This window comes from Streptomyces sp. NPDC005566 (genome assembly GCF_040605575.1).
Lineage (GTDB): Bacteria > Actinomycetota > Actinomycetes > Streptomycetales > Streptomycetaceae > Streptomyces.
In genome coordinates this window covers 1-51,186 of record NZ_JBEXDB010000032.1, presented here as the reverse complement: position 1 = coordinate 51,186, position 51,186 = coordinate 1, and the positions used below count along the sequence as shown (strand labels likewise).

The following is a 51,186-nucleotide window of genomic DNA, read 5'->3' as shown; positions in this document are numbered from 1 at the left end:
TGCAGGGGGGACCCTGTGGGAGAGTAGGACGCCGCCGAACAATTATTCCGGGAAAGCCCCGTGCCCTTGTGGCACGGGGCTTTTCTGCGTTCTGAGCGTCTAGGGTCGGACCATGCGCTACGAACTGGTCATCTTCGACAACGATGGTGTGCTCGTCGACAGTGAGCCGATCTCCAACACCGTCCTAGCCGGCTACCTCACCGAGCTCGGTCACCCCACCTCGTACGAGGAGTCTGTCCGCGACTACATGGGGGCCGCGGTCCACCGGGTGCACGATCTGGTGGAGGAGCGGACGGGGCAGAAACTGCCCGCGGACTTCGACGAGGAGCTGCACCGCCGGACGCTCGCCGCGTTCCAGGAAGAGCAGCTCCTCGCCGTGGACGGGGTCGAGGAGCTGCTGGGCGAACTCGTCGCCGACGGGGTGGCGTACTGCGTCGCCTCGTCCGGAAGCCACCAGAAGATCGCCGCCGGGCACCTGAGGCCCGGGCTCGACCAGTGGTTCGAGGAGGAGTGGATCTTCAGCTCCGAGGACGTCGGGCAGGGCAAGCCGGCGCCGGACCTGTTCCTCCACGCCGCCGAACGGATGGGCGTCGCCCCCGAGCGGTGTGTCGTGATCGAGGACAGCCCGCTCGGCGTCGAGGCAGCGCGTGCCGCGGGCATGGACGTGTACGGATTCACCTCGATGATGCCGGCGGACCGGCTCGTCGGGGTCACCGGGCACTTCTCCGACATGTCGCAGCTGCCCAAACTGCTCGCCTGATCGATCTACCCAGGGGTAGATCGATGGCTCTACGCTCGCGGCCATGACGGATGCGCGATTGCGGCACGGCAGGGCTTCTCTGGCACTGAGCTTCCTGGTGCAGGGGGTGACCTTTGCTCTGCTCGTGACGCGCATCCCCGCGATTCAGGACCGGTACGGGATATCCGACGGGCTGCTGCCCGCCTTCCTCGCCGCCGTGCCGATCCTGGCGGGGGTCGCCAGCGTGGCCACCGAGAAGGTGGTCGCGCGGGTGCGGCCGGGGATCGTGCTCAGGTGGGCGCAGCCCGTCGTGCTGCTGGCGCTGCTGGGTGTGGGTGCGGGCACCGAGTTGTGGCAGGTGGCCCTCGCGCTCGGTGCGTTCGGGCTCGCCGTGGGTGCGCTGGACGCGTCCATGAACATGATGGGCGTCAGTCTTCAGCGTGCGTACGGGCGCAGCATCATGCTCGGGTTCCATGCCGCCTACAGCCTGGGCGGCATCGCCGGGGCGTCCATGGCCTGGGCGGGGGCCCACTGGGACCTGTCGTTGCTCGTGTCCTACCTGCCGGCCGTGGTCGTCCTGCTGCCCGCGGCGCTGCTGGGGAGCCGGTGGTACGCGGAGGGGAGGACGGCGGAGGAGGTTGCTGCGGCTCCGGGGAAGGGCGGTTCCGTCCCGTTCAAGCTGCTGATGCCGCTCTGTCTGGTGATGGCGTTCGCGTACATCGGGGACTCGACGGTCTCCAACTGGAGTGCGAAGTATCTGCAGGACGTGCTGGGCAGCTCGGAGCAGCTGGCGACCGTTCCGTACAACGTCTACATGGTGACCACGCTGCTGGGGCGGGCCGTGGGGGACCTCGGGGTGCGGCGGTTCGGGGCCGTGAACGTCGTCCGGTTCGGGAGTGTGCTGGCGGCGGGGGGCTTCGGGGTGGTGGCCGTGGCGCCCGGGGCCTGGTGGGGGATGCTCGGGTTCACGATGCTGGGGCTGGGGCTCTGTGTGATCGTTCCGCAGACCTTCGCCGCCGCGGGGCGGATGTTCCCGGGGGCGAGCGATGTGGCTGTCGCCCGGCTGAACGTCTTCAACTACGTGGGGTTCCTGGTCGGATCACCGTTGGTGGGGGGCCTCGGCGACGCGTGGAGTTACCGGGGCGCGATGCTCGTACCGATGGTGCTGGTTCTCGCGACGCTCGTGTATGCCCGGTCGTTCGGCTCCGAGCCCGCCCGATACGGTGGCGGGCATGAGCGGGCGCGCGCGGCTGATGTGGGATGACGCAGTATCGGGATACGACTTCGGTGACAGTCATCCCATGGATCCGGTCAGGCTCGACCTGACGATGGGGCTGGTGCGGGCGTTCGGGCTCGATTCCGCGGTGGATGTGAGATCGGCCAAGGCCGCCGGTGCGTCCACCCTGCGGCTGGTGCACCGCGAGGACTATGTGGCGGCCGTGCGGGCCGCTTCCGCGGATCCTGCGGCGGCCGACCAGTCGTACGGACTGGGAACGGTGGACGATCCCGCATTCGCGGGGATGCACGAGGCGTCCGCGCTCATCGCCGGTCTTTCGGTGGGGGCTGCGGAGGCGGTGTGGCGCGGGGAGAGTGCGCACGCCGTGAACTTCACCGGTGGGCTGCACCATGCGATGCCGGGAGGTGCCGCCGGCTTCTGCATCTACAACGATCCCGCGCTGGCCATTGCCCGGCTGCTGGAGCTGGGGGCCGAACGGGTGGCGTACGTCGATGTGGACGTCCACCACGGGGACGGGGTGCAGGCCGCGTTCTGGGAGGACCCGAGGGTGCTGACCGTGTCGCTGCACGAGCATCCGCGCACGCTGTTCCCGCAGACCGGGTGGCCGGAGGAGACCGGTGGCGGGGCGGGCGAGGGCGGTGCGGTGAACGTGGCGCTGCCCGCCGGTACGGGGGACGCGGGGTGGCTGCGGGCGTTCCATTCGGTGGTGCCGGAGCTGCTGGCGGACTTCCGGCCGCAGGTGCTCGTGACCCAGCACGGGGCCGATACGCACTTCGAGGATCCGTTGGCCCATCTGGCGGTGTCGCTGGATGCGCAGCGGGCGGTCATGGCGTCGTGTCACGAGCTCGCCCACGAGTACGCGGAGGGCGGGCGCTGGGTGGCGCTCGGTGGCGGCGGGTACGCGGTGGTCGATGTGGTGCCGCGGTCCTGGACGCATCTCGTGGGGATCGCCGCCCATGCGCCCGTGGACCCGGAGTCGGTGATTCCGTCGTCGTGGCGGGATGAGGTCTACGCCCGGACGCGGCAGTTGGGTCCGGCCAGGATGACGGACGGCCGTACCCCGTCGTGGCAGCCGTGGGACGCCGGGTACGACCCGGCGGACCGGCTGGACCAGGCGGTGCTGGCGACCAGGCGGGCGGTGTTTCCGCTGCGGGGGCTGCTGGCCTGAGTAGGGGTTACGCCAACGGTGGGGCGGAACCGGGGTTTTGGTCCTGCGGTGTGCCCGGTGCGGGAGCATCGGGAGGGTGTTGAGCACCGGGGCGCTGCGCGCCCATCTGCTGGCGGCCAGGCTGGCCGGGCCTGTGGCCACTTCGCGGCAGAACAGTCTGCAGAGCTACCGGCTCTTCGCGGCGAGGGATCCGCGCGTGATGCTGGGCCTCGATCCGGAGCGGGCGTGGGGTGAGCGTGACCTGCTGCGGCTCATGGCGGAGAAGTGCGGCGTGTCGGACGATCCTGATCATGTCTCGGGTCCTGATGTGATCGATCCGGAGCGGACTCTGGCAGGTTTGGACGCGTTCGCCGAGCGGCTCGGGGCAGCTGCGGAAAGGCGGGCTCCGGTGCTGCTGGGGACCGGTCATCCGCACCGGCTGCTCGGGTTCTACGCGGGGCTGGCAGACGCCTTGTCGTCGGCCGGGTGCGCGGTGCTCACCCCCGCGCAGGGCCGATGTATCGACATAACGACCCGGTTCGGCGTACGCACGTACAACCTCGACTACGTACGGGGAGTCGCGCTGGTGCGCGAACCGGGCGTGCGGGCCCCCGGTAGTGCGACCGGCGCACACACCCATTCGCCGCTGCCGGTTCGGGCCGTGCTGGAGGGGATCGTGGAGACCTTCGGGGCTCTGCCCGAGCTGGTGGTCGGAGACCATGGGTGGGTCTGCGGGGCAGGTCAGCTGGGCATCGAGGCCATCGGTCTCGCCGATACGGACGATCCCGCGCTGTTCGTGGGCGAGGCCGAGGGGCGGGTGTCCGTCGCCGTTCCGCTTGATGACGCCGTGCGGTCGGACTACTACCACCCGCTTACTCGCTATGTACTCAATCGGGCGTGTCTGTCACAGTAGGCGGCCTGTCGTCTCACCTCTTCCCCACTCGCATCACCCGCCCCTAATCTGGGGAGTGAGCGCACAACGACGAAGAGTCACCGGAGGGGAAGCCGGTGCGCGTCTCGTGCGGAAGGTACAGGTGGGTCATGGCTGCTGGCAGCGAGAGGCCTCTCAACGAGGTCAAGTTTCTGACCGTGGCGGAAGTCGCCTCGGTCATGCGAGTGTCGAAGATGACCGTGTACCGCTTGGTGCACAGCGGTCATCTGCCGGCGATCCGGGTGGGCAGGTCCTTCCGGGTCCCGGAGCAAGCGGTTCACGAGTATCTCCGCGAGTCCTTTGTGGGGGTGGAGTCGGCCTGACGTCGCCCTCGGATTACGCCCCTCACTCAGTGGCGGGTAGGCTAGGCCGACGTAGGTCGTGTGGGCCCAGACGCCCCGCACCAGTGAAGAAGAAGTGAGCGAGGGTAGTCGTGGGCTCTGTTATCAAGAAGCGGCGTAAGCGGATGGCCAAGAAGAAGCACCGCAAGCTGCTCAAGCGCACGCGCGTTCAGCGTCGCAACAAGAAGTAAGCGAACGCAGTTCGTGCATCCGAAGCCCCTCCGCCGTTCCGGCGGAGGGGCTTCGGTGTTTTTCCGGCCATGACTTCGGCAAAGCCCGCCATGGGGTCATCACAGGGCAACATCCACCGGCTACGGTGACGGCCAGGGGAAGACCCCGCTCGACGAACGAACGACGGAAGGCGCTGATCTTGGGGAAGATCGTGCTCGTCACAGGAGTGGCCCGGCAGCTGGGGGGCCGCTTCGTACGGCGTATCCAGCGCGACCCCGGTGTGGACCGGGTGATCGCCGTCGACGCGGTCGCGCCCGCGCACCAATTGGGTGACGCCGAGTTCGTCACGGCGGACATCAGGCAGCCCGCGATCGCCAGGGTCCTCGCCGAGCACTCGGTCGACACGGTCGTTCATCTGGATGTCTCGGGGAAGGCGCTCGGCGCCGGCGGCCGGACGACGGTCAAGGAGACCAACGTCATCGGCACCATGCAGCTGCTCGGCGCCTGCCAGAAGTCACCGACCGTCCAGCGGCTCGTGATCAAGTCCAGTACGAGCGTGTACGGCTCCGCCCCCCGCGACCCCGCGGTGTTCACCGAGACGACCCCGCCCAAGTCGCTGCCCAGCGGAGGCTTCGCCAAGGACGCGGTGGAGGTCGAGGGGTACGTACGCGGCTTCGCGCGTCGCCGGCCGGACGTCGCCGTCTGTGTGCTGCGGTTCGCGAACATCCTGGGCCCGGAGCCGGACTCGCCGCTTGCCGACTACCTGGCGCTGCCGGTCCTGCCGACCGTCTTCGGATACGACCCGCGGCTGCAGTTCGTCCATGAGGACGACGTCATGGCGGTCCTGGAGATCGCGGCGCGTGAACCGCGGCGCGGGACCCTGAACAGCGGCACCTTCAACATCGCGGGCGACGGCGTGCTGCTGCTCTCGCAGTGCTCGCGGCGGTTGGGCCGGCCCACCGTTCCGGTCCTGCTGCCCGCCGTCACCTGGGTCGGCTCGGCGCTCCGCACGATCGGTATGACCGACTTCTCGCCGGAGCAGATCCGGCTGCTCACCCACGGCAGGGTGGTCTCGACCGTGCAGATGCGCGAGACGCTGGGTTTCCGCCCCAGGTTCACGACCGCGGAGACCTTCGCCGAGTTCGCGCGCAGCCGTGGACCGGGGCTGCTGCCGCCCGAGTTGATGAGCAGGGCTGTCGGGCGACTGGCGGACCTGCCTTTCACCGGAGGGCCGGCCGGGGGCGGGACCGATGCGACACATTCGACTCACGGCGCCAGGTAGAGGAGCGCGACCGACGATGGCGGACGCCAAGGTCATTCCGTTCGACGACGACCGTTCGCGCTCAGGCGCTGCGCGGCGCAGGAGCGTGCTGCCGGGGAGTGGCCGGGGCCAGGCCCCGGCCGGCCCCGGTGCGGCGCCCGTGAGCGCCCTGCGGGGGTCGCAGGCGCCGGTGGTGGGTGCGCAGGAGGCCATGCCTCCCGAGGACGCGCACGAGGCCTCCGGGCGGGCCGGCTGGGACCGGCGGATCGCGGGCGGGCTCGCGTTCCTGCGACGGCGCGTCACGGGCGATTACGAGGTCGACGAGTTCGGCTACGACAAGGAGCTGACCGACCAGGTCCTCATGTCGATGCTGCGGCCCCTCGCGGACAAGTACTTCCGGGTCGAGGTGAAGGGCATCGAGAACATCCCGTCGGACGGCGGGGCGCTCATCGTCGCGAACCACTCGGGGACGCTTCCGCTGGACGGGCTGATGCTCCAGGTCGCGGTGCACGACAACCACCCGGCCGAGCGGCATCTGCGGCTGCTCGCCGCCGATCTGGTCTTCATGCTGCCCGTGGTCAACGAGCTGGCCAGGAAGGCCGGGCACACGCTGGCGTGTGCCGAGGACGCGGAACGGCTGCTGCAGCGCGGCGAGGTCGTCGGGGTGATGCCGGAGGGCTTCAAAGGCATCGGCAAGCCGTTCGGCGAGCGGTACAAGCTGCAGCGCTTCGGGCGGGGCGGTTTCGTGTCGACGGCGTTGCGGGCCGGGGTGCCGATCGTGCCGTGCTCGATCGTCGGCGCGGAGGAGATCTATCCGATGATCGGCAACTCGAAGACGCTGGCACGGGTCCTGGGCGTTCCGTACTTCCCGATCACTCCGACGTTTCCGTGGCTGGGACCGCTGGGTGCGGTGCCGCTGCCGACGAAGTGGACGATCCAGTTCGGGGAGCCGATTCCGACGGACGGGTATCCGCCGGAGGCGGCGGAGGATCCGATGCTGATGTTCAACCTGACGGACCAGGTGCGGGAGCAGATCCAGCACACGCTGTACAAGCTGCTCGTGCAGCGCAGGTCGGTCTTCTTCTGATGAAGCGCAGGTGAAGGGGGCCGTCCGGATGCGGACGGCCCCCTTCACCTGTTGTCCCGCGCTTCGCCTACGGGTTGAGGTCCTCGCCGTCGATGCCCAGGCCCGGGAGCAGACCGGGGAGCAGGGGCGGCAGGGTCACATCCGGTGCTTCGGACGCGCCGTTGTCGCCGCCCGGGGACGACGGGGTGCCGTCGTCCGTCGGGAGGTCGTCGAGCAGGCCGTCCGTACCGCCGTTGATCAGGCCGTCGGCCGGAGTGCTGCCGGATCCGGACGGCTCGGGCGCGCTGCTGCCGGCCGGGCTGCCGTCCGGGGCGGTGGACGAGGGTGCCGGGCGGTCCGTGCCGGATGGGCCGGAGCCGTCCGGGGATGCGGGCTGCGTCCCCTCCTCGCTCGTACCCGGGGTACGGGGGAGCAGGGCCTGGAACGGTGCGACCTCCTGGTCCATGGCGTCGAAGACGGAGCTGACCTTGTCGCCGATGTCGGTCAGCTGGACGGGCAGCCGGTCACGGAGACTGCTCCAGCTCTCGCGGTGCGAGCGGGAGAAGGAGTCCAGTGTCTGGATCGGCCCGATGGAGCCGTCCCTCTTGTGGGCGGAGTGGAGCAGCCGGTGTCCCTCGGTGGCGTCGTGCGTCATGCCGTTGAGCGTTCGTCTGACCTCCCCCAGCGACTCGTGGTCCATCTCGCCCGAGCGGGCCCGCTCCATGAGGCGGCGGGCTTCGCTGAGGCGGGTCGATGCCTGGTCGAGGTAGACCTCGCCACGGTCGGCATCGCCGTTGGCCATGGTGAGGTTGATGTCCTCCATGCCGCGCTTCAGCCCGTAGAGGGAATCACCGGGCAGGGCGTCGGAACTGGCAGCGGCCACTCCGCCGAAAGCTCCTGCGGCCACGCCGACGGTGAGTCCGCCCGCGGTGATTCCCTTCGCCCAGCGGGAGCGGGGGCGCAATTTCCGGAGCGGGGACGCCCGGTGGGCCCCCCTGCCCCGTTGTTCGGGCACGGTAGGGCCCGTGGACGCACCGCCCTCGGCGAACATGGTCTCCATGGCCGCGACGAGCTGCGCTCGCTGCACCACTTTGACCTCGGGATCAAATTGCGGCTTCGGTAGCTCACCGAGGCCGTTCGCCAGGGCCAACAGCGTTCCGTGGTCGGCCGGTTCGGCCGGTTCCTCGGGCTGTACGGCCGCCGCACCCTGGGGCGACTGCTCCTCCAGGGCCTGGGCGAAGGCGTTCGCCCGCCGGTGTGCCGAAACGTTTGCGATCACTGGCGGCACCTCCTCTCGTCATGACGGTCGACTCCCCTGAGCGTCCGGAAGGTTGCGCACCGGACGCGTTTCCACACGATCGAGCGAGTGGATTACGGGTCGCGGTGCGACGACAGGGGGCCTGCATCCGGCACAACGAGTGGCGCGGCGTTTGGGTTACGGACGAAGGATGATCGGACCAGTGTGTCACGTACGTGTCACTCATGGTGACCTCGTCCGTCGCCCAGGGTGATCTCAACGGGCGTCGTCGGGCAGGAGTCGGGCGAGTGTTCGGACGGCGCGGTACTGCAGGGTCTTGATCGCGCCCTCGTTCTTGCCCATGACGCGGGCTGTCTCGGCGACCGAGAGCCCTTGCAGGAACCGGAGGGTGACGCACTCCTGCTGTTGTGGATTGAGTCGTCGCACGGCCTGCAGCAGTGCGGCGTTGGAGAGGGACTCCAGGACGGAGTCCTCCGGACTGCGCGCGACCTCGTTCGCGTCGAGCATTTCGCCGGTGGTCACTTCCAGTCGGAAACGACTGGATTTGAAGTGGTCGGCGACCAGGTTCCGGGCGATCGTGACCAGCCAGGCACCGAAGTCGCGGCCCTGCCAGGTGAAGGTGGAGATGCGGCGGAGAGCGCGCAGGAACGTCTCGCTGGTGAGGTCCTCCGCTGTCGCCTTCCCTCCCACGCGGTAGTAGATGTACCGGTACACGGTGTCGCTGTACTGGTCGTACAGGCGGCCGAAGGCCTCGGCCTCACCGGCCTGTGCGCGCTCGACGAGATCCATCATGCGCGCGCTGTCGCTGTCGGCTGTGGGCCGGCGAACGGCTGACGTGGTCGTGGCGCCGCGGTTGCTGCGTCTTCCGACCGCCGCGCTGCGTTCGGCCAGCGCGTAGCAAGGGCCGGCAGGTGCAGGGGTGGCAAATGCGGGGACGGCGTACGCGGTGGGGACGAAGCCGCGCAAGTGGTCGAGGACCGTTGCGCGCAGCGTAGCCAGGCCCGAGGTGTCAACCCCGACGTGTGGGTACACGGGACTCCCAGAGGCAGAGCTTCCATCACGTGCAGTTCGAAAACCGTCACTCGTGGTAGCGGGTGGCGGGCTCCTTGTGCGTCTGAGGAGAATAACGCTTCGTACAGGCCGGGCTACACCCAGTTGCTCAAATCACCGATTCCGTCGCTTCTGTAACCTCTAAGTGACGGAGTAAGTCGCACATCGTGACCGCTTATTGATCGAAAAGCTTCGTGATCTGCTTGCGGGGGCGACGGGTTGTGGTCGCTCGACGTCAATCCGACTGGCCGGAGGGGTGAGCGGGTGCGGGCGGCTGCCCCTCCCGATTGGCCGTACGTTCCCGGGCGTGGCCCGCAGGCCACAGCCCGCGGCCCGCGGGCCACGGGTGGATGCCGCGGGTCAGGGGTGGCGGCGGGGCAGGGGCGGCGGCGGTGGAGCCGGGGCTGCGGCGGAGGGTCAGCGGCGGCGGCGGTGGAGTGCGACCGCGGCGGCGGTGCCGCCGGCCAGGGCGCCCACGCCTGCGGCGGCCGGGATGCCGACCTTGGCGGCCTTGCGGCCGGTGCGGTAGTCGCGCAGGCGCCAGTCCAGGGCGCGGGCGTGCTTGCGGAGCTTGGTGTCCGGGTTGATCGCGTACGGGTGTCCGACCAGCGACAGCATCGGGATGTCGTTGTGCGAGTCGCTGTACGCCGCGCAGCGGTCCAGGTCCAGGCCCTCGGCCGCCGCCAGTGCGCGCACCGCCTCGGCCTTGGCCGGGCCGTGCAGGGGCTCGCCGACCAGGCGGCCGGTGTAGACCCCGTCCACCGATTCGGCGACGGTGCCCAGTGCGCCGGTCAGGCCGAGGCGGCGGGCGATGATCGTGGCGGTCTCCACCGGGGCGGCTGTGACCAGCCAGACCTTCTGCCCCGCGTCCAGGTGGGCCTGGGCGAGGGCGCGCGTGCCGGGCCAGATGCGGTCGGCCATGTACTCGTCGTAGATCTCCTCGCCGATGGACATCAGCTCGGCGACGCGGTGGCCCTTGACGATGGACAGGGCGCTGTCGCGGGCGTCCTGCATGTGTTCGGGGTCCTCGACGCCGGCCAGTCTGAACCAGGCCTGCTGCCAGGCGAAGCGGGTCAGTTCGCGGCGCTGGAAGAACTTCCGCTTGTAGAGGCCGCGGCCGAAGTGGAAGATCGCGGCGCCCTGCATCACGGTGTTGTCGAGGTCGAAGAAGGCGGCGGCCCGGTCGTCCCCGGCCACCGGGAACACGGGCTCCCGGGCGCCTTCGGCCGCGGTCAGCAGATCCGCGGCGTCTGCGGGAAGAAGGGACTCGTCGGCGGGGAGCGCCGACTTCCGCGCTGCCTCGGCTGCTGCCTCGCCTGCCAGCACGCTCCGTGCTGTCGCGGGGCGCCTGCGGGGTGTGAGCCATCCAAGAGCGGCCATGTCGTGAGCATAGCGATTCTGTTCGGCCGTTCCCGACCTGGCGGGATGCGACCGCGTGAACTCTCCGGGGCCGCCGCGTTAAACGGGTGATCCCGGGAGCGGTGCGGAGCGGCGCAGAATGGAGATATGAGTGCCTTGCTGCGGCGTACGAAGAAGAAGCCCGCCGACCGGGTGGTGACCCTCGTGGGAAAGCCCGGCTGTCACCTCTGTGACGATGCGCGACTCGTGGTGCGCGCCGTCTGTGAGGAGACCGGCGCGTCCTGGGTGGAGAAGGACATCACCGAGGACGAGGAGCTGTACAAGGAGTACTGGGAGCAGATTCCGGTGGTCCTGATCGATGACGAACAGCACACGTTCTGGCGGGTGGACCCGGCGAGGTTGCGCACGGCACTGGGTACCCAGGCGAAACCCGGTTAACATCATGGGCGTTTTGAGAGGTCTCGGGGGCGTGGACATGAGGAGTGTGTGCCGCTTTGCCCCCTTCGAGCCCGCAACGGGGTGATGCGGTCCCGGGTTCCGGGACCGCGCGAGGAATATGCGTGACCCCGGTCACTTTGACCAGACAAAACGGACACTATCTTTGTGCACGCGTTCACAAAGACATAGCCTGCATTCGACGGGGCGGTCCAGTGACATACGGCCGCCTGCAGCCCCGCTCATCCCGCAGGAGCACCGTGGCAACTGGCCGAACTCACCGACCGGCGACCCGTAGCCGAGGAATTCCCGAGGCCACCGTCGCCCGGCTTCCGCTGTACCTCCGCGCACTGACGGCGCTCTCCGAGCGCTCGGTGCCCACGGTCTCCTCCGAGGAGCTCGCGGCGGCGGCGGGGGTCAACTCCGCGAAGCTGCGCAAGGACTTCAGCTACCTGGGGTCCTACGGCACCCGTGGTGTCGGGTACGACGTCGAGTATCTCGTCTACCAGATCTCCCGTGAACTCGGGCTCACCCAGGACTGGCCGGTCGCCATCGTCGGTATCGGTAACCTCGGCGCCGCGCTCGCCAACTACGGCGGCTTCGCCTCCCGTGGTTTCCGGGTCGCCGCGCTGATCGACGCCGATCCCGCCATGGCGGGTACGCCCGTCGCCGGCATCGCCGTCCAGCACACCGACGACCTGGACCGGATCATCAGCGACAACGGTGTGTCGATCGGTGTCATCACCACCCCGCCCGGCGCGGCCCAGCAGGTCTGCGACCGGCTCGTCGCCGCGGGTGTGACCTCCATCCTGAACTTCGCGCCGACCGTGCTCTCCGTGCCCGAAGGCGTCGACGTGCGCAAGGTCGACCTCTCGATCGAGCTGCAGATCCTCGCCTTCCACGAGCAGCGCAAGGCCGGTGAGGGAGCCGCCGCCGAAGGCGACGCCGCCGCGGACGACGCGCCGCCGATGCGCGCCACTCCCGTGAGCCGGAAGGGACCCGACGGGGACATGCCCGCCGTGATGCCGGCATGAGTCTCCTCGTCGTAGGACTGAGCCACCGCAGCGCCCCCGTCTCCGTACTGGAGCGGGCGTCGCTGTCGCCCGAGGCGCAGACGAAGCTGCTCCAGGACACCCTCGCCGCGGAACCCGCGACCGAGGGAGCGGTGCTGGCCACCTGCAACCGCATCGAGCTGTACGCGGACGTGGACAAGTTCCACGCGGGTGTCGCCGAGCTGTCGACGCTGCTCGCGCAGCACAGCGGCGTCGGGCTGGACGAGCTCACTCCTTATCTCTATGTGCACTACGAGGACCGCGCCGTCCACCACCTCTTCTCGGTGGCGTGCGGGCTGGATTCGATGGTCGTCGGCGAGGGCCAGATCCTCGGCCAGATCAAGGACGCGCTCGCGCTGGGCCAGGAGCTCCACACCGCGGGCCGGCTGCTGAACGACCTGTTCCAGCAGGCGCTGCGGGTCGGCAAGCGCGCCCACAGCGAGACCGGGATCGACCGGGCCGGGCAGTCGCTCGTCACGTTCGGTCTCGAGCAGCTCGCGGACGGTGCCGAGGTCATCGAATGGGCCGCGGGCAAGCGAGCCCTGGTGATCGGCGCCGGCTCGATGTCCTCCCTGGCCGCAGCCACCCTGGCCCGTACCGGCGTCGCCGAGATCGTCGTCGCCAACCGGACCCGGGGCCGTGCCGACCGGCTCGTCGAGATCCTCGCCCAGAGCGGCGGGGCGACGGCACGAGCCGTGGAGATGGCCGCGGTGCCGGACGAACTGACACGTGCCGATGTGGTCGTCTCCTGTACCGGTGCGACCGGGCTCGTCCTGACCGCCGAGGCCGTCGCCGGGGCGCTCGGCGTCGACTTCGACACCGCTTCGGAGCCGTCCGCGGCCCGGGCCGCAGCCGCCCCCGCAGACCTGGACCAGCACGCCGCCTGGGTGGAGAACGGTTCCGCCACCGCCGCCGCACAGGACCGGGCCGTGCGCCGGGTACCCGTGCAGGCGCCGGCCTCCCGCCCCGCGAGGCTCGCCCTGCTCGACCTCGCCATGCCGAGGGACATCGACGGGGCGGCCCACCGCATCGACGGTGTGCGCCTCGTCGACATCGAGTCGCTCGCCGAGGCGTCCGCGGACGCCCCGATGGCCGCCGATGTGGACCAGGTGCGCACCATCGTCGCCGACGAGGTGGCAGCCTTCGGTGCCGCCCAGCGTGCCGCCCACATCACCCCGACCGTCGTCGCCCTGCGCACCATGGCCGCCGATGTGGTGGCCGGCGAGATCGCGCGGCTCGACGGACGCCTTCCCGACCTGGACGAGAAGCAGCGCGCCGAGATCACGCAGACCGTGCGCCGCGTCGTCGACAAGCTCCTGCACGCGCCCACCGTGCGGGTCAAGCAGCTCGCCAGCGAGCCCGGTGGCGCCGGGTACGCCGATGCGCTGCGCGAACTCTTCGACCTCGACCCGCAGACGGTGGCCGCCGTCTCCCGGGCAGACCTGAACGACCCGAATAGAGGGCGGTCATGACCGACAACTCACCCCTGGGTGGGGAGACCACGAAGCCGCTCCGGCTCGGTACCCGGCGCAGCAAGCTAGCCATGGCGCAGTCCGGCATGGTCGCTGATGCGGTCCGTGAGGTGACCGGGCGCGCCGTCGAGCTCGTCGAGATCACCACGTACGGCGACACGTCCCGGGAGCACCTGGCGCAGATCGGCGGGACCGGCGTGTTCGTCGTCGCGCTGCGCGAGGCGCTGCTGCGCGGCGAGGTGGACTTCGCCGTCCACTCGCTCAAGGACCTGCCGACCGCACAGCCGGAGGGCCTCGTCCTGGCCGCCGTACCCGAGCGCGAGGATCCGCGCGACGTACTGGTGGCCCGGGACGGGCTGACCTTCGCGCAACTGCCGTCCGGTGCCCGTATCGGCACCGGCTCGCCGCGCCGCATGGCGCAGCTCAACGCGTACGCCCGGTCGCACGGCCTCGACATCGAGACCGTGGCGATACGGGGCAACGTCGATACGCGTATCGGTTTCGTACGGAGCGGGGAGCTCGACGCGGTGGTACTCGCCGCCGCAGGGCTCAGCCGCCTCGGCCGGACCGGTGAGGTGACCGACTTCCTGCCGGTCGACACCGTCCTGCCTGCTCCCGGTCAGGGAGCACTGGCGATCGAATGCGCTGCAACCAGCGCGGACCTCGCCGCAGCGCTCGCCGAGCTCGACGACCCGTACACCCGGGTCGCCGTGACCGCCGAGCGCGCCCTGCTCGCCGCCCTGGAGGCCGGCTGTTCCGCACCTGTGGGTGCGCTGGCCGACCTCCTGGTCGACGGGCAGACTGTCAACGAACTGCGCCTGCGCGGTGTCGTCGGTTCCACCGACGGCGCTTCCCTGGTACAGCTGTCCATCACCGGTCCCGTCCCCACGTCGCACGACGACGCGGCGGCCCTCGGTCGCGAGCTCGCGACCGAGATGCTTGCCAAGGGTGCGGCCGGTCTTATGGGGGAGCGAGCACTTTGAGCCCCAACGGCCCCGCCGCATCCGATTTTCCTGTCCTGTCCGCAGGGCACGTCACCTTCCTCGGCGCCGGTCCCGGCGACCCGGGACTGCTGACCCTGCGCGCCGTCGAGGCGCTCGCGAGCGCCGACGTCCTTGTGGCCGAACCCGACGTTCTCGACGTCGTTCGCTGCCATGCGCGGGCAGGGGTAAGCACCCCTGAGCTGACGGTTGTTGACATGTCGTCAACAGCCGTCGGGGTACCCGTTCTCAGGGACGCCGCCAATCTTGTCATGGAGGCCGCGAAGGGTGGCAGGCGGGTTGTCCGTGCCGTCGCCGGCGACCCCGGCCTGGACGGCAACACGGGCGTGGAGATGCTCGCCTGCGCCGCCGCGGGCGTGCCTTTCGAGGTCGTGCCCGGTGTGGCGAACGCCGTCGGCGTGTCCGCGTACGCCGGTGTGCCGCTGCGTGACGCGCAGGGTGCGGACGTGCGCTTCGTCGACGCCCGTACCGCTTCGGACCGCTGCTGGTCCGAGGTCGGCGCGAGCGACGCGACGGCTGTCGTGTCCACGTCGCTCGACTCGGTGGCCGCGGCCGCCGGGGAGCTGGTCTCGGCGGGCCGCAAGCCCGACACCCCGCTGACGGTGACGATCGCGGGAACGACGACGCGCCAGCGCACCTGGACGGCGACGCTCGGGACGATCGCCCAGGTCCTCAAGCAGGCCAAGGTCCTTCCCTCGCCGGACGGGCACCAGCCCGTCATAGCCGTGGTCGGGGAGCGAAGCTCCGCCGCCCAGCGCGACCAGCTCTCGTGGTTCGAGTCCAAGCCGCTGTTCGGCTGGAAGGTGCTCGTGCCGCGTACGAAGGAGCAGGCGGCGTCGCTCTCCGACCAGCTGCGTTCGTACGGTGCCGTACCGCACGAGGTCCCGACGATCGCCGTCGAGCCGCCGCGGACGCCCCAGCAGATGGAGCGCGCGGTCAAGGGCCTGGTCACGGGCCGGTACGAGTGGATCGCCTTCACTTCGGTGAACGCGGTGAAGGCCGTGCGGGAGAAGTTCGAGGAGTACGGGCTCGATGCCCGGGCCTTCGCGGGGATCAAGGTCGCGGCGGTCGGTGAGCAGACTGCCGCCGCGCTGATCGACTTCGGTGTGAAGCCGGATCTGGTGCCCTCCGGCGAGCAGTCCGCCGCCGGTCTGCTGGAGGACTGGCCGCCCTACGACCCGGTCTTCGACCCGATCGACCGGGTGTTCCTGCCGCGGGCCGACATCGCCACGGAGACGCTGGTGGCCGGGCTGATCGAGCTCGGCTGGGAGGTCGACGACGTCACCGCGTACCGCACGGTCCGCGCTTCGCCGCCGCCGGCCGACACCCGTGAGGCGATCAAGGGCGGCGGCTTCGACGCGGTGCTCTTCACCTCGTCCTCGACGGTCCGCAACCTGGTCGGTATCGCGGGCAAGCCGCACAACGTGACGGTGATCGCGTGCATCGGTCCCGCGACGGCGAAGACCGCGGAGGAGCACGGCCTGCGGGTCGACGTCCTGTCTCCGGAGCCGTCGGTCCACAAGCTGGCCCAGGCGCTTGCGGACTTCGGTGCGCAGCGCCGGGACGCGGCCAAGGAGGCCGGCGACCCGGTGACGCGTCCGAGCGAGCGGCGTCCGGGTGCGAGACGCCGTCGGACGACCACCTGACAGGTCGGCACCGATGTGTGGGCCCGGCTGCTTCGTCGAGAAGCGGCCGGGCCCTTTCCGTGGGCCGGTTTTGCCGGCTCGGGTGTCGGTAAACCGGTGATGTGTGCGGGTCTAGTCTCGGAGGATGACCGACTACGGAAACTTCCCCGGCTCGCGGCCCCGGCGGCTGCGGACGACGCCCGTCATGCGGCGCATGGTCGCCGAGACCCGGCTGGACCCCGCGAACCTGATCCTTCCCGCGTTCGTGCGCGAGGGCATCGACACCCCGGTCGCCATCTCGGCCATGCCCGGCGTGCAGCAGCACACCCTGGACACCCTGCGGAAGGCCGCGGTCGACGCGGTCGCGGCCGGGGTCTCCGGGATCATGCTCTTCGGTGTGCCGCTGGACGAGAAGAAGGACGCCCGCGGCACCGCGGGCACCGACCCGGACGGCATCCTCCAGGTCGGTCTGCGGGCGGTGCGGGAAGAGGTGGGCGACGACCTCGTGGTCATGTCCGACCTCTGTCTGGACGAGTACACCGACCACGGCCACTGCGGGGTGCTGACCGCGGACGGCCGCGTCGACAACGACGCCACGCTGGAGCGGTACGCCGAGATGGCCCAGGTGCAGGCGGACGCGGGCGCGCACGTGGTGGGCCCCAGCGGCATGATGGACGGCCAGGTCGGGGTGATCCGCGACGCGCTGGACCAGACGGGCCACGAGGACGTGTCGATCCTCGCCTACACCGTGAAGTACTCCTCCGCGTTCTACGGGCCGTTCCGTGAGGCGGTGGGCTCCTCGCTCAAGGGCGACCGCAAGACGTACCAGCAGGACCCGGCGAACGTCCGCGAGTCGATGCGCGAGCTGGCGCTCGACCTGGCGGAGGGTGCCGACATGGTCATGGTCAAGCCCGCCGGCCCGTACCTGGACGTCCTCGCGAAGGTCGCCGACGCGGTGGACGTGCCGGTGGCGGCGTACCAGATCAGCGGTGAGTACGCGATGATCGAGGCCGCCGCGGAGAAGGGCTGGATCGACCGGGACGCGGCGATCCTGGAGAGCCTGACGGGGATCCGGCGTGCGGGTGCGCAGATGATCCTGACGTACTGGGCGACGGAGGTCGCGCAGCGGCTGGGGCGCTGACCCGGTTCCGTGCCGGGGCGAACCCTCGCCGGTGATCAATTCGGTTGAGGGCGTCCCCGGATGCGGGGAGGATCGCCCGCATGTTCTCCCGCAGGAATCGCCGTCCCACGTCCCCCGAACTGGCCGAGGCCTGGGACTGCCTCGACGGAGGTGACGTCCCGGGTGCGCTGCGCAGGCTGCGGCAGGCACCCTCGGCGCCGCTGGACGAGGTCGCGACCGTGGTCGGCCGGGCCGCCGAGGCGGCCGGGTTCGACGACCTCCGGAAGGCTGCGACGGCTCTGGCCGCGCACCCCGGCCGGGTGCGCCCGCTCTACGACTACGGGTACGCCTGCGTGGAACGCGGTGTGTCCTACCTGGCGATACCCGCGCTGCGGGAGGCCGTGCGCCTGGCGCCGGGTTCCTCCGGCATGCTGCGCGAACTGGTCTCCGCGTACGAGGACGAGGGACGGCACCGCGATGCCGTCGACGCGCTGCTCGCGCAGGAGGACGGCCTCGGCGACTGGCCCGATCGCTATCTCCTGGTCTTCAACGCCGTCCTGGCAGGTGACCTGGAGCTGGCGCGCCGTCAGCGCGCGCGTCTGGCCGCCCCCGCCGACGACACCTGGCGCGGTGCGTGGGAGCGGCAGAACCGTGTTCTGGAGCGTGCCGCGACCACCGGGCCGGTGAGCCCGCTGGACCACTCGGACCTCCGCGGCTGGCAGTACGTCATGGGCGGGACGGTGCTGGGCACGTTGTCCCCGCACGGGTACGACGTGGGGATGACCGGCCGGTACGCGTGGTTCCAGGACTCCCATGACCAGTGCCTGCAGGGCTTGTTGCGGCTGAAGTCGGTGCTCGCCGCCGCCGGGGTGCGGCCCCGTTCGGTGTCCCTGCTGCCGGACCGGGGGAGCCGCATCCTGGGTCTGGCAGCCGCCGGGGTACTGGGCCTCCCGGCGGAGCCCTTCGAGGCCGGACGGGAGGACACCGTCGTGATCGCCTACGACCTGAACGACACCGCGGGCGCCGGCCAGGGCACCGAACTGCTCGGGGGAGCTCTTCCACCGGTCGCCCGGACAGGTGCTGCACGAGCACGCGAGCTGCTGGACCGACCCGCCCGCCGTCACGGCCGACAGCGTCTCGCTGCTCCATCAGTCGGTCGTGCCTCCGTGGGGGGAGGTCCTCCGGCTGGGCGACGACGGGGAAACGGAGCGCGCGGAGGCCGATGGGCGGCCGGAGGCGGAGATCGCCGCGGAGATCGTGGGGGCCGATCCGACACCCGACGGCGGGGACGGGGCGACGCCCGCCGATCCCGTCGAGAAGCTCACGGACTTCGTCTCGGCCGTGCGCGGCACGTGGCTCCAGGGTGACCGGGCCCGACTGCGGTCGCCGGGTCCCGTGGGCAGTTCACGGTTCCTCTGACGGCCGGACGCCTCCGGTGCTCGGCGCCCGGCGCTCGGGCTTCGAGTGCCGGGACCGGTCGGGTCACTCGTTCGAGGGGCGCGGGGAAGGCGGCGGGCCCGATGCTCGAGCCTCGGGACTCGGGCGGCGGGACTCGGGTTCCGGGATTCGAGCGCCTTCTTTAGCCGGTGGGTAGAAGAAGGTTCGGGCAAACCTCCCCGACCTCCCTGACCTGCCACGGCCAGCAAGTATGACTAATCGTGACCGACTTGCGGCGAAGAGTCGCGGCTGCTTACGGTGCCGGAAGCGAACGACCCCGACGCGGTGCTGACAACACCATGCCGGGGTCTCACCCCAAGATCGAAGAAGGCGATCCCGTGGCTACCGAGCACCTTAGCTCCGCCCTGCGCGCACCCGCATCCTCGCGCCCGTACCCGATGGCCAATCCCGGATACGGCAAGCGATCCGCCCCGGACCAACAGCTGCGCGGAGGCGCCGACTTCATGATGCTGCCGCCCCGTGAGCGCAGTATCGCCGGGTTCATCGACCAGCTGCCCGACGGTGCGGCCATGGACGTCAAGGGCCTGGCCAAGCAACTGCCCCTCTACGGACAGCAGGCGGTGGGCTCGGCCCTGAAGGCCCTGTCCGTCGCCGGGTATCTGCGCCGTGTGCGGTGCTTGGTGACCGGCGAGGGCGGCCAAGTGCGCTGGGTCTTCCGCACGTTCTGGTCCCGTACCGCACGCGACAACGAGTGGTGGGGGGATCTCGTCGGCGGCGAGCGCAGGCAGCCGACGGTTGTCGAGCCCGTGAGCGCTCAGCCGGTGGTCGCTCAGCCGGTGGTCGTTCAGCCTGTGGCCGTTCAGCCGGTGGCCCCCGTCGTGCTGCAGCAGCGGACGCAGGAGCCGTGGGCGCAGGAGCCGGCCCCGTCGGTGCCGGAGGGGCCCTCACCCGCGTTCGCGGCCCTGGCGGGACTCGGTCGCGCCGATGCCCGTCTGGCGCTGTCCGCCGCCGACTGTGCGGTACTTGAGCCGATGGCCGCCGCGTGGTTCACGCGGGGTGTGGACGCCGACTACCTCGTGCGGGCCCTCGCCGCCGGGCTGCCCGCCCAGGTGGACTCGCCGGTCGGGTTCGTCCGCCGCCGTCTCACGGACAAGATCCCGCCCCACGTTCCCACCGCCGCGCCGCCCGCGCCCGGTACACCCGTCCGGAGCGTGATGATGGAGTGCACCAAGTGCGGTGTACCCGGCCGCACCGAGGCGCTTCCCGACGGCCTCTGCCGCGCTTGCCGGCTGCCCGGTGACGAGCCGCGGGAGGCCGCCGTCGAGCTGCCCGCCGAGCGGGATGTGCGTACCTACGTCGCCGGGCTGCGCGATCTGCTCAAAGCTCCCTGACTGACCGCCTCGCGTCAGGGCCAGTCGACCAGGGCCACGAACGCGATGAAGGCGCAGAGCACCACGGCAGGCGCGGTCACCGCGAGCAACACGCGGTTCGCCGCATGCCGTTGGCGCGACGGCAGGATCCAGCTCACCACCAGGACGGCCAGGGCGAGTACGAGGCCCGTACAGAGCACCGCCCACCCGGAGTCGAAGCTGTGGGTGAACCGGTCTTCCTGGGCGCCGTCGCACGAGTCGCAGGCCATGGGGGAGAGTCCGCCGAAGAACAGGGCGAGAGCGGCTCCCGGCAGGGTGACGACCGTGGAGACCAGGGGGGACACCCAGGACCTCGGGGCGCGGGTGTCGAGCAGATCGGACGTGTCATCGGGCATGCACCCGATTCAACGCGGCACCCGGCCCCGGCACATGAGTGCTCCTACTCAAGGCCGCCCCGTGCGAGGGTCGCGTTGCGTGGACCCCTCGACGGGACGGCGGTCACACCCCATCATGTCTGTCATGGCCACGACACGACTAAGTGCTGCCCTGTCCCTGACCGCTGCTCTCGCCCTGATCTCCGTCGGATCCGCGCACGCGGAGCCGACGGTGCCGGAGCACGCCGTCATCGTCTGCGACAGCGCCAGCTTCTACGCGAACTACAACAGCTCCTCCGGACCGGCCGGACTCAAACGGACCCTGCTGCGCGGTGACAAGGTCGGACACACCCGCGGCGCCCACCCCGTCTACAACGGATGGGCGGCCACCTTCGACTTCGGCCCCAACGACTGGGGCTTCGTCAGGCAGGAATGCCTGGGCGGCTTCGGATCCTGGTGACCCCACACCCCACACCCCACACCCGCGAAGGACCTCCCATGACCCGCACCAGCAGGCGCACCACCCTCGTCCTGGCGCTGACCGCCGCCATGGCTGTCCTGACCGTCAACCCCGCCACCGCCGCCGACGGCACCGTTGGGCAACGCGAAACCGTCTGTGCCCAGGACCTCTTCGTCCGGGTCACCGCCCCCCACGGGGCCTGGATGGGCACGCTGTACCGCGGGCAGACCTTCCTCGTCGAGCAAGCCGGCGGGGACTGGGTCTACGGCTTCGCGTACGGCGACATCAACCGCCGGGGCTGGGTCCAGAACGGCTGGTTCTGCTGAACCCGCACCCCTGGTTCCTGACATGCGCGGCCCCCAGACGTGCGCGGTCCTGACATGCGGAACACGTTTCAGTCCCACCAGAACGACCACGTCTCCTGGCCCAGGAGGTACTTCTCCGCGTAGGCGTCCAGGCCGTTCGAAGGGCCCGCGTCGATGTTGTCCGGGCAGAACGCGAAGTGCTCGGAGGCCAGCGCCCTGGCCTCCGCCGCGGTCGTGGGAGGCCGTCCCACGGACACGGTCAGGGTGTCGAAGCCGAGCGCCACGACCCGGATGTCGAAGCGGTCCTCCCAGGAGCGCAGCACCGTACAGAGCCGGGCCACGTCGTTCTCGTAGTTGAGCGGGCCCGACCAGCCGATCGCCGCGGGTATGTCCGCGCTGCGCCGGGCGGGTACGAGCGCCATCCGTGCGCCGTCCGTGAGCTGGTCGGCCATCTCCGCGGCGAGTTCGTCCGGGGTCCCGGACGCGTCGGTGGACGGTGCGGGCGCCAGGCCGGGCCAATCCGCCCCGTCCTCCAGCTCGTCGGAGGCGTACTCCTCCCAGAACTCGCCGAGGACGTCCTCCGCGTCGTGGTCTCCCGGATACGAGGTACCGGCCGGGTCGAGGTCCCAGTCCTCGGGCCACTGGTTGCGGCGTCCGCCGTCCACCAGCACCGGGAGCAGGCCGAGCGGCCTGCCGGTCGTCCGCAGCCTGGCCCAGTCGCCCGGCTGCGCCTGCTCGTCGGCGTACCAGAGCAAGGGCTCGTGCCAGGGGTCGTCGATCGTGGTGTCCACGAGTGTGCCCGGCGGAAGGTCCAGCAGGGGCAGGGGATTCGGGAGCGTCGCCATGCAGGTGACTCTAGGATCCGCCACTGACAAAGCCCTGTTCGGCTCCGGGGGCCACCACGGAGCCGAACAGGCGCGGGTCAGTACATGAGGGCGTCGTCCAGATCCGTCTGCCAGTACGTGACGGCCAGCGTGCTGTCGACGAAGACGGCCTCGGTGAGCGGGACGTCCGAGGACGGGCCGCTGGAGCCGGAACCGTCGCGGCCCTGGAAGCTCACCGTCAGTTCCTCGGTGGAGTAGCCGCCCGTGCCGCTGCCGTCGGCGGAGGCGGTCATGACGCCTGCGTAGGCGGACTCTCCCGGGCCGAGGGTGACGACGGCCTGCGGCTTGCTCTCCTGGAAGGTCCGCGGGACGGCTTGCGCCTCACCGAACCTCAGGAACGGGTAGTAGTAGGCGTTGCAGGCCTTCGAGCCGGTGTTCGTCACGGTGAGCAGCATGTGGTTGACGGGCCGGGGCACGGCCGTGAGCGTCACCTTGGAGTTGCCGCCGTCGCAGGCGAGGGTGACAGGTCCGCCGTCGGTGCCGGGGGCCTTCGGCCGCTTCGCGGCGGGCTCGGCGTCGGTGGAACCGGAACTCGAACCGGAGTCGTCGGACTTCTTCCCCTTGTCCGCGGGCGCCTTTGTGCTGTCCGAAGGCTGCTCGGACGGGGAGGCGGCTGCCGGCGTGGAGGAGGTGTCCGCCGCTGCCTGGCCGTCCTCCTGGCAGGCGGTCAGCGAGAGCGCGGCCAGCAGGACGGCGGTGCCGAGGGCCGAGGTGCGTGCGGTACGAAGGAAGTTACGGTTGCGCATGAGGTGGTTCTCCCCGTTCAGAAGGTCTGTCGTGTCCGGGCGCAGCTCGGGCGCGCCGGGTGGTGCCGGCTGTGCTGGAGAATGACGAGTGGTCAGAGGTGCCGCAGGAGTGTGATGACGGTCGCCGTGGCGGCGATCAGCACTCCTGCGGCGACCGCGTCGGTCAGGCTCGGTTCGAAGCGGGTACGCACTGCGTCTCCCGGTGTGGACGAAGGTCGGTCCGGCGGTGTGTCCACATCCTGTTCGGGGCCTTGTTCCGATGGCAACGGCTGCCGGGCGGCTCGGGACGGTGGAACGGCTGAATGCCCTCTGACCTGAGGGAACGAGGCCTCCCTGGAACGCGGTTCCGGGATGGATCAGTGGGAGGAACGGTCGGCGTGGGTACGGAGATCCAGGACTTCGCGGCAGAGCTCAGTGGCCTCAAGGAGCGTTCAGGGCTGAGTTATGGAGCGCTCGCCCGGAAGCTGCACATGAGCACGTCGACGGTCCACCGGTACTGCAACGGCGACGCCGTTCCGCCGGACTACGCGCCGGTCGAACGCTTCGCCCGGGTGTGCCGGGCATCGGCGGACGAGCTGGTCGGGCTGCACCGGAAGTGGATCCTGGCCGATGAGGCGAAGCGGCGGAAGACGCGGGGGGCGGAGGCGGGTATCACGGCGGAGCCCGGACCCGTTCCGGGGGAGGGCCCGCAACCGGAACCGGAACCGGAATCAGGACCGGAGGCCGAGGACGTGACGCCGTCCGAGGTGCCCGGGGCCACGGCCTCCGGACCCGGACCCGCCCTCGGTCGGCGGCCGTCCCGGCGGCTGCGCGTCCTGCTCGCCGCGACTGCCGTCGTCGCGCTCACCGTGCCCGCCGCCCTGGCGTTCCGTGGTCTCACGGACGACGACGGTGGTGACGGCAGACGTACCGACGCGGCCACCGGAACGGCCCCGGTCGTGCCGAGCGCGAGCAGCGGCGGCACCGGCAGCGCGTCCGCTACGCCGAGCGGGCCGGCCTCCCCGTCGGCCGCCACCGCCACCGCCTCTCCCTCCGCCTCCCCCGGCTCACCGGCGCGGCAGGGCGGCGGGGCGGACCACCGCGGTGCCCCCGTCAGCGCCGCCATCAGCTCGTACAACTGGGAGTCGCCCTGCGGGCAGTACTACCTGTTCGACCGTGAGCCCGGCACCGTACCGAAGCCGCCCCCGCCCCAGGACACCCGTAACTGGGCGAGGGCGCTCGGCGGTGTGGACGGGGGCGACATGATGCTCGAACTGACCCTCCAGGGGGCATCGCAGGAAGCGGTGGTGCTCAAGGGGCTGCATGTGCGGGTCGTGGGTCGCGCACCGGCGCTCGCCTGGACCGCGTACTCGATGGGGGAGGGCTGCGGGAGCGGCATCACTCCGCAGAGCTTCGACATCGACCTGGACGAGAGCTCGCCGCGCTCGCATCCGGTCGCGGGGCAGGACGGCGGGGCCGTCGTCCCGGCGAAGGACTTCCCGTACCGGGTGAGCTCCACGGACGTGGAGGTGTTCCACCTCGACGCGCATGTGGAGGGACACGACGTGACCTGGTACCTGGAGCTGGAGTGGAGCAGCGGCGGCCGGAGCGGGACCCTGCGCATCGACGACAACGGCAAGCCGTTCCGTACGAGCAGCATCACGGGGCGGCCGGAGTACCGCTACCGTGCGGATACGGCCCAGTGGGTGGAACCCGAACACTGATCCGGGCGCGGAGTACAGTCGGCGGGTCCCCGCCCCCTCGCTTCGGTCAGGTGAACGATGTCCATTGACACAGACGGCAGACCTGACACCAGGTACCCCGAGCGCATCCTGCGGTTGCGGCGACGGCTGGAGCGCCTCATCGGCATCGCCGCCACCGAGGGGAATGCCCTCGTTCCGCTCCACAACGGCGACGAGATATTCGCCGCGATGCTGGGCGCGATACGTGATGCTGAGCACACCGTGGACATGATGACGTTCGTGTACTGGCGCGGTGACATCGCCCGTGACTTCGCGGAGGCGCTGTCGGAGCGGGCCCGCGCCGGAGTACGTGTGCGGCTGCTCCTGGACGGCTTCGGCAGCCGGCTGATCGAGAAGGGCCAGCTGGCGATGATGGACGAGGCGGGGGTGGAGGTGGCGTGGTTCCGCAAGCCGCTGTACCTGTCGCCGCTCAAGCAGAACCACCGCTGCCACCGCAAGGTCCTCGTCACCGACGAGGAGACGGCGTTCACCGGTGGCGTCGGCATCGCGGAGGAGTGGTGCGGCGACGCCCGTAACGAGCGCGAGTGGCGCGACACCCATGTGCAGCTGCGCGGCCCCGCCGTGGACGGTCTCGCCGCCGCGTTCGCCCAGAACTGGGCGGAATGCCACGACGAGCTGTTCACCGAGCGCGACCGCTTCATCGAGCTCCGGCCGCAGGGCGACGCGATCGTGCAGGTGGTCCGGGGTTCGGCCAGCTTCGGCTGGCAGGACATGCAGACCCTGCTCCGCGTCGTCCTGGAGTCCGCCGAGGAGCGGGTGCGGCTCACCACGGCGTACTTCGCGCCCGACACGTACTTCGTCGAGCTGCTCTGCGCCGCGGCGGCGCGGGGCGTCACCGTGGAGATCCTGCTGCCCGGACCGCACACGGACAAGCGGGTCTGCCAGCTGGCGGGACAGCACCACTACGAGGCCCTCGTCGCCTGCGGCGTGAAGATCTACCAGTACCAGCCGACGATGATGCACACCAAAGCGGTGACCGTGGACCGGGTCGCCTCGCTGATCGGGTCGACCAACTTCAACCGCCGCTCGCTGGACCACGACGAGGAAGTGATGCTCGCCGTGCTGGACCCGGAGTTCACCGCGACTCTGGACGGGCACTTCGAGGACGACCGCGCCGACAGCGTGCTGATCGACGGTGCCCGGTGGAAGCGCCGCTCCTCGGTGCAGCGGATGCGGGAGGCGGCGGTCCTGCCGATCCGCCGCTGGCTGTGACCTGAGGCACCCGGGCGCGGTGTCCGGGCGGGTGCCTCGGCACAGGGGTCGTTACTCGGGGGCGGGGCGTCTCGGCACAAGGGTCGTCACTCGGGGGCGGGGCGCCTCGGCACCGGGGGCGTCACGCCGGGGCGGTTCCGCCGCGCGGGGGCACGGTGACGACGGTGAGCGCGAGGCCGTCGCGTACCTGCCAGCGGCCGTCGAAGCCGGTGAGCGGGGGGCCGGCCGTCGTGGTGCCCGGGACGAGCAGGGCGGCGGCGAAGGTACCGTCCGGGCGCAACGTGATGTGCGCGTCCTGGAAGCCGAGCCAGCGGCCGGTGAGCGGGGACCAGGCCTTGTAGACGGACTCCTTGGCGCTGAACAGCAGCCTGTCCCAGGGGACGTCCGGTCGGCGGTCGGCGAGTTCCCGCAGCGCGGTGCGTTCTGCGGGGAGGGTGACGAGGTTCAGTGAGCCCTCGTCGTTCAGCGGTTCGGCCGGTTCGGCGTCGATGCCGAGGGAGGCCACCGTCGTGTCACGGGCGACGGCCGCGGCCCGGTAGCCGTCGCAGTGCGTGAGGCTGCCGACCATCCCGTCGGGCCAGCGGGGCGCGCCCCCGGTGCCGGGGAGGATCGGCGCGGGCGGCAAGCCATAACTGGCCAGAGCGGTGCGGGCGCAGTGGCGGACCGTGGTGAATTCGTGCTTCCGCTTGGCCACGGCCTTGGCGACCAGAGCCGCCTCCTCGGGGAACAGGAAGGGTTCCGCGCCGTCCTGGAAGGTGTCGACGGCGGTGACCAGCGGGGGAAGCAGCGGGGCGAGCAGGCCCGCGAGCGCGGGGCCACCGGTCGGAAGCAAGGTCATGAACGGTCACGGTACCCGTGCCCGGCGCGCGCCCTTGAGCGGCGCTGGATGCCGTATAGGCCAGATATAGCCAGTGAACGCACGCTCGACTCATTCGAACGGATGGGGGCAGCATGCCGGACCAAGAGGCACAGGTGGCACTGGTGACCGGGGGGTCGCGCGGGATCGGGCGGGCGGTGGCCACCCGGCTCGCACGGGACGGGTTCGACGTGGCCATCTGCTACCGCTCCGACGACGCGGCGGCGGAGCAGGTCGAGAAGGAGATCCTGGCGGCGGGCCGACGGGCGCTGATCCGCCGCGTCGACGTCGCCGACCGGGTCGGTGTCCGGTCGTTCGTCGCGGACGTCGAGGCGGGGCTGGGACCGGTGTCCGCGGTCGTCACCTCCGCCGGAATCACCCGCGACAGGCCGCTGGCGCTGATGTCGGACGACGAGTGGGACTCGGTGATCCGCACCAACCTCGACGGAACGTACAACCTGCTTCGCTCGGTGGTCCGTTCGATGATCCGGCGCCGTGCGGGCACGGTCGTCACCCTCTCGTCCGTGGCCGGGGTCGTCGGCAACGCGGGACAGACGAACTACTCGGCCTCGAAGGCCGGGATCATCGGACTGACGCAGGCGCTGGCGAAGGAGTTCGGCCGCTACGGAGTGCGTGCCAACGCCGTCGCGCCGGGCTTCATCGACACGGAGATGGTCGCCGGGGTGCCGGAGGCCGTCGCGAAGGACGCCCTGACCCGCATCCCGATGGGGTGCTTCGGCACTCCTGAGCAAGTGGCCTCGCTGGTCTCCTTCCTGGCTTCCCCGCAGGCCGAGTACATCACCGGCCAGGTGGTCCGGATCGACGGGGGCATGGCGCTGTGAGTGCCTCCTCGGAGACCTGGTTCCGCAGGTACGCGCGGACGGGCGAACCGCGGCTGCGGCTGGTCTGCTTCCCGCACGCCGGCGGCAATGCCCAGCTGTTCCACGGCTGGCCCTCGCGGCTCCCCGCCGACATCGAGGTCCTCGCCGTCCGGTACCCGGGCAGGCAGGAGCGGATGGGCGAGCCGTGCATCGAGTCGATGGACGAGCTGGCCGGCCGGATCTCCGAGGCGCTCATCCCGTACGGCGACCTGCCGATGGCCTTCTTCGGCCACAGCATGGGCGCCGCGGTGGCCTACGAGGTGGCGGTGCGGCAGGAGGCCGGTGCGGGCGAGGGTCCGGTCCGGGTCCTGCTCTCGGGGCGGAACGCCCCGCACCGGACGTCTCCCACGGCCCTGCACAGGGCCGCCGACGACGTCCTGGTCGCCGGGGTGTCCCGGCTGGGCACCTTGGGCGGCGACCCGTACGCGGTCCCGGAACTGCGTGAGCTGCTGCTGCCCGTGCTGCGCTCCGACTACACGCTCATCGAGACCTATCACCCGCACAGCCCGGTGGCGCTGCGCGCTCCGATCGTCGCGTACCAGGGCGACAGGGATCCGGGCACCTCCTACGAACAGCTGCTGGCCTGGGCGGAGTTGACGACCGGCGCCTTCGCGGTGCGGTCTTTCCCCGGGGACCACTTCTACCTCGCCCCCCGGGAGGCGGAGCTGACCGCGGACATCGCGGGGCGGCTGGCTCGGATCCCGACCGGCCTGCGGGCCGGATAGCCGAAGGCTTCACCACAACAGCGAGAGGAGCGGCGCCGTGACGAGTCCGACGTCCTGGGCACCACTGGAGATCGAAGCGAAGGGTGAGGGCGGGACCGGCGAACTGCTGAGCCGCCTGGAGGAACTGGAACTCGGCCTGGCCGGGACGCTGGTCAAGGAGAAGGCGGTCGTCTTCCGCGGCTTCGGGATCACCCCGGAGACGCTGGACACCGCCCTGGACCGGCTGCTGCCGAACCGGCTGGCGTACGTGCACGGCAACTCGCCGCGCACCAAGGTCGGCGGCAACGTCTACACCTCGACGGAGTACCCGCAGGAATTCACCATCTCGATGCACAACGAGATGAGTTACGCCCATGCCTGGCCGTCCCGCCTGGCGTTCTTCTGCCAGGTGCAGCCGGGCTCCGGCGGGGCCACCCCGGTACTGGACGCCGAGCGCTGGCTCGCCGTTCTGGACCCGGAGGTGCGCGAGGCGTTCGCCGGCGGCGTGCGCTACGTGCAGAACCTGCACGACGGCTACGGCCTCGGGAAGAGCTGGCAGGACACCTTCGAGACCGGTGAACGGGCCGACGTGGAGGCGTTCCTGAAGAACGCCGGAGCCGAGTGGGACTGGCGGCGCGACGGAAGTCTGCGGGTGGAGTCCCACCGTCCCTCCACGACCCGGCACCCCGTCACGGGCGCCGAGGTCTGGTTCAACCAGGCCGACCAGTGGCACCCGGCCGGTCTCGGCGACGACACCGCGGCCGAGCTCGCGCAGATCCTGTCCGAGGACGAGCTGCCGCAGTCGGTGCGGTTCGCCGACGGCAGCCCGATTCCCCCCGAGTACGTCGCCCAGGTCCGCGACCGCGGGCTGGAGGCAGCCGTGGACGTCGACTGGCGCACGGGCGATCTGCTGCTCATCGACAACGTCCTGCTGGCCCACGGCCGGCGGCCGTTCACCGGGGACCGCCGCGTCCTCGTGGCGATGTCCGACTGACGCCCCGGCCCCCAGGGCTGCCCCGACCTCTTCGACCACGGAGCGAGCTGACCATGACCATCACCTCGGAAGAGACACCCGCCGGCTGGGTGGGGAGCGGAACCGTGCCCGGGATGCGACGTCCCGCGGCCCCCGGCACCGGCATCCACGGCTACATCACCGAGAACCGGGCGGAGCTGCGCGAGCTGCTCACCCAGCGCGGCGCACTGCTGCTGCGCGGATTCGAGGTCGGCGGCGTCGACGGCTTCGACGGCACCGTCCGGGCGTTCTCCGGCACGCCGCCGCTGGCGTACGCCGAGCGCTCCTCGCCCCGCAGCACCATCAAGGGGCAGGTCTACACCTCGACCGACTATCCGCAGAACGAGGAGATCTTCCTCCACAACGAGAACTCCTACCAGGCGGTCTGGCCGCGGACGCTGTATTTCTTCTGCGTCGAGCCGCCCGTCACGCAGGGCGCCACCCCGCTCGCCGACATCCGGCAGGTCCTCAGGTCCGTCGATCCGCAGGTGCGCGCGGAGTTCGAGGCACGCGGCTGGCAGGTCGTGCGCAACTTCCACGCCGGGTTCGGAGTGCCCTGGCAGGAGGCCTTCACCACCTCGGACAAGGACGCCGTCGTGGCGTACTGCAAGGAACGCAGGATCGAGGCGGAGTGGCGGCCCGACGGCGGTCTGCGCACCACCGCGGTGCGGCAGGCGGTGCACCGCCATCCGGTCACCGGCGAGGACGTGTGGTTCAACCACGCGACGTTCTTCCACGTCAGCACCCTGGCCCCGGAGGTCGGCGCCGGCCTGCGCGCGATCTTCGCCGACGAGGACCTGCCCACGAACACGTTCTACGGGGACGGCGGTGTCATCCCCGACGAGGTGACGGATCACCTGCGTGCCGCCTACCGGTCGGCTTCGGTCCGCTTCGACTGGCAGCGCGACGACGTCCTGGTCGTCGACAACATGCTCGCCGCACACGCGCGCGAGCCGTTCACCGGACCGCGGCGCATCGCCGTGGCCATGGCAGAGCCGTCCGACGCCTGAAACCTGACGGCTGACGGACCTATGGGGAGTTGAGGGAGACATGTTCGAGTTCGAGACGTACGGATCACGGATCTCCGGACTGGCCGTGTACCGGCCGGCCAGGCTGGTGTCCAACGAGGAACTGGCACCGCTGACGACGGTCTCGCCGCAGTGGATGGAGAGCCGGACCGGGATCAGGACCCGCCATCACGCCTCCGAAGAGGAGGACCTGGTCACGATGTCGGCGGCCGCGGGCGAGAAGGCCGTCGTCTCGGCCGACATCGACCCGGGCGAGGTGGACCTGACGATCGTCGCGAGCGCCACCCGCCGCCGCCGTATGCCCGGCATCGCCCCCGAGGTGGCCAGCCGTATCGGACTGCCGAACTCGGGTGCGTACGACCTCAACGCGGTCTGTGCCGGTTTCACGTACTCGCTGGCCATGGCGTCCAACGCCGTGCGTCTGGGCGAGGCGCGCAACGTTCTGGTCGTCGGCGCCGAGCGGACCAGCGAGTGGATCGACCCCGCCGACCCCGACACGTTCGTCATCTTCGGTGACGGTGCCGGAGCCGCGGTGGTCTCCCGCTCGGACCGGCCCGGCATCGGCCCGGCGGTCTGGGGCAGCGACGGCGCACGGCACGACGTGCTCGGCATCACCGAGAAGGCCGACGGCCGGGAGTACGTCACCATGAACGGCCCGCTCGTCTACAAGTGGTCCACGGCCACCATGCCGGACGTCGCCCACCGGGCGTGCGCCGCCGCCGGGATCACGATGCAGGACATCGACTGGTTCGTGCCGCACCAGGCCAACAACCGGATCATCAAGACGCTCGCCGCGAACCTCGACCTGCCGCCGGAGCGCGTCGTCAACGACGTCGTCGACACCGGGAACACCTCGGCGGCCTCCGTGCCGCTGGCGCTGAGCAGGCTCAAGGACAGCGGCCGCAGCACCCCCGGCGAGAACGTCCTGCTGCTCGGCTTCGGTGCCGGCCTGACGTACGCCGGCCAGGTCGTCCGGATGCCGTGACCGGCCCCGGCGAACCCCCGAGACCCCCGCACTCCCCCCGCACGCACATCCACGCGCACCCACCTATCGAGAGATGAAGGCCATGACCAGAGACGAACTGATTGTCGAGATCATCAACCTCACGCTGCGTACGGCGCCGGACCTGGAGGGCGAGGTCACCGCCGACTCCAGCTTCGACGAGCTCGGCATGGACTCCCTCACCCGCATCGACCTCCTGGCCGCCGTGGAGAAGGCCTTCAACCAAACAGTGCCCGACGAGCGGGTCGGCGACCTGCTGCGTGTCAGTGACGTCGCGGACTTCCTGACAGCAAACAAGGCAGGAGTCTGACCCATGGGCCACACGGACCCCATAGGCGGGGCGATGCCCCTGTCGGTGGGCCAGGAGGGGCTATGGCTGCTCCACAAACTGGCCCCCGACAGCGCGACCTACAACCTCGCGGGTGGTGTCCGGATGGAGCCCGCGCCGGACCCGGAGGTCCTGGCGCGGGCGGCCCGGGCGCTCACCGAACGGCACCCGATGCTGCGTTCGGTGTACGTCGAGGCCGACGGCGGTCCCCGCCGGCTGGTGAGGAACCCCGGCGACATCGGCGAACTCGTCGTGCGTGACGTACCGGACGCGGACGACGCCGAGCTCGACCGGCTCGTCGCGGCGGAGGCGGGCACCCCCTTCCGGCTCTCGGAGGAGGGACCGTTCCGGGTGGTGCTGTGGCGTCGCCGTAGCGACGCCGTGCTGCTGGCGCTCACCCACCACATCGCGACCGACGCCATCTCCCAGTGGATGCTGTGGCGCGACCTGCTGGCCGCGTACGAGGCGTTCGCCGGGGGCGAGGAGCCCGGCTGGGCGCCCGTCGCCGTCGACTACGACCACTTCGTCGAGAGCGAGCGGGCCCTGCTCGAATCCTCCCGCGGTCAGCGGCAGGCGGAGTTCTGGCAGGAGCAGGTCGAAGGTTCCGCACCCGCGGAGCTGCTGACCGACAAGCCCCGGCCGGCCGTCGCGTCGTTCACCGGCGCCAGTCTCGTGCGCCGGCTGCCCGACGAGCTCGCGGAGCGGCTCAAGCGCGCCGCAGCCGAACAGGAGATCTCGCAGTTCGCCCTGGCGCTCGGCTCCCTGCAGGCCCTGCTGAACCGCTGGACGGGACAGACCGACTTCCTCATCGCCTGCCCGGCCTCCGTGCGCCGCTCGGCCGCCAAGGACGTCGTCGGCTACTACGTCAACCCGGTCCTCATCAGGGCCGTGTTCGACAGGAACACCCCGCTGGGCGAGGTGACGGCAGCGGCCAACGACCGCCTCAGGCAGGCGACCGCGCGGGCCACGTACCCGTTCCCGCTGGTCGCACAGGCCGCGGCGGCTTCCGGGCCGCTGTTCCGGATCTCGATGACCATGGTCACCACGGACCGCTTCGGTTCCGAACTGGCCGGTGCGGTCGCCGGCGTACCCCTCGACGTGGCAGGTCTGACCACCACGTACCTGGAGATCCCGCACCTCGAGGGCCAGTGCGACATCACCTTCGAAGTCACCCGTGACGCGCAGGGGCTCACCATCGCCCTGCGCTACGACACCGCGCTCTTCGAACGGGAGACAGTGGAGCGGCTGTTCGACCAGCTCATCCGCTTCATGACCGCCGCCGGGGACCACCCGGAACGCCCGGTCTCCCGGATCCCGCTGACGGACGCCGCCCAGAAGCGTTCCCTGCTCGCCCTGGGCAGCAACACCGGCGACGGATCATGAAGCAACCCGTGCTCCGCGGCATTCTCGACGGTGTGGGCAACACGCACCTCGTCGAACTCGGCGGACTGCTGCCCCGCTTCGGCTCCCGCGTCTTCGCGAAACTGGAGGCGTTCAACCCCGGCGGCAGCGTCAAGGACAGGTCGGCGCTGTCCATGCTGCTCGGCAGGATCCGCAGCGGGGAACTGGTACCGGGCAGGTCCACGGTCGTGGAGTCGAGCTCCGGGAACCTGGCGATCGGCATCGCACAGATCTGCCGGTACTTCGGGATCGACTTCATCTGCGTCGTGGACCCCAAGACCACGCAGCAGAACCTGGCGATCCTGCGCGCCTACCGGGTCACGGTCGAGATGGTGACCGAGGTCGACCCGGACACCCGCGCCTACCTGCCCGTGCGCCTGGCGCGCGTACGCGAACTGGTGGCCGCGACACCCGGCGCGTACTGGCCCAACCAGTACGCCAACCCGCTCAACCCCCGGGCCCATGTGCAGACCATGCGGGAGATCGCCGAAGCACTGGACGACCGGGTGGACTACCTGTTCTGTTCGACCGGAACCGGCGGCACCATGACCGGCTGCGCCCAGTACATCCGCGAGCGCGGACTCCCCACCACGCTGGTGGGGGTCGACGCGATGGGCAGCGTGCTGTTCGGCGGGCCTTCGGGCCCGCGGCTGCTTCCCGGACACGGGGCCGCGATCAAGCCCCCGCTGTTCGACCCGACGCTGGCCGACGAGGTCGTGCTCGTCAACGACCTCGAGTGCGTCGTCGCCTGCCGGACCCTGACGCACCGTGAGGCGATCCTCGCGGGCGGCTCGTCGGGAGCGGTGACCGCCGCACTCGGGAAGATGGCCGACCGCATTCCGGCCGGCAGCAACTGCGTGATGATCTTCCCCGACCGCGGCGACCGCTATCTCGACACCATCTACTCCGACGACTGGGTGCGCGCCCACTTCGGAGAGGTCTCACACCTGTGGAACGAACCCGAACACACATTGGCGGTGGGCGCATGCTGATCATCAAGCACGGTGAAGTGGCCGGGCTGCTGGCCGGACGCGAGAAGGAGGTCATCGACCTCGTCGCCGAGGCGTACAAGCGCCACGACGAGGGCCGCACGGTCCTCCCGCACTCCGTCTTCCTGCGTTTCCCCGACCGTCCGAGGGACCGGATCATCGGCCTCCCCGGCTACCTCGGCGGCGCCGGCGAAGTAGCCGGAATGAAGTGGATCTCCTCCTTCCCCGGCAACGTCGCCGCCGGGCTGCAGCGGGCCAGCGCCGCCGTCCTGCTGAACTCGCTGGAGACCGGACACCCCGAGGCCCTCATCGAGGGCTCCCTGATCTCGGCCCAGCGCACCGCGGCCTCGGCCGCGCTCGGCGCGCGGATGCTCCTCGGCGACCGCAGGCCCTCCGGAATCACGCTCATCGGCACCGGTGTCATCAACCGGGAGGTGCTGCGCTTCCTGGCCGCCGAGCGACCCGAACTCGACTCCCTCGCCGTCCACGACACGGACATGGAGCGGGCCAAGCGCTTCACCGCGGACCACGCCAGGCTGCTGCCGGGCGCGAAGATCCGCCACTGCGCCACGCTCGACGAGGCGCTGGCAGCCCACGACATGGTGTCCTTCGCGACGACGTCGGCCTCGCCGTACACCGGCCTGGACGCCTGCCCGCCCGGGACCGTCGTGCTCCACATCTCGCTGCGCGACCTCACCGTGCCCGCCGTACTGGGCGCGCACAACATCGTCGACGACCCCGACCACGTATGCCGTGAGCAGACCTCACCGCACCTCGCGGAGCAGCACACCGGCGGGCGCGACTTCGTCGACGCCTCCATCGGCGCACTGCTGCGCGGCACCGCCCGGCTGGAACCGGAAGCCGGAAAGCCGCTCGTGTACTCCCCGTTCGGCCTCGGCGTCCTGGACCTGGCGCTGGCCGGATTCGTCCGGGACGAGGCACGAAGGGGCGGCATCGGCACCCGTATCGACGGGTTCGTTCCCGCGCCGACGCCCTAGGAAGGCTCCCGGACCCGGGTCACCGCCACTGAACGCTGCAACTGATCAACACCTCTGGAGAAGAGATGTCTGTCCCGCTGCACGAACTGATCGCCCAGCAGACCGTCCGTACCCCCCACGCCATCGCGGTCGACGACGCACAAGGGTCGATGACGTACGCGCAGCTGGACCGCCGCGCGAACGGAATCGCGCGGCTGCTGCGCGGGCGCGGTGTCCTCCCCGAGTCGAGGGTGGCCGTCTGCCTGCCGCGCGGGCGTGAGCTCGTCGCGGCGCTCCTGGGCGTCTGGAAGGCCGGCGCGGCCTACGTGCCGCTGGACGCCGGCCACCCGGCCGAGCGCATCGCCTGGATGGTCGCGGACAGCGGCGCGCGGACGGTCCTGACCGTCGGCGCGTCGGCCGGGGCTCTGGACGGTGTCGTACCCGACGGTGTCGTGCTCCTGGACGCGGCCGGCGGCGAGGCCGACGCCGAACCGGTCGGAACGAGCCCGCAGCACGCCGCGTACATCACGTACACCTCGGGCTCGACGGGCCGCCCCAAGGGCGTGCTCGTCGAGCACGGCGGGATCGCCAACCGGGTGTCGTGGTCGGTCGACCGCCAGGAACTCACCCCGAACGACCGGGTGTTGCAGAAGACCGTCCTCACGTTCGACGCGGCGGCCCTGGAGCTCTTCGCGCCGCTGGTCGCGGGCGGCACCGTCGTGATGGCCCCCGAGGGTGCCGAATCCGACCCCGCACTCCTCGTACGGACGGTGGCCGACCGGCACATCACCGTCCTGCAGGGCGTGCCCTCCGTGCTGCGACTGCTCGCCGAGGAGCCCGCCTGGTCCGAGTGCACCGGGCTGCGGCTCGTCCTGTCCGCGGGTGAGGCACTCGACGCCGAACTGTGCCGCAGGCTCGGCGAACCCACCGGCGCCAAGGTGTGGAACACCTACGGCCCCACGGAGTGCTCCATCGACGTCACGGGCCAGGAGTTCGACCCGGAGCTGCACACCGAGGCCGTGCCGATCGGCCGGCCGGTCGACAACATGCGCGTGTACGTCCTCGACGAGGAGCTCGACCCGGTCCCGATCGGTGTCGTCGGCGAGCTGTACGCCGGAGGCATCGGCGTGGCACGCGGCTACGTCGGCAACGCGGCACAGACCGCGGACAGGTTCGTACCGGACCCGCACGGCCCGGCAGGCAGCCGCATGTACCGCACCGGCGACCTCGCGCGCTGGCGCTCCGACGGCGCACTCGCCTACCTCGGCCGGGTGGACCACCAGGTCAAGGTGAACGGCGTCCGCATCGAGCCCGCCGAGGTGGAGGTCGCGCTCAACGCGCACCCCGACATCCGGGGCGCCGTGGTCGGCGCGTACACCGTCGGCGGCGGAAAGCGGCTCGTCGCCCATCTGGTGACCGCCCGCCGCATACCCCGGGACGAACTGCGCAGCTTCCTGCGCAAACGGCTCCCCGAGCCGATGGTCCCCGCCCTGTTCGTACCCGTGGACGCCTTCCCGCTGACCGGTAACGGCAAGATCGACCGCAAGGCCCTGCCCGACCCCGAGCAGCCCGGTACGCGGACCGCGGGTGAGGGACCCGAGTACACCGCGCCCCGCACCGTCGCCGAACGCCTCGTGGCCGAGGTGTGGGAGCAGCTGCTCCAGGTGGAACGGATCGGTGTGCACGACGACTTCTTCGCCCTCGGCGGCTCCTCACTCGTCCTGACCCGGCTGGCCGACGCCCTGGGCAGGGCATCCGGAGACAGCATCCAGCTGCGCGGGCTCTTCGCGGCCTCCACCGTCGAGGCCCAGGCCAAGCTCCTGGAGGAGGCGCGGCCCGCCGTACCCGAGGTGGTACCGGTGGGACGCGACACCCCCCTGCCGCTCTCCTTCGGACAGCACCGGCTGTGGTTCCTGGACCGCATGCACCCGGGCAGCGCCGAATGGGTGGCGCCGCTGTTCCTCCGGCTGCCCGCCGGCACGGCCGCCGACACGGTGCAGTCCGCGCTGGACACGCTGGAGACCCGCCACGAGTCCCTGCGCACCCGGTACGTCCTGGAGGGCGAGGAGCCCCGCCAGGTGGTGGTCGGGCCCCAGCCGGTCGAGCTGCGCGTGGTGGACGCGAGCGAGGCAGAGCTCGAAGGGCTGTTCGGGGAGCAGTTCGCCCGGGGCTTCGACCTGAGCGACGGGCCGCTGTGGCGGGCTCTGCTGGTACGGGTTCCCGTCGGCGGCCCCGTCCTGCTGGTGACGACCCATCACATCGCCAGTGACGGCTGGTCGACGGTGCTCATGGACGGGGAGATCCGCGAACTGTGTGCCGCCGCCTCCGAAGGCCGGACACCGGAACTCGCCGACCTCCCGGTGCAGTACGCGGACTACGCGGCCTGGCAGGCCGCCCGGTCCGACGACACGGTCCTGGACCGCGAACTCGACTACTGGAAGAACGCGCTGCGCGGCATGCCCGAGCTGCAGCTGCACACGGACCGGCTGCGCCCGGCCCGGCGCGACGGGCGGGGCGAGGGCGTGCGCTTCTCGGTGCCGGCCGGTCTCGCCGACGCTCTCAGCGGCATCGGGCGGAGGCACGGCGCGACCCAGTACGCGACCCTGCTGGCCGTCTTCGCGGCACTGCTCTCGCGGCACAGCGGACAGGACGACTTCGGCATCGGGAGCCCGGTCACCGGGCGCCTCAGGCCCGAGACCCAGGGCACGGTCGGCTTCTTCCTCAACTCGCTCGTCATGCGCTGCGACCTGACCGGCGACCCGACCTTCGGTGAGCTGCTGGGACGTACGAAGAACATGGCCATGACCGGCTTCGCGCACCAGGAGCTGCCGTTCGAGCGGCTGGTGGACGAGCTGCAGCCGGTCCGCGACCTGTCCCGTACCCCGCTCTACCAGGTCGCCTTCGACCTCCAGGACGAAGGCGCCACAGCGGTGGCCGCCGACGGGGTGCTGATGGACGCCTTCCAGGGCGCCTGGCGGGTGGCCAAGACCGACCTGACGATGTTCGTGTGGCGCCAGGCCGACGGCTCGCTGAACGGTGCACTGGAGTACGCGACCTCGCTGTTCGACCGGCCCACCGTGGAGCGCATGGCCGACCACTTCGTGAGACTGGTCGAGGGCGTGGTGGCGGCGCCCGAGGCGGCTCTGTCCGCCATCGACATCACCTCGGTGCACGAGCACCGGCTCCTGCGGGTCTGGAACGACTCGGCGGTGGTGGTGCCGGAGGTGTCGGTGCCGGAGCTGGTGGCGCGTCGGGTGGTGGAGTCGCCGGGTGCGGTGGCTGTGGAGGCTGGTGGTCGGTCGTTGTCGTTCGCTGAGTTGGATGTGCGGGCGAATCGGTTGGCGCATCGTCTTCGTGCGGTGGGTGTGGGTGCGGAGTCGACGGTTGCGGTGCTGTTGGATCGGTCGGTTGATCTGGTGGTGTCGTTGCTGGCGGTGTGGCGTGCGGGTGGTGGGTTCGTTCCGATGGATCCGGTGTTGCCGGCGGGTCGTATCGCGGGGATGGTCGAGGACGCGCGGGTGACGGTGGCGTTGACGTCGGCTCGGTATGTGGATCGTTTCCCGGGTGTGGAGACGGTGCTGGCCGATGGTGATGTGTCGTCGTTCCCTGAGTCGGTTCCTTCGGGTGTGCTGGACTTGGATTCGGTGGCGTACACGGTGTTCACGTCGGGTTCGACGGGGCGGCCGAAGGGTGTGCAGGTTTCGCATCGCAGTCTGGTGAACCATGTGGACTGGGCGGTGCGGGAGTTGGTGGCATCGGGTTCGGGTGGTGCGCCGGTGTTCTCGTCGGTGGCGTTCGACCTGGTGGTGCCGAATGTGTGGGCGCCCTTGGCGGCGGGTCAGCGTGCGTGGCTGTGGGACGGTGAGCTGACGGAGCTGGGCGAGAGCCTGGTGGCGGCGGGTCCGTTCTCCTTCATGAAGCTGACACCCGGCCATTTGGAAGTGTTGTCGGGTCAGTTGTCGGACGCGCAGATCGTGGCGTTGACGTCGCGTGTGGTGGTCGCCGGTGAGGCGTTGCCGGGTGCTCTGGTGGAGCGGTGGCGGGTGCTGCTGGGTGAGGGCCGTGTTCTGAATGAGTACGGTCCGACCGAGGCGACCGTGGGTACGTGTGTGTTCCCGTTGGTGGAGGCGTTCGAGGGTGTGGTGCCGATCGGGCGTCCGCTGCCGAACATGATCATGCGGGTGTTGGACGCGGGTCTGCAGCCGGTTCCGGTGGGTGCGGTGGGTGAGCTGTTCGTCGGTGGTACGGGTGTGGCGCGGGGTTATGCGTTCCGTCCGGGTGCGACGGCGGAGCGGTTCGTGCCTGATCCGTTCGGGCCGGCCGGTGCGCGGTTGTACCGGTCGGGTGACCTGGTGCGGTGGCGCAGTGATGGTGCGGTCGAGTTCCTGGGTCGTATCGATGACCAGGTGAAGGTGCGCGGGTATCGCATCGAGCTCGGTGAGATCCGTGCCGCGTTGGTTGCTCATCCGCAGGTCACCGACGCCACTGTGGTGGTCTCGGAGGACCAGCGGCTCATCGCCTATGTCGTCGGCAGCACCGAAGACCTGTCGGCCTGGCTGGCCGGCTCGCTGCCGGAGTACATGGTCCCTTCCGTCTTCATCGGGCTCGACGCCCTTCCGCTGACGGCCAACGGCAAGATCGACCGACGCGCCCTCCCCGACCCGGAGGCCACGGCCGCAGACGCGTTCATCGCTCCCGGTACACCCACCGAGGAACGCGTCGCCGTCATCTGGCGCGACCTGCTGGGCAAGGAAGCAAGCACCCAGGACAGCTTCTTCGACCTGGGCGGCCACTCCATCCTCGCCGTCCGGCTGGTCTCGCGCCTGCAGAACGAGTTCGACCTCGACCTGCCGATGCGCGTCGCCTTCGAGAGCCCGACGATCGCGCAGCTCGCCGTGGAGATCGAGAACCGTATCCGGGCCGAGATCGACGCCGTACTCACCGAGTCCCACTGATTCCGTCGAGACGAAGGACGTGACCATGCGACACCTCATCTCCATCAGCGACCTGACCGACGACGACCTGCGGGGCCTGGTCGAGCGGGGGGCGGAATTCGCCGCCGGGGCCAGGGCGAAGTCCCTGGAGGACGCGATCGTCGGCATCTACTTCCGGCGGACGTCCACCCGTACCCGTACCGCGTTCACCAGTGGTGCCCTGCGGCTCGGGGCGAAGGCGGTGACCTTCGGCCCCGACGACCTGCAGCTGAACACGGGGGAGACCACCGAGGACACCGGCCGGGTGCTCTCCGGCATGCTGGACCTGCTGGTGGCGCGTACCGCGGACGCCACCGAGGAGCTGCGGACCTGGGCTGCCGGCGGGCAGATGTCCGTCATCAACGCGATGAGCGCCGAGGAGCACCCCACCCAAGGGCTCACCGATCTCACCACGCTGCAGCACCACTTCGGCCGCGTCGAGGGACTGCGGGTCCTGTACGTCGGCGAGGGCAACAACAGCGCCGCGGCCCTGGCCCTCGCCCTGACCCGGTTCCCCGGGACGGAGCTCGAGCTGCGGACGCCGCCCGGCTACGGGCTGGCGCCGGAGATTCTCGCCACCGCCACCGAACAGGCGGCGCGCAGCGGGTCGAAGGTGTCCGAGCAGCACGACATGGACGCCCGGCCCTCGGGGCTCGACGCCGTCTACACCACGCGCTGGCAGACCACCGGAACCAGCAAGCCGACCGCCGACTGGCGGGAGGTCTTCGCACCGTTCCAGGTGACCCGCGAGCTGTGGGAGGAGAGCCCGCACGCCGCTTTCCTGCACGACCTTCCCGCCCACCGCGGCCAGGAGGTCACCGCCGAGGTGCTGGACGGGCCGGCGAGCATCGCCTTCACCCAGGCCACGCACAAGCTGCACAGCGCGATGGCTGTCCTGGAATGGTGCTGGGCGAAACGGCCATGAGCGACGAGGGGGGGTATCGCGTACGCCGAAGAAGCAAGCACGCACTGCCGACGCTGCGCAGCTACCGCGACTTCCGGCTGCTGTGGACCGGCTCCGCCATGTCCGTCATGGCGGAGCGCTGCTCGGGCATGGCGTTCACGCTGCTCGTGCTGTGGGACACCGGATCGGAGAGCGCGGCCGGACTCGTGGGCTTCGCGGGGCTGTTGCCGGCGCTGCTGGTCCAGCTGCCGGCCGGTGTCATGGTGGACCGGCTGAACCGTCGACGGGTGATGATGACGTGCGTCATCGTGCGCATGGTCGCGGTCGCCACGGTGGCCGTATCGCTGCTGGGGGACACCGTCCGGGTCTGGCACATCGCGACGGTGGCGTTCATCCAGAGCAGCATGACGGTGTTCTACCAGCTGTCCGAGCGGGCCATGGTCCGCGGTGTGGTGCCGCCCAGACAGCTGGGGGCGGCGATGGCGACGAACGAGGCCCGTTCACGGGGCGTCAACTTCGTCGGGCATCCGGTGAGCGGCGCCATGTTCGGTCTCTCGGCGTGGATGCCGTTCATGTCGAGCGTCGGGCTGTACCTGCTGTCCCTGATCACGCTCGTGCGGCTGCGGGGGGAGAAGGAGCCGCCCCCCAGGCCGGGCAACAAGCGCCGCAACATGCGGGCCGACATCGCGGTCGGGCTGCGGTGGGTATGGGATCGCGCCTTTTTCCGTACGGCGCTGTTGATCATCGCGGGAAGCAATCTGGTCTTCCAGGGGCTCATCCTCACCGTGGCCGTCGTGGTCAGGGAGGACGGGGGCGCCGCGGGCACCATCGGGCTGATCATGGCGTCCGGCGGTATGGGAGGGCTGTTCGGGGCACTGGTCGGCGGCTGGCTGAACAAGCGGCTGGCGATGCGTCAGATCATGATCATGGCGCATGTGACGTGGGCGCTGGTCATGCCCGCAGCGGTATTTTTCAGACAACCCGTGGCACTCGGTGTGCTCTTCTTCATAACGTCTCATATAGGAGCCGCTGTTACTGTCTCCGGCATGTCCTACCAGGTACGAATCACCCCCAACAACATGCAGGGGCGGGTCGGCAGTGTCGTCATGCTCCTGGTGTCGGGGGCGAGTTCACTCGGTGCGCTCGGTACCGGGTATCTGCTGGAGGCAGTCGGCACCCGGCACACGCTCATGGTCGTGTCGGGAGTGATGGTGGTGCTCGCCCTGGTCGCCACCGCGGTCTTCACCAGGCCGGGTGCGGCGCTCGAGGACCGGCAGGACAGCGCACCGCCCCCACAGCCCGAACCGGTTGCCATCGCGGACGGGTCGACGGCCGATCCCCTCACCACCCTGGAATTGCGGAGAATCGATGGATGACGCAGTGCGGCTCGAGTCGCTGACCAAGACCTATGGATCCGGGGACAGCGCGGTGACGGCGCTGCGCGAGATCGGTCTGTCCTTTCCCCGTGGGAGTTTCACCGCCATCATGGGCCCGTCGGGCTCCGGCAAGTCGACCCTGCTGCAGTGCGCCGCGGGACTCGACAAGCCCACATCGGGGCGGGTGTTCATCGACGGCAAGGACATCGTCGGGCTGAACGAGACCCAGCTCACCGAACTCCGCCGCGAGACGACAGGGTTCATCTTCCAGGCCTTCAACCTGCTGCCCTCACTCACGGCCGAGCAGAACGTGGCGCTGCCGATGCGGCTGGCCGGGCGCAAGCCCAAGCGCCGGACCGTGCAGCAGGCACTCGCCCAGGTGGGACTGGAGAACAAGGCGGGCAGCCGGCCGAGCCAGCTCTCCGGCGGCCAGCAGCAGCGTGTCGCCATCGCCCGTGCGCTGGTCGCCCGGCCGGCCGTACTCTTCGCCGACGAGCCCACCGGCGCTCTCGACCTCACCACGGGACGCGAACTGCTCGACACCTTGAGGCAGCTGGCCGGTGCGCCGGTGCAGGATCCCGGCGTCGTGCCCGCCCCCGGTCACGGCGAGCGGGTGACGACGACGATCGTGATGGTCACCCACGACCCGAACGTGGCCGCGTACGCGGACAGAGTGCTGTTCCTCGCCGACGGAAGCCTGGTCGGCGAGCTGCGCTCGCCCACCGCCGAAGCGGTCGCCGCGCGGATGACGGACCTGGCGGTGTCGCGGTGATCAGGGTTGCTTTCCAGACCCTGCGGGCACGGTGGGTGTCGTTCCTCGGCACCGTCGTGGCGCTGGTGCTCGGAGTCGCGCAGGTCGCGGCCATGGGCGTACTCATCATGACGATGCTCGACCTGCCGGACCGGCCGGTGGAACGGTTCGCCGAGGCGCCCGCCGTGGTGCAGGCGTCCGACCCGGACTGGGACCCGGCCCATCACGACCTCGGGATCCGGTCGCTCGCGGCCGCCCAGGGAATCTCGGCCGAACTGAGCGAGAAGGTCGCCGCCACCGGCGAGACCGTGGTCGACCGCGCCTTCTACGCCCAGGTCGAAGGCGGCCCCGCGGACCAGGTGGGCCACCCCTGGCCGGTGGCGCGGTTCGGCGGCTACGACCTGGCCGACGGCAAGGAGCCGACCGGCGCCAAGGACGTCGTGGTCCCGGCCGACCAGGCCCGTACCGGCGACAAGGTGACGGTCCTGACCGCCTCCGGTGTCGAGCAGTACACCGTCAGCGGCACGGTCTCCCCGGTCGGCTGGGAGGACGCCGTCTTCTTCACCGAGGCGGAGGCCGCCCGGCTCTCCCCGCGCATCGAGTCCCTGGTGGCGCTCGGCCCGGTCGCCGACGTGCGGGCCGCCGTCGGCGACAGTGCCGCGGTGCTCACCGGCCAGGACCGGCACAAGGCCGACGCCAGCGAGGCGGCCGACCGCGAGACGCTCGACAACACCATCACGCTGGTACCGGTGATGGCCAGCGTGGCCGGCACCACCGCGATCTTCGTGGTGGCCTCCACCTTCGCCTTCGCGGTGGTCCAGCGCCGCCGGGAGGTCGCACTGTTGCGTACCGTCGGCGCCACCCCCAAGCAGGTGCGCAAGATGGTCCGCAACGAGGCGCTGCTCGTCGGCATCGTCGCCTCCGCCGTCGGCACGGTCCTCGGGCTGTTCGGCGCGCAGCTCCTCGCCGACATGCTCATCGCGATGGACATCTCGCCCGAGTGGTTCACGGTGGAGCCCTCGCTGCACTGGACGGTTCTGGCGCCGCTCGCCGCGGCCTTCCTGGTCGGCCTCCTGGTGGCGGTCGGCGGTGCGGCGGCCGCGGCTCGCCGGGCCGGCAGCATCCGTCCCATCGAGGCGCTGCGCGAAGCCTCGGTCGATGACACGGGGGTGACGCCCGGCAGGGCGCTGCTCGGTGTCATCGCCCTGGTGGGCGGTGTCGGGTGGACGGCGTGGATCGCCGTCGCGTCCCCGACGAGCGTCCTCTCGCCCACGGTCTACGTCGTGTCGCTGATGGTGCCTGTACTGGCCGCAGCGGTGCTCGCACCGCTGGTCGTCGGACCGCTCACCAAGCTGCTGATGCTGCCCTTCCGGGGCTCGTCGGGGCCCACCGCGATGCTGGTGCGCGAGAGCGCGCTGACGTCACGGCGGCGTACCGCTGCCACCGCGGCTCCCGTCCTGCTCACCGTCGGGCTGGCCTTCTCGCTGCTCGCCGCCACCGACTCACTCGGTGCCGCACGTGACAACGGCCTGCAGAACCGGGTCAGTTCGCAGTACGCCCTCGCACCCGACGGAACCCCGGGCATCAGCCCGCAGGTGATCGAGCGCGTCGCGGCGATCGACGGTGTCCACATCGCCGCGCCGATCCTCACCACCGTCTACACCAAGGACGAGAACCGGTACGAGGAGAACGACGGCCTCGTCGTCGATCCCGTCGCGCTGAAGAAGACGATGGACCTGAAGATCATCGAAGGGTCCTTGGACGACCTCGACGACAACAGCACGGCCGTGGCCGATCTGTGGGGCATGGACGTCGGCTCCAAGCTGGCCGTGGAGATGCCCGACGGCGAGCGTGTCGATCTGAAGGTCGTGGCGACGTACAAGGCGCTGCGGGGCGAGGACGTGGCGTACCTGCCGCAGCGCTTCGCCCCGTCGGCCGTCTACGCCCGGGACGGACTGGCCCGGCGTGCCTACGTCTCGCTGGACTCCGGTGCCGATCACGCCGCGATCACCGCACAGATCCGCAAGGCGGTGGCCGGCGGCGGAGCCGAGTTCATGACGAGGGACCAATTGGTCGCCTCCGAGAGCGCGTACGCACGTCATCTCACGGAGGTGCGGCAGCGCTCCACCGCGGTGATCATCATGATCTTCTGCTTCATCGCGATCCTCAACACGCTCCTCATGGCGACGGCCGACCGGCGCCGCGACCTGGCGGTGCTGCGCATGGCAGGGGCCACGCCGAAACAGGTCGTCCGGTTCTTCGTCGCCGAGTCCCTGCTGGTCTCCGCCATCGGGGTGGCCCTGGCACTCGCGGCCACCGCGGTCAACCTGGCCGGCCTGTGGGGTGCGCTGCTCCAGCTGTTCGGTACGACACCGATCGTCGTGCCGTACGTGATCGTCATCGCCGTCGCCGTCGTGTCCACGCTCCTCGCCGTGACCGGCACGGTGCTGCCCGTCGGCGCGGCACTGCGGGCGCGGACCGTCCAGTTCCTCGGCTCGCGCGAGTAGCCCGGCCACGCCCCCAAGGGCTGCCCGACAGCCTTCCGGCACCAGGGCGCCCCCCACCCGCAGCACCCCGAGACCCACGCGGTCCGGTCCCGCCTCCCCCGACGGGACCGGGCCGCGTGCTGCGTTGTGGCCGTGTGTGTACGGATGCGTTCAGTAGAGGGCCGATATAGGCGGGCGTCCGAAGCTGAGTGCGAATCCGACCACCGAAGGGAAACCGACATGGCTGACGAGCAGACCGACAACCGCGTCTACCGGGTCGTCCTGAACGACGAGGAGCAGTACTCGATCTGGGACGCGGACCGGGAGCTGCCGGCCGGCTGGCACACCGAGGGCACCGAGGGTGCCCGGCAGGTCTGCCTCGACCGCATCGAAGAGGTCTGGACGGACATGCGGCCCGCGAGCCTGCGCCGCCGCATGGAGACATCCGGCGCCTGAGCAGGAACCGCCGGCAGGACCGGCGGCAGCACCACGCAGGACACCCAGTGAGACGTACGGAACGAAGGTCGGGAGGGGCGCTCAGCATGAGTACTGGCGAAGTTCGCACGGGCGGACAGGCCGAGGAGAGGCGCGAGGAACTGGTGCGCGCCCGACTCGCCGGAGGCCGCAGCGGCCGGCGTGCCGCAGTGGTGCCGGTCGAGCGGGGCGGCCCGCTGGCGCTCTCCCACGGCCAGCAGCAGATGTGGTTCCTGAGCAGGCTCGACCCGGACAGCTGGGAGTACAGCGTCCCGGTCGCCCTGCGACTGCACGGGCCGCTCGACACCTCGGTGCTGCGCCGCAGCTTCGAGGAACTCGTGGCGCGGCACGAGATCCTGCGCACCCGGTACCGCCTCGAAGGTGCCGAGCCGGTCCAGCTGATCGACCCTCCCGCCCCGTTCGGCCTCCCGGTCGACGACCTCACGGGCACGGCCGACATCGCCGAGCGTGAACAGCGCGCCCTCGCACTGGCCGAGGCGGAGCCCGGGCGTCCCTTCGACCTGGAGAACGGTTCGCCGCTGCGGGCCCGGCTCATCCGGATCGCCGACGACCACCACCTGCTGGTCGTGGTCTTCCACCACGTCGCCTGCGACGAGTGGTCCGTCGGCCTGTTCATGTCCGAACTCTCCGACGTGTACGGGGCGTTCGCCGAGGGCAAGCCGTCCCCGCTGGCGCCGATGGCCGTCCAGTACGCCGACTACGCGGCCTGGCAGCACACCCGCCTCGCCGGTGACGCCCTGACCAAGCAGCTCGACCACTGGCGTGGTCAGCTGGCCGGCAGCACCCCGCTCGAGGTGCCCACCGACCGGCGACGCCCGGCCTCCCGCAGCTACGACGGCGACGCGGTGCCCATCGTGATTCCGGCCCCGCTGGCGGAGAAGCTCCGCACGCTCGGCTCCGCACACGGCGCCACCCCGTTCCAGACCCTGCTCGCCGGTTACCAGGCGCTGCTCTCCCGGTACACCGGTCGCGACGACATCGCCGTCGGCACCGTCGTGTCCGGCCGGAGCCGCCCCGAACTGGAACAGCTCATCGGCTACGGCATCAACACCCTTGTCCTGCGTGGACAGTGGCAGGGCGACCCGACGTTCCGGGAGCTGCTCGTCGGCGCCCGCGAGACGGTGCTGGACGCCTTCGACAACCAGGAGTTCCCGTTCGCGCGTCTCGCGGACGAACTCGTGCCGGTGCGGGACATGTCCCGCACCCCCCTGTGCCAGGTGGCCTTCACCATGCACCGGGAACGCACCCGCGACTTCCGGCTGCCCGGCGTCGAGGCGGAGTCCCTGCACGCGACCTCGCGCGTCTCGCGCTTCGACCTCACCCTCCAGCTGAGCGAATCCGCGGACGGCAGCGTCCGGGGCGCGCTGGAGTACAGCACCGCCCTCTACGACCGGGCCACCGCCGAGCGCATGGCCCGGCACTTCGTGCGCCTGGTCGAATCGGCCGCCGCCGAACCGGACCTGCGGCTCTCCCGCCTCGACATGCTGGACGCATCCGATCTGGCCGTCCTGCTGCCCGAGCCCGCCCACTTCGAAGCGCCCGACCGCTGCATCCACGAGCTCGTCGAGGACCGGGCCGCGGCCACCCCCGACGCGATCGCCCTCGTCTTCGGCAACCAGCAGCTCAGCTACGCCGAACTCAACGCACGGGCCAACCGGCTCGCCCACCACCTGCGGGCCCACGGCGCCCGCCCCGGCGGACTCGTCGGCGTCAGCCTGGACCGCGACCTCGACCTGGTGCCGACCCTCCTCGCCGTGCTCAAGACCGGGGCCGGCTACCTGCCCCTGGACCCGGAACACCCGGCCGAGCGCATCGGCTACACGCTGGGGGACGCGGGCGCCCGCATCGTCGTCACCTCCGGTGCGCACGCCGCGCACCTGACCGGTGTCGTCGACGGCCTGCTCGTGGTGCTGGACGGCGAGGCGGAGACGGCAGCCCTGGCCGCGGCCCCGGACAGCAACCCCGAGTCCGGAGTGGTACCCGAGGACCTGATCTACACCATCTACACGTCCGGCTCCACCGGCCGCCCCAAGGGCGTCGGCCTCAGCCACACGAACGTGCTGCGCCTGCTCACCGTGACCGAGGAACACTTCGGTTTCGACGAGAACGACGTATGGACGCTCTTCCACTCCTACGCCTTCGACATGTCGGTCTGGGAGATCTGGGGCGCCCTCGCCTACGGCGGCCGCCTCGTGGTCGTCCCGCCGGACGTGGCCCGCGCCCCCGAAGACTTCCTGCGCCTCCTCACCGAGCAGCGGGTCACCGTCCTCAACCAGACCCCGTCCGCCTTCCGCAGCCTGGTCTCCCTCGCCGCCGACGGACACCGGCTGCTCGACGAACTCTCCCTGCGTGTCGTGTCGTTCGGCGGCGAACGGCTGGACATCCCGGGCCTCAAGCCCTGGGTCGCCCGCCGCAGTCTCGAACAGACCGCGCTGGCCAACCTGTACGGCATCACCGAGACCTGCGTCCACACCACGTACCACCTGCTCACCGAGTCCGACCTGGAGTCCGACACCGGGAACGCGATCGGGGTACCGCTGCGCGACCTGCAGGTCCACCTGTTCGGCCCGCACGGCGAGCAGGTGCCCGTCGGCGTGCCCGGCGAGATCCACGTCGGCGGCCCCGGTGTCGCCCGCATGTACCTCAACCGGCCGGCCCTGACCGCCGAACGCTTCGTACCCGACCCGTACGGGAAGCCCGGCTCCCGTCTCTACCGCAGCGGTGACCTGGCGAGCAGGCGGCCCGACGGCAGCCTCGACTACCTGGGCCGCATCGACCACCAGGTGAAGATCCGCGGTCACCGCATCGAACTGGGCGAGATCAAGGCCGCGCTGACCACCCACCCGCGCGTCCGGGACGCCGTCGTCGTCGCCAGGGAGGACACCCCCGGCGACCGCAGGCTCGTGGCGTACGTCGTACCCACCAGCGATGCCGTGGCCGCGCCCAGCGAACTGCGGACCCTGCTGGCCGGGTCACTCCCCGACTACATGATCCCGACGGCCTTCCTCGTCGTCGGGAAGATCCCGCTGACCGTCAACGGCAAGCTGGACCAGGCCGCACTGCCCGCCCCCGACCGCAGCGCACTCGGTGTCGAGGCCGCCCACGTCGCACCGCGCACCACGGCCGAGGAGGAGATGGTCTCCGTCTGGCGCGAGGTGCTCGGGGTCGAACAGGTCGGCGTCGAGGACAACTTCTTCGACCTGGGCGGCGACTCGCTGCGCGCCGTCGCACTCGTCGGCGCACTGCGCGACGGCGAGTACGACGTGACGGTCCGCGATGTGTTCGAGCACCGGACCCCCGCCGAACTCGTCGCGTTCATCACCGGACGCCCCGCCCCGGCCAAGGCCGAACCGGCCGTCGAGCCCTTCGCCCTGCTCGCGCAGGAAGACCTCGACCGGCTGCCGGCCGGCCTCGTCGACGCCTACCCGCTGGCGCAGGTGCAGCTCGGCATGGTCGTCGAGATGCTCGCCGACGACGGCCGCAACCACTACCACAACTCGACCTGCTTCCGGATCCTCGACGACCGGCTCTTCGACCGCGAGCTGCTCCAGCAGGCCGTGGACACGGTGCTGGCCCGGCACGAGATCCTGCGCTCATCGTTCGCGATCGAGGGCTACTCCGTACCGCTGCAGCTCGTCCACGCCCCGTCCGATGTCACCTCGCCGGTCGACGCACGCGACCTGCGGGGGCTCGACGGCGCCGCCGTCGAAGCGTCGCTGCGCGCGTTCATGGCCGAAGAGCGCACCCAGCTCTTCGACCTGACCCGGGCCCCGCTCATCCGCTTCACCGGACACGCCTGCGACGACGGCTCCTGGTGGCTGACCCTGACCGAGTGCCACGCGGTACTGGAAGGATGGAGCCACCACTCCCTGCTGATGGAACTGGCCACGACCTACCGCGCGCTGCGCGACGGAACGCCGGTCGAGGAACCCGCACCCGCCGCCGTGCGGTACGCGGACTTCGTCGCCGCCGAGCTGGTCTCCCTGGCCGGGGACGACGACCGCGACTACTGGCGGACGATCCTCGAGAACAACGCCTCCTTCGAACTGCCCGCCGGCTGGGGCGACGACCCGGAGGAGACACCGCGCGGACTGCACCGCGCCTGGGTGCCGTACCACGACCTGGACGCCGGACTGCGGACCCTGGCCAGCAAGGCGAAGGTACCGATCAAGAGCGTCCTGCACGCGGCGCACCTGAAGGTGATGAGCCAGCTCACGCCGGAGGAGTCCTTCTTCACCGCCCTCGTCACCAACGCCAGGCCGGAGGCCGTGGGCGCCGAGCGGGTGTACGGGGTCTACCTGAACCCGCTGCCCTTCGCCTTCACCCGTGGCGCCGAGACCTGGCGCGATCTGGTGCGCCAGGTCTTCGACCAGGAGATCGAGGTGTGGCCGCACCGCCGGTACCCGCTGGGCGTGATGCAGCGCGAGCTCAGCACGAGCGACCGGCTCGTCAACGTCCGCTTCAGCTACCAGAACTTCCGGCAGGTCGACCAGGACCTCGTCGACTACCCGGCCACGCTCGACGACAGCCCCACCGAGTTCCCGCTGGGTGTCTCCACCCGCGCCGGGTTCATGGTGATCACCGCTAACCGGCATCTCATCGGCAGGGAGGGCACGGACCGCCTCGCCGCGATGTACCGGTCGGTGCTGGAGTCGATGGCCGCGGATGTGGAGGGTGACGCGCGTCAGGTGTTCCTGCCCGGTGGTGAGCGTGAGCAGGTGCTGACCGGGTGGAACGACTCGGCGGTGGTGGTGCCGGAGGTGTCGGTGCCGGAGCTGGTGGCGCGTCGGGTGGTCGAGTCGCCGGGTGCGGTGGCTGTGGAGGCGGGTGGGCGGTCGTTGTCGTTCGCGGAGTTGGATGTGCGGGCGAATCGGTTGGCGCATCGTCTTCGTGCGGTGGGTGTGGGTGCGGAGTCGACGGTTGCGGTGCTGTTGGATCGGTCGGTTGATCTGGTGGTGTCGTTGCTGGCGGTGTGGCGTGCGGGCGGTGGGTTCGTTCCGATGGACCCGGTGTTGCCGGCGGGTCGTATCGCGGGCATGGTGGCCGACGCGCGGGTGTCGGTCGCTCTGACGTCGGGTGCGTACGCGGACCGGTTCGACGTGGATGTGGTGCGGGTCGACGACGAGGAGGGTGTGTCGTCGTTCCCGGAGTCGGCTCCGGACGTGGTTGTTGATCTGGATTCGGTGGCGTACACGGTGTTCACGTCGGGTTCGACGGGGCGGCCGAAGGGTGTGCAGGTTTCGCATCGCAGTCTGGTGAACCATGT

43 protein-coding genes are annotated in these 51,186 nt (G+C 70.6%); 36 read left to right on the top strand and 7 right to left on the bottom strand.

What is annotated here, in order from left to right:
• Positions 1-112 precede the first annotated feature (112 nt).
• The 8 genes from ABZS61_RS33265 to ABZS61_RS33230 all read left to right on the top strand — a co-directional run bounded on the left by ABZS61_RS33265 (position 113) and on the right by ABZS61_RS33230 (position 6,914).
• Positions 113-760, top strand: a complete 648-nt coding sequence (locus ABZS61_RS33265) for an HAD family hydrolase (protein ID WP_356429743.1) — start codon at positions 113-115, stop codon at positions 758-760.
• Between the two features lie 43 nt (positions 761-803).
• A complete protein-coding gene (locus ABZS61_RS33260; protein ID WP_356429740.1) occupies positions 804-2,003 on the top strand; it encodes an MFS transporter in 1,200 nt (399 codons plus the stop codon).
• Positions 1,972-3,144: an acetoin utilization protein AcuC gene (locus ABZS61_RS33255; protein ID WP_356429737.1), complete on the top strand. Its 1,173-nt coding sequence runs from the start codon at positions 1,972-1,974 to the stop codon at positions 3,142-3,144. Before ABZS61_RS33260 ends, ABZS61_RS33255 begins: the two co-directional genes overlap by 32 nt.
• 76 nt (positions 3,145-3,220) lie before the next feature.
• The gene (locus ABZS61_RS33250; protein ID WP_356429734.1) at positions 3,221-4,036 is read left to right on the top strand and encodes a phosphatase; all 816 of its coding nucleotides are present in this window, start codon (positions 3,221-3,223) and stop codon (positions 4,034-4,036) included.
• A gap of 128 nt (positions 4,037-4,164) precedes the next feature.
• Positions 4,165-4,377: a helix-turn-helix domain-containing protein gene (locus tag ABZS61_RS33245; RefSeq protein WP_014046653.1), complete on the top strand. Its 213-nt coding sequence runs from the start codon at positions 4,165-4,167 to the stop codon at positions 4,375-4,377.
• A gap of 110 nt (positions 4,378-4,487) precedes the next feature.
• On the top strand, positions 4,488-4,586 hold the full coding sequence (locus ABZS61_RS33240; RefSeq protein ID WP_003948845.1) for an AURKAIP1/COX24 domain-containing protein: 99 nt from the start codon (positions 4,488-4,490) through the stop codon (positions 4,584-4,586).
• 179 nt (positions 4,587-4,765) lie between these two features.
• On the top strand, positions 4,766-5,848 hold the full coding sequence (locus ABZS61_RS33235; RefSeq protein ID WP_356429731.1) for an NAD-dependent epimerase/dehydratase family protein: 1,083 nt from the start codon (positions 4,766-4,768) through the stop codon (positions 5,846-5,848).
• A gap of 16 nt (positions 5,849-5,864) precedes the next feature.
• A complete protein-coding gene (locus tag ABZS61_RS33230; protein ID WP_356429729.1) occupies positions 5,865-6,914 on the top strand; it encodes a lysophospholipid acyltransferase family protein in 1,050 nt (349 codons plus the stop codon).
• A gap of 67 nt (positions 6,915-6,981) precedes the next feature.
• Here the strand turns inward: ABZS61_RS33230 and ABZS61_RS33225 are convergent, their stop codons facing one another.
• The 3 genes from ABZS61_RS33225 to ABZS61_RS33215 form a co-directional block, all read right to left on the bottom strand.
• Positions 6,982-8,172: a DUF5667 domain-containing protein gene (locus ABZS61_RS33225; protein ID WP_356429726.1), complete on the bottom strand. Its 1,191-nt coding sequence runs from the start codon at positions 8,170-8,172 to the stop codon at positions 6,982-6,984.
• A gap of 234 nt (positions 8,173-8,406) precedes the next feature.
• Positions 8,407-9,183, bottom strand: a complete 777-nt coding sequence (locus tag ABZS61_RS33220; protein WP_329209862.1) for an ECF subfamily RNA polymerase sigma factor, BldN family — start codon at positions 9,181-9,183, stop codon at positions 8,407-8,409.
• Positions 9,184-9,618: 435 nt separating this feature from the next.
• Complete coding sequence (locus tag ABZS61_RS33215; protein WP_356429723.1) at positions 9,619-10,581, bottom strand: HAD-IB family hydrolase; 963 nt, start codon at positions 10,579-10,581, stop codon at positions 9,619-9,621.
• 126 nt (positions 10,582-10,707) lie between these two features.
• On the opposite strand from ABZS61_RS33215, the gene ABZS61_RS33210 reads away from it, so the two are divergent.
• The 8 genes from ABZS61_RS33210 (at position 10,708) to ABZS61_RS33175 (ending at position 20,054) form a co-directional block, all read left to right on the top strand.
• Positions 10,708-10,998, top strand: a complete 291-nt coding sequence (locus ABZS61_RS33210; protein WP_356429720.1) for a glutaredoxin family protein — start codon at positions 10,708-10,710, stop codon at positions 10,996-10,998.
• A gap of 257 nt (positions 10,999-11,255) precedes the next feature.
• Positions 11,256-12,029 (top strand): redox-sensing transcriptional repressor Rex, encoded by a 774-nt coding sequence (locus ABZS61_RS33205; RefSeq protein ID WP_356429718.1) that lies wholly within the window; start codon positions 11,256-11,258, stop codon positions 12,027-12,029.
• On the top strand, positions 12,026-13,519 hold the full coding sequence (locus ABZS61_RS33200) for a glutamyl-tRNA reductase (protein ID WP_356429715.1): 1,494 nt from the start codon (positions 12,026-12,028) through the stop codon (positions 13,517-13,519). The genes ABZS61_RS33205 and ABZS61_RS33200 overlap by 4 nt, the downstream gene beginning before the upstream one ends.
• Positions 13,516-14,502 carry a hydroxymethylbilane synthase gene (hemC, locus tag ABZS61_RS33195; protein ID WP_356429712.1) on the top strand — a complete coding sequence of 329 codons (987 nt, stop codon included), beginning with the start codon at positions 13,516-13,518 and terminating at the stop codon, positions 14,500-14,502. Before ABZS61_RS33200 ends, hemC begins: the two co-directional genes overlap by 4 nt.
• Entirely contained in the window at positions 14,499-16,166 is a 1,668-nt protein-coding gene (locus tag ABZS61_RS33190) for a bifunctional uroporphyrinogen-III C-methyltransferase/uroporphyrinogen-III synthase (protein WP_356429709.1), read from the top strand. The genes hemC and ABZS61_RS33190 overlap by 4 nt, the downstream gene beginning before the upstream one ends.
• A gap of 124 nt (positions 16,167-16,290) precedes the next feature.
• Positions 16,291-17,286 (top strand): porphobilinogen synthase, encoded by a 996-nt coding sequence (gene hemB, locus ABZS61_RS33185; RefSeq protein ID WP_356429706.1) that lies wholly within the window; start codon positions 16,291-16,293, stop codon positions 17,284-17,286.
• 80 nt (positions 17,287-17,366) lie between these two features.
• Positions 17,367-18,632, top strand: coding sequence for a hypothetical protein (locus ABZS61_RS33180; protein WP_356429703.1), 1,266 nt, complete (start codon positions 17,367-17,369; stop codon positions 18,630-18,632).
• Positions 18,633-19,100: 468 nt separating this feature from the next.
• The gene (locus tag ABZS61_RS33175; protein ID WP_356429700.1) at positions 19,101-20,054 is read left to right on the top strand and encodes a MarR family transcriptional regulator; all 954 of its coding nucleotides are present in this window, start codon (positions 19,101-19,103) and stop codon (positions 20,052-20,054) included.
• A gap of 14 nt (positions 20,055-20,068) precedes the next feature.
• Here the strand turns inward: ABZS61_RS33175 and ABZS61_RS33170 are convergent, their stop codons facing one another.
• A complete protein-coding gene (locus ABZS61_RS33170) occupies positions 20,069-20,428 on the bottom strand; it encodes a hypothetical protein (protein WP_356429697.1) in 360 nt (119 codons plus the stop codon).
• A gap of 124 nt (positions 20,429-20,552) precedes the next feature.
• Between ABZS61_RS33170 and ABZS61_RS33165 the strand changes: the two genes are divergently transcribed.
• Entirely contained in the window at positions 20,553-20,867 is a 315-nt protein-coding gene (locus ABZS61_RS33165) for a hypothetical protein (protein WP_356429694.1), read from the top strand.
• A gap of 38 nt (positions 20,868-20,905) precedes the next feature.
• Entirely contained in the window at positions 20,906-21,193 is a 288-nt protein-coding gene (locus tag ABZS61_RS33160) for a hypothetical protein (RefSeq protein ID WP_356429691.1), read from the top strand.
• 68 nt (positions 21,194-21,261) lie between these two features.
• Here ABZS61_RS33160 and ABZS61_RS33155 read toward each other — a convergent pair whose 3' ends face one another.
• Together ABZS61_RS33155 and ABZS61_RS33150 are read right to left on the bottom strand one after the other, a co-directional pair.
• Complete coding sequence (locus tag ABZS61_RS33155; protein WP_356429688.1) at positions 21,262-22,017, bottom strand: DUF4253 domain-containing protein; 756 nt, start codon at positions 22,015-22,017, stop codon at positions 21,262-21,264.
• Positions 22,018-22,094: 77 nt separating this feature from the next.
• On the bottom strand, positions 22,095-22,802 hold the full coding sequence (locus ABZS61_RS33150; protein WP_356429685.1) for a DUF4232 domain-containing protein: 708 nt from the start codon (positions 22,800-22,802) through the stop codon (positions 22,095-22,097).
• 377 nt (positions 22,803-23,179) lie between these two features.
• Here ABZS61_RS33150 and ABZS61_RS33145 point away from each other — a divergent pair, with 377 nt between their 5' ends.
• Together ABZS61_RS33145 and ABZS61_RS33140 are read left to right on the top strand one after the other, a co-directional pair.
• A complete protein-coding gene (locus ABZS61_RS33145) occupies positions 23,180-24,505 on the top strand; it encodes a helix-turn-helix transcriptional regulator (protein WP_356429682.1) in 1,326 nt (441 codons plus the stop codon).
• 57 nt (positions 24,506-24,562) lie between these two features.
• Positions 24,563-25,756 (top strand): phospholipase D-like domain-containing protein, encoded by a 1,194-nt coding sequence (locus tag ABZS61_RS33140; RefSeq protein ID WP_356429679.1) that lies wholly within the window; start codon positions 24,563-24,565, stop codon positions 25,754-25,756.
• Between the two features lie 121 nt (positions 25,757-25,877).
• Here the strand turns inward: ABZS61_RS33140 and ABZS61_RS33135 are convergent, their stop codons facing one another.
• Entirely contained in the window at positions 25,878-26,555 is a 678-nt protein-coding gene (locus ABZS61_RS33135) for a 4'-phosphopantetheinyl transferase superfamily protein (protein ID WP_356429749.1), read from the bottom strand.
• Positions 26,556-26,707: 152 nt separating this feature from the next.
• Here ABZS61_RS33135 and fabG point away from each other — a divergent pair, with 152 nt between their 5' ends.
• The 16 genes from fabG to ABZS61_RS33055 form a co-directional block, all read left to right on the top strand.
• Positions 26,708-27,454, top strand: coding sequence for a 3-oxoacyl-[acyl-carrier-protein] reductase (gene fabG / locus ABZS61_RS33130; RefSeq protein ID WP_356429676.1), 747 nt, complete (start codon positions 26,708-26,710; stop codon positions 27,452-27,454).
• Positions 27,451-28,218: an alpha/beta fold hydrolase gene (locus tag ABZS61_RS33125; protein WP_356429673.1), complete on the top strand. Its 768-nt coding sequence runs from the start codon at positions 27,451-27,453 to the stop codon at positions 28,216-28,218. Before fabG ends, ABZS61_RS33125 begins: the two co-directional genes overlap by 4 nt.
• A 37-nt stretch (positions 28,219-28,255) precedes the next feature.
• On the top strand, positions 28,256-29,191 hold the full coding sequence (locus ABZS61_RS33120; protein ID WP_356429670.1) for a TauD/TfdA family dioxygenase: 936 nt from the start codon (positions 28,256-28,258) through the stop codon (positions 29,189-29,191).
• 113 nt (positions 29,192-29,304) lie between these two features.
• A complete protein-coding gene (locus ABZS61_RS33115; RefSeq protein ID WP_356429746.1) occupies positions 29,305-30,219 on the top strand; it encodes a TauD/TfdA family dioxygenase in 915 nt (304 codons plus the stop codon).
• 40 nt (positions 30,220-30,259) lie between these two features.
• Positions 30,260-31,222, top strand: coding sequence for a beta-ketoacyl-ACP synthase III (locus tag ABZS61_RS33110; RefSeq protein WP_356429667.1), 963 nt, complete (start codon positions 30,260-30,262; stop codon positions 31,220-31,222).
• A gap of 82 nt (positions 31,223-31,304) precedes the next feature.
• Positions 31,305-31,550, top strand: a complete 246-nt coding sequence (locus ABZS61_RS33105; protein ID WP_329209902.1) for a phosphopantetheine-binding protein — start codon at positions 31,305-31,307, stop codon at positions 31,548-31,550.
• A gap of 3 nt (positions 31,551-31,553) precedes the next feature.
• On the top strand, positions 31,554-32,951 hold the full coding sequence (locus tag ABZS61_RS33100; protein ID WP_356429663.1) for a condensation domain-containing protein: 1,398 nt from the start codon (positions 31,554-31,556) through the stop codon (positions 32,949-32,951).
• Positions 32,948-33,961, top strand: coding sequence for a 2,3-diaminopropionate biosynthesis protein SbnA (gene sbnA / locus ABZS61_RS33095; protein WP_356429660.1), 1,014 nt, complete (start codon positions 32,948-32,950; stop codon positions 33,959-33,961). The genes ABZS61_RS33100 and sbnA overlap by 4 nt, the downstream gene beginning before the upstream one ends.
• Positions 33,955-34,956 (top strand): 2,3-diaminopropionate biosynthesis protein SbnB, encoded by a 1,002-nt coding sequence (gene sbnB / locus ABZS61_RS33090; RefSeq protein WP_356429657.1) that lies wholly within the window; start codon positions 33,955-33,957, stop codon positions 34,954-34,956. Before sbnA ends, sbnB begins: the two co-directional genes overlap by 7 nt.
• Positions 34,957-35,021: 65 nt before the next feature.
• Entirely contained in the window at positions 35,022-39,890 is a 4,869-nt protein-coding gene (locus ABZS61_RS33085) for an amino acid adenylation domain-containing protein (protein ID WP_356429653.1), read from the top strand.
• Between the two features lie 25 nt (positions 39,891-39,915).
• Complete coding sequence (locus tag ABZS61_RS33080) at positions 39,916-40,833, top strand: ornithine carbamoyltransferase (protein WP_356429650.1); 918 nt, start codon at positions 39,916-39,918, stop codon at positions 40,831-40,833.
• Positions 40,830-42,188, top strand: coding sequence for an MFS transporter (locus tag ABZS61_RS33075; RefSeq protein ID WP_356429647.1), 1,359 nt, complete (start codon positions 40,830-40,832; stop codon positions 42,186-42,188). Before ABZS61_RS33080 ends, ABZS61_RS33075 begins: the two co-directional genes overlap by 4 nt.
• Positions 42,181-42,960: an ABC transporter ATP-binding protein gene (locus ABZS61_RS33070; RefSeq protein ID WP_356429645.1), complete on the top strand. Its 780-nt coding sequence runs from the start codon at positions 42,181-42,183 to the stop codon at positions 42,958-42,960. Before ABZS61_RS33075 ends, ABZS61_RS33070 begins: the two co-directional genes overlap by 8 nt.
• On the top strand, positions 42,957-45,446 hold the full coding sequence (locus ABZS61_RS33065) for an ABC transporter permease (protein WP_356429642.1): 2,490 nt from the start codon (positions 42,957-42,959) through the stop codon (positions 45,444-45,446). The genes ABZS61_RS33070 and ABZS61_RS33065 overlap by 4 nt, the downstream gene beginning before the upstream one ends.
• Before the next feature lie 219 nt (positions 45,447-45,665).
• Positions 45,666-45,881 carry an MbtH family NRPS accessory protein gene (locus ABZS61_RS33060; RefSeq protein WP_274553081.1) on the top strand — a complete coding sequence of 72 codons (216 nt, stop codon included), beginning with the start codon at positions 45,666-45,668 and terminating at the stop codon, positions 45,879-45,881.
• 86 nt (positions 45,882-45,967) lie between these two features.
• Positions 45,968-51,186, top strand: a 5,219-nt coding sequence (locus ABZS61_RS33055) for an amino acid adenylation domain-containing protein (RefSeq protein WP_356429639.1), incomplete at its 3' end; no start/stop codon positions are given.

Coding starts and splice junctions, on each gene's coding strand:
- ABZS61_RS33265 (WP_356429743.1), top strand. CDS start 113: ATGCGCTACGAACTGGTCATCTTCGACAACGATGGTGTGCTCGTCGAC.
- ABZS61_RS33260 (WP_356429740.1), top strand. CDS start 804: ATGACGGATGCGCGATTGCGGCACGGCAGGGCTTCTCTGGCACTGAGC.
- ABZS61_RS33255 (WP_356429737.1), top strand. CDS start 1,972: ATGAGCGGGCGCGCGCGGCTGATGTGGGATGACGCAGTATCGGGATAC.
- ABZS61_RS33245 (WP_014046653.1), top strand. CDS start 4,165: ATGGCTGCTGGCAGCGAGAGGCCTCTCAACGAGGTCAAGTTTCTGACC.
- ABZS61_RS33230 (WP_356429729.1), top strand. CDS start 5,865: ATGGCGGACGCCAAGGTCATTCCGTTCGACGACGACCGTTCGCGCTCA.
- ABZS61_RS33215 (WP_356429723.1), bottom strand. CDS start 10,581: ATGGCCGCTCTTGGATGGCTCACACCCCGCAGGCGCCCCGCGACAGCA.
- ABZS61_RS33210 (WP_356429720.1), top strand. CDS start 10,708: ATGAGTGCCTTGCTGCGGCGTACGAAGAAGAAGCCCGCCGACCGGGTG.
- ABZS61_RS33200 (WP_356429715.1), top strand. CDS start 12,026: ATGAGTCTCCTCGTCGTAGGACTGAGCCACCGCAGCGCCCCCGTCTCC.
- hemC (WP_356429712.1), top strand. CDS start 13,516: ATGACCGACAACTCACCCCTGGGTGGGGAGACCACGAAGCCGCTCCGG.
- hemB (WP_356429706.1), top strand. CDS start 16,291: ATGACCGACTACGGAAACTTCCCCGGCTCGCGGCCCCGGCGGCTGCGG.
- ABZS61_RS33180 (WP_356429703.1), top strand. CDS start 17,367: ATGTTCTCCCGCAGGAATCGCCGTCCCACGTCCCCCGAACTGGCCGAG.
- ABZS61_RS33175 (WP_356429700.1), top strand. CDS start 19,101: ATGGCCAATCCCGGATACGGCAAGCGATCCGCCCCGGACCAACAGCTG.
- ABZS61_RS33170 (WP_356429697.1), bottom strand. CDS start 20,428: ATGCCCGATGACACGTCCGATCTGCTCGACACCCGCGCCCCGAGGTCC.
- ABZS61_RS33165 (WP_356429694.1), top strand. CDS start 20,553: ATGGCCACGACACGACTAAGTGCTGCCCTGTCCCTGACCGCTGCTCTC.
- ABZS61_RS33160 (WP_356429691.1), top strand. CDS start 20,906: ATGACCCGCACCAGCAGGCGCACCACCCTCGTCCTGGCGCTGACCGCC.
- ABZS61_RS33155 (WP_356429688.1), bottom strand. CDS start 22,017: ATGGCGACGCTCCCGAATCCCCTGCCCCTGCTGGACCTTCCGCCGGGC.
- ABZS61_RS33150 (WP_356429685.1), bottom strand. CDS start 22,802: ATGCGCAACCGTAACTTCCTTCGTACCGCACGCACCTCGGCCCTCGGC.
- ABZS61_RS33140 (WP_356429679.1), top strand. CDS start 24,563: ATGTCCATTGACACAGACGGCAGACCTGACACCAGGTACCCCGAGCGC.
- fabG (WP_356429676.1), top strand. CDS start 26,708: ATGCCGGACCAAGAGGCACAGGTGGCACTGGTGACCGGGGGGTCGCGC.
- ABZS61_RS33115 (WP_356429746.1), top strand. CDS start 29,305: ATGCGACGTCCCGCGGCCCCCGGCACCGGCATCCACGGCTACATCACC.
- ABZS61_RS33110 (WP_356429667.1), top strand. CDS start 30,260: ATGTTCGAGTTCGAGACGTACGGATCACGGATCTCCGGACTGGCCGTG.
- ABZS61_RS33105 (WP_329209902.1), top strand. CDS start 31,305: ATGACCAGAGACGAACTGATTGTCGAGATCATCAACCTCACGCTGCGT.
- ABZS61_RS33100 (WP_356429663.1), top strand. CDS start 31,554: ATGGGCCACACGGACCCCATAGGCGGGGCGATGCCCCTGTCGGTGGGC.
- sbnA (WP_356429660.1), top strand. CDS start 32,948: ATGAAGCAACCCGTGCTCCGCGGCATTCTCGACGGTGTGGGCAACACG.
- sbnB (WP_356429657.1), top strand. CDS start 33,955: ATGCTGATCATCAAGCACGGTGAAGTGGCCGGGCTGCTGGCCGGACGC.
- ABZS61_RS33085 (WP_356429653.1), top strand. CDS start 35,022: ATGTCTGTCCCGCTGCACGAACTGATCGCCCAGCAGACCGTCCGTACC.
- ABZS61_RS33080 (WP_356429650.1), top strand. CDS start 39,916: ATGCGACACCTCATCTCCATCAGCGACCTGACCGACGACGACCTGCGG.
- ABZS61_RS33075 (WP_356429647.1), top strand. CDS start 40,830: ATGAGCGACGAGGGGGGGTATCGCGTACGCCGAAGAAGCAAGCACGCA.
- ABZS61_RS33070 (WP_356429645.1), top strand. CDS start 42,181: ATGGATGACGCAGTGCGGCTCGAGTCGCTGACCAAGACCTATGGATCC.
- ABZS61_RS33060 (WP_274553081.1), top strand. CDS start 45,666: ATGGCTGACGAGCAGACCGACAACCGCGTCTACCGGGTCGTCCTGAAC.